Origin of the sequence: Streptomyces sp. DT224 (assembly GCF_049844595.1) — a bacterium.
Classification (GTDB): Bacteria; Actinomycetota; Actinomycetes; order Streptomycetales; family Streptomycetaceae; genus Streptomyces.
Window position 1 is genome coordinate 165,321 of sequence record NZ_JBNCLI010000011.1, and the last position, 45,436, is coordinate 210,756.

The following is a 45,436-nucleotide window of genomic DNA, read 5'->3' on the forward strand; positions in this document are numbered from 1 at the left end:
GCCGAAGCACGCCAGGAGGGCCGCCTCGGCCTCGGGTGCGGGGGCGCCGTTGAACCGGGGAAGGTCCCAGGCGGGCGCGGCGGACCGGGCGGGTTCGCCGGCGCGGCTCTGCACGGGCACGGCGGTGCGCCGGGCGGGCCGGGGCGGCTGCTCGGGAAGGCCGGCGTGGGACTCGCTGGACCTGGACAGCGTGAGCTCCGAAAGAAGAGACGAAGGGGGACTCGGATGCGAAGAGGGCTCAACGCTAGCGACGCGGGGATAAGGGTGGGCGAAGGATGCGCGAATTTCACCCGGACGGGAGAGTTCCGCGATGCCTGACGAGCGAATGTGTGAGGAGAATGCCCGGTTACCTCCCTACATCTGCGCCGATTTTTGACAGTTCTGTTTCCTTTCTGCCCCCTTTCCCCCGAACCGGAGGTTTCTGACTGATGGCACCCTCACGCGGCGCCCTCCTGGCCGTGACGGCGGCGGCCGCGGCGAGCGTCGCCCTCGTCGGCTGCGACGGCTCCGGATCCGACCACGGCAACGGCCCCGAGACGTCCCGTGCGGCGTCCTCCCGTTCCCCCACCCCGTCACCGACCCGGAGCTACCCGCTCTCGAAGGCGCCCCGCGCCATCCCCGCCGTACGCGAGCACACCGCGGCCCACGGGCCCGGCTGGAAGCCCGGCAAGGACAGCGGGGTCGTCATCGCGGACGGCAGCGGCAAGCTGGCCGACGAGGGGAAGCTCCTGGCCGGCGAGCTGAAGATCCACTACCGGGGCGAGGTGCCCGCCCGCGCCGGAGACGTCGAGCTGGCCCTCACCCCGAAGGCGTCCGGCGGGCCGGAGTCGTACACCCTGCGCACCGCCGACGGGCGGGTGCGGATCAGCGGTCCCGGTGAGGCGGGCGTCTTCTACGGCACCCGCACCCTCAAGCAGTCCGTGCGCGCCGACGGCTCCATGCCCGAGGGCGTGGTGCGCGACCGGCCGGACAAGCCGCAGCGCGGGCTCAACCTCGACATCGCCCGCAAGCACTACACCGCGTCCTGGATCGAGGCCCGGATGCGGGAGATGGCCGACCTCAAGCTCAACCAGCTCGGCCTGCACTTCTCCGACGACCAGGCGTTCCGCATCGAGTCCGACACGCACCCCGAGGTGGTCTCGCCGGACCACCTCACTAAGAAGCAGGTCCGGCACATCGTGGCCCTGGGCCGCCGGCTGCACATCCAGGTCGTCCCGGAGATCGACTCGCCCGGCCACCTCGGCGCGGTGCTGCGCGCCCACCCCGGCCTCCAGCTGCACAACGTCTCCGGCGTCGCCTCGACCGGATCGCTGGACATCTCGAAGCCGGGCGCGGCCAAGCTGATCGACGAGCTGCTGGGCGAGTACGCGGAGCTGTTCGGCGGTGCGTACTGGCACCTGGGCGGCGACGAGTACCGGGCGCTGATGGCGAGCAACCCGGCCGCCTCCTACCCGCAGCTCCAGCGCGCCGCCGTCGCGAAGTACGGCTCCGGGGCCGGCATCGCCGACCTCGCCACCGGCTGGCTCAACGACCGGGCGAAGGTGGTCCGCAAGCGCGGCATGCGGCCGAAGGCGTGGAACGACGGCCAGTTCCGCGACAGCGAGGTGCGCGCGGACAAGGACATCGAGGTCGAGTACTGGACGGGCAAGGAGTACGGGGCCCGGTCACCGGAGGAGTACCTGCGCGAGGGCCGCAAGGTCCTCAACCTCAACGACGAGTTCATGTACTACGTGCTCGGCCAGCCCAACGCCTTCGTCTATCCGACCGGCAAGCGGATCTACGAGCAGTGGACCCCGCTCGTGCTGCGCGGCACCACCCCGGTCCCGGCCCGCTACTCGGACCAGATCCTCGGCGGCCGGTTCGCGGTCTGGGGCGACTTCCCGAACGCCCAGACCGCCGAGCAGGTCGCCGCGGGCATCCGGATGCCGCTGCGGGCGACGGCCCAGAAGCTGTGGGTCCCGGGCAAGCCGAAGCTGAGCTACGCGCAGTTCCAGTCGCTGGCGAAGGACATTGACGCGGGCTGAGCTGAAGCGACGCGGGCTGAGCTGAATCGGCGCGGGCCGAGCCGCTGGAACGCCTATGACCATGGACAACGCGGCCGCCGGGCCATACGGTCCGGTGGCCGCGCCGTCCGGGGAGGGGCGCGCGCGTCTCACGTCGACGTCCGAATCCTGGGGGGTTCCGTTTCCATGCTCTGTGCACTCTGCGGTACGAGACCGGCCGGCACCGCCGACGCGCGGTGCGGCGTGTGCGCCGTCACGGCCGGCTCCGACCGGGGCCGGGCCTGGGCCGGCAGCACCGGCGTGACGCCGGCCCGGCCCCGGCTGGACCATCTGCGCTCTCCGGTGGGCCTGGCCAAGGCGGTGTGCGTGCTGCTCGGCGCCGCGGCCGTCGCGGACGTGCTGGCGATCGCCGCCGGAATCCACACCCGCGTGCTGCTCGCCGACGGGCTGGACGGCGGCTTCCTGGTGGTCGACGAGGAGGCGTGGACCCGCGCGGACCACCTGTACACGGCCGCCGGGTCCCTCCAGGCGCTCACCTTCCTCGCGACGGCGGTCGTCTTCCTCGTCTGGCTGCGCCGGGTCCGGATCAACGCCGAGGTGTTCGACCCGTACGCCCACACCCTGCGGCCGGGCTGGGCGATCGGTGGCTGGTTCGTGCCCCTCGGCAACCTGTGGCTGCCGTACCGGGTGGCGAAGGGGGTGTGGACCGCGAGTGCCCCGGTCGACACCCTCGGCGGCCGGACCGCCGCGCCGCGCGGGCCGCTGAAGGCCTGGTGGGCGGTGTTCGTCGCGGACCAGCTCGTGAGCCGGGGCACCGGCCGCCTCTCCGCCGACGCGGAGACCGGCGACGAGATCGTCCGCGGGCTCGACCTGGTCGCGGCCAACGACGCCCTGGACCTCGCCGCGGCGGTCCTGGCGATCCTGTTCGTCCGCAGGCTGACGGGGATGCAGTCCCGGCGCGCGGACCTCGGCGCGTTCCCCGCCGGGCCGTCTGCGCTCCCGGCGCACTGAGGCGGCTCCGGGCGCACAGGCGGCGGGCGGGACGGGTGGGGGACGGGTCAGGGAGGCGGGAGCGGCGGTAATCAGCCAGCGGCAGTGACGCTTTTCGGCCATTCGGCGCTGAATGCGATAACAGGAAGTGCTGCGCCCCCCTGTGTCCCGGCAGGGGAGACGTACGGGTGGGCTGACAGGAGACGCCGATGAGCCTGCTCGACCTGATCGCCGCCGCCGACGACCGCGGGCTCGCCGCCGGAGCGGTCGCCTGCCTCGAACGCTGTCTTCCCCGGCCCGCCCCGGGCGCCGGCCCCGATCCGCTGCGCCCGCTCTGGGCCGCCTGCGCCGAGCCCCGTCTGTGGCCGGCCCGCCTCGCCGAGGCCCGTGCCGCCCTGGGCGCTCCCGCGGACTCCGGCGGACCGGCCGCCCGGGTCCGGGACCTGCTCGCCGCCGCCCCGGAGGACCGGGCGGGCGAGGGGCTGCGCGCCTGGGCGGACGCCTGTTCGGTGCTGGCCCTGGAGGTCCACCTCGGCCACGACACGACCGCCGCCGCGGCCCCGGACCCGGTGGCCCGCTGCCGCGCGGGCGACCCTTCGGGCGCGGGCCCGCTCCTGGCCGGCGAGGCGGCCCGCCAGACCGCGATCCTGGAGATGCTGGCCGCCATGGACGAGGCCGCCCCGGCCGCGGCCGGCCTGCGCCAGATCCGCGACGTCTCCACGGAGGGCCAGCGGGTGCTGCGGGCGGCGGCGGCCCGACGGAGGCGGGTGCGGCCCTGAGCCCCGGGGGCGGCGGCGGGAAGAACGAGGACGACCGGGGCCGCCACCCCTGGCCGGGATGGCCGCTAGAAAGCGCCCTGACCAGGCATTTTAGGGCGCACGGTGGAGGCTCTAGGCTACTGGTTGGATCGGTCTCCATCTGAGTGTTTCTGCCTGTCCCTGACTGCTGTTGGCCACGCGTTGGCCACGGCGTCCAACCGTCGAGGGTTCTGGATGTTCGAACGGCACGCGGGCACGCAGTGGGACTGCGTGCCCGCTCGGCGGATTGTCAGTGCCGACTCCTAGGATTGTCTTGACAGCTGCACAGGCGAGTAGGCATAGCAGTGGAGGGGCGGAATGGGGTCATCTCAGGGCTCGGGGCGCATCACAGCGCCTGAACCGACGATTGCGCCGATCTCGACGCTCGCGCACCGCGTGCTGTCCGGAGAGATCGTTCTGCCGAAGTACCAGCGGGCGTTCGTCTGGGAGCCGGAACAGGTTCTCTATCTGCTGGACTCGGTCCGCCGGAACTATCCCATCGGCAGTTTGCTGATGTGGCGCACGTCCGATCGTCGGCTCGCTAGTGGTCACGAGATTGCTGGGCTGACCGCTGTCCCACAAGTGTCAGGCGCTCCGGTTCAGTACGTCATCGATGGACAGCAGCGACTGGCGAGCCTCGTGGGCGCGATGCACGGCCAGGGCGCACGGTGGAGGATCGGATTCGACCTGGCCCGTGAGGAGTTCCTGTACCTCACGGAGGAGACCCCGGCTGGTGCGCACATCATCCCCGTGCGCGACCTCGACTCGGCGGGCTCGATGATGGCGTGGGTGCTGAGGGACAAGCCGACGGACGAGCATGTGCGGCGCGCTCAGGCACTGAGCGATCAGTTCCGCGGGTATCAGGTGCCGGTCGTCACCATGGTCGAGGTCACTGAGGAGGACTCGGCCCGTATCTTCGAGCGGATCAACAGCACGGGCACGAGGATGGACATCGTTGATCTTGTGCGCGCCGGGACCTGGTCGAGCGACTTCGACCTCAAGGAAGAGATCGAACAACTGCTGCAGGTTCTCGACCGAAAGCGGTATGGGCGGGTCGATACCAAGACGATGCTCCGCACGATCTCCGCAGCCGCAGGACTGGGGTTCTCCACGAAGTCCATCCAGGACCTGAGGCGTCTCGACCGTGCAGAGCTGCAGGGTGCGGTGACCGAAGCCGGCAAGGCGGCTGCTCGAGCGGTCGATTTCCTCTTCACTCAGATCCGGACTCCTCGTGCCGAGGCTCTGCCGTATTATAACCAGTTCGCGGTCCTGGTGGAGCTTTTCCGGCAGCTCCCCAAGCCGACCGCCGATCAATACGCGGCGATCGGCCGGTGGTTCTGGCTGACGGCGAGCAGTGAGTACTTCAAGGGCTGGCGCGAGTCTCAGATGACGGCCGACCTCGACGCGGTGTCCGCCTTTGCTGCCGGCCAGGCGACGGAGATCGAGACCGGGGCGGCCCTGCCGCGCGACGTGCTTTGGCAGCGGACGCAGTTCTCACGCGCCAACGCGCCAACCAAGCTGCACGTCTTGCTGATGTCGTACGAGAAGCCGGTGGACCTCAACACCGGTCAGGCCATCGACACCGACAAGGCGCTGGCCGGGCAGAACGACAAGCAGTTCCACCACTTCTTTCCGCGTGCCTTTCTGAAGCGAAGCGGAGTGAGCGCGACTCGGGCGAACGTGTGCGGAAACCTGATCATGTTGAGCGCGATCACCAACAACAACGTCTCGGACTCTCCGCCCTCCGTATATCTCAAGGACTTGATCGACTGGCATGGCGAGGACACGCTGAGGGCGCGACTGCGGACCTGTCTCATCGAGGAGGACGCCTATCAGGCTGCTCTGCGAGACGACTACGAGGGCTTTCTGAGGGCTCGCTCGCGGACGCTGCACGCGCGTCTGATCGACCTGATCGGATCGGCGGCCGAGGGTGGCGATGACTCTGGGCCGAGCATCACGTCGATGGGCGCGGAGGAGTCCGAGGAGCCCGATCCCGTACCTGACGACGCGGAGCCCTTCGACCGAGACTCGGTCGACTGAGCTGGGCCTGGTCAGCATGCGCATGAGGGAGGTCCCGGCGCAGGATCGGCCGCGAGAGCGGCTGCTCGACCGGGGCGCGGAGGCGTTGTCCGACCGGGAGCTTCTCGCACTGCTGCTGGGAGCGGGACTGGCCGGTCAGGACGCCGTGGAACTGGCGGGACGGTTGATCGCCCGGCACGGTGGGCTGCACGCGCTCTCGCGCGTCCCCGCCCACGAGCTTGCCGCTGGTCTGCCGGGTGTGGGCCCGGCGAAGGCGGCGCGGGTCGCGGCAGCGTTTCAGCTGGGACGGCGGGTGTCGGCGCAGCAGGCTCCCGGCTTGCGGCGAATTTCCGGCTCCGCCGACCTGGCGGCCGTCGCGAGCCCTCTCCTCCGTGGCTTGCGCCATGAACGCGCGCTTCTGGTGACCTGCGATGGGGCGGGCGCGATCCTCCGGACCTCCGTCCTCACCGATGGCGCGTCCGACCGCACTCTCGTGCCGGTCCGAGACACCTTGGCGCGTGTTCTCGCTCTCGGGGGTGCCGCGTTCGGTGTCGCCCACAACCACCCCACCGGCCGCCTGACGCCGAGCGATGCCGACCGCCTCACGACCACCCGCCTGGCGACGGGCGCGGAGGCGGTCGGTCTGCGATTCCTCGACCACGTCGTGGTGACGGACGGGGGATGGCGACGAGTACCGCTGGAGTGACCCCGTCCGCCTGACCTACAGTCGCCCGCCGAAGGCGGCGTCTAGAAGGGATGACCTGAGGGCCTTCGCGTCAGCGCCTTGCTTCATATTCAGTTCTCTGAAACTTTCCCTCCGAGACTGAATGTCATTCAATTTTCGAATGGTTCTCACTCTCTCCGCCCCCGAAGGAGGGATGGGGATATCGACTCTCCTGAGGTACTCGGCCGATACGCGCTGCTGCCCAGCCGTTCCGGACATAAAGGGAATAGCGGAATCGATAAATTTGCGGGAGCGGACTACTCGGTGAATCCATTCGGCATCACTCGCATCACGAGGGCGAAGTACGTGAAATTCGGTTGATCCGAAACCGTGCATCGCGGAAGGGTCTTGGAAAATCGCAGATTTCCCATTCTGCATGCAGGGCGTAATTCTTGCAAAGATCACATCTCCTCGAATGAATAGTTTATGTCCGGCGCGCACTTCACTGGCAAATTTGTAGTCCGCCGCATCGATGACCCCTCTCTTTCCGTTTACTGCCGCCATCGGAATGAATGCCACGCGGCTTTCGCCATCGGGGCGCACCGTCCTCGGGTTCACCTCCGCAACCGACGAGAGTGGACCAGTCTGCCAGCCCTTTTCCAAGCAATCGGCGATGATGGCAGATTCTTCGGCATCCAACGCGCGGTTCACCAAAATATCTCTGACGCGAACGCGATCCTCGATTTCTCGTTGATTCATCAGGGCCGAGTCCAGCTTGTCGGCGATACGGCGTTGTTCGGTGACGCTGGGCAGGTGAATTTTCTTTGCGGCAAAAGTCCGCGCCCCAAGTGTTCGATTGCGCCCCGCTGACCCAGGTGACGCACTGCGAACTACATTCAATCCCGGTCCGCCGTAGAAGTAGTGGAGCAAATAGCGTGCATCGGCAATTTCAGGATTCACCCGATGGGTCATAAATCGGTGCGAACCGATCATGCCCTTTTCCTGCTCAGAGGCGATAGCTACAGCCCCTTCCCAGGCGAATACATTGCTGAAGATGATGTCACCTGGTTGGATTCTGAAGACCTTTTTCCCGGCGATTGCCTCGGCCGTAACGGGATCCTTGTGGAAAATCCCCTTCCCGAACGAGCGCAGACCGATCTCACGGTAGCTCTCTCCCGCCGCGGGGCTGATTGGCCTGCGCACGAGCTTGATAACGTCTTCGACCGTGTACTCAGTCAGCTCGGTCACTTCTTCTCCAGCTTCGCCCGCAGCTCCTCAAGCATCTTAAGGATCGCCGACTCTGTCCTCACCAGCTCGTCCACTAGCTCCTCCGGAGTTCGATGAGCCGGCTCATCCCCGATGTGCGGGTTGGCGCGGTCCAAGTTGTACCCGTCGGCGATGATCTCTGCCGCCGGGACTGACCACGCGTGCTCCCCTGCCTCGCGGCCCTCACGAGACTTGCCGCCCCACCATGCCACGCAGTCGTCGTACTCCTCCAGCCGCTGTGGCTTCGTCTTCGTGTAGCCACGGCGGCCCTCAGGAAGCGGGACCTCGTAGAACCAGACGTCCCGCGTAGGGCCGGTCTTCTCGAAGAAGAGGATGTTGGACGGGATCTGCGTATAGGGCGCGAAGACGCCCTGTGGAAGGCGGACGATGGTGTGCAGGTTGCACTCCTTCATCAACTTCTTCTTGATCTTCGCGCCGATCGAGTTCTCGCCGGAGGCGAAGAGCGAACCGTTCGGCAGGACGATGGCGCACCGGCCACCCAGCTTCAGCTGGTCCAGGATCGAGTACAGGAACAGCCAGGCTGTCTCCTGCGTCTGGAAGGCGGACGGGAAGGCCGTCACGACCGACGACTCCTCCTCCCCGCCGAACGGCGGGTTGGTTAGGACCACGTCGACCTTGTCCGCTGCCTGCGAGTTCCGCATGGTGAGGAGCGCGTTCTCGCGCCGAAGACGGGGGGCGTGCACACCGTGGAGGAGCAGGTTCATCGACGCCAGCAGATACGGCAGCGGCTTCTTCTCGATGCCCTTGAGGTTCGCGTGGAGCTCACGCTGCTCCGTCTCAGTCTTGACCCTCCCCTCCAGTTCCTCGTGTGCCTGCACCAGGAATCCGCCGGTCCCGCAGGCCGGGTCGAGGATCGTCTCGCCGAGTTTGAGAAACGACTGCCGCACCATGAAGCGGTTGACGGGACGCGGGGTGTAGAACTCACCGGAGTCGCCGGCCGCGTCGCGCATCTCCCGCAGGATCGACTCGTAGACGAACGCCATGGTGTGGATGTCGTCATGAGAGATGAAGTGAATCTTGTTGACGATGTTCACGAGGTCACGCAGCAGCGTTCCCGACTGCATGCGGTTGACGACGTCCTTGAAGATCAGCGAGATAACGTTGCGCGGGTCCTCCGCCCCTCGGTCGGCCGCACTGTCCAGGCCCGCCAGGTAGGGGATGAGCTCGTCGTTGACAAAGGTTTTCAGCTCATTGCCGCTGAGGTCTTCGTCCGTCGCCCAGTCCGTCCAGCGGTAGGGCTTCTCGATCGCCCGACGGTATCCGCCCGGGTCCAGTGCCTCGCCCTCCTCCTCGACGCGCTCCTCGAACGCCTTGAGGAACAGGAGCCAGGACAGCTGCGGCAACCGGTCTAGATCACCGTTCATGCCGGCGTCCTTGCGCATGGTGTCGCGCGCGGACTTGATCAGTGACGCAAGGCGAGCCTGAGTGGTGACGGGTGCCTTGTCCGCCGCTTTCCTTTTGGTCGTTGCCATATCAGTTCAGTTGGTCCTTCTGCTTGTTCTGTCCTGGAAGTGCGGTGACTCCATCGTCCTGCCCCGCGTCCTCGGCGAGCGTCCGGGCCCACAGGTCACGGACCAAGGCCATCGCGGCGTCGAGGGTCGGTGGAATGCCGGTCGCCAGTTCCCCGGCGATCTCCGGATAGTCGTCCCGCCACCGCGGCGGCGGGTCAGGAAGCACGAGGGGAATCTCGTGCGTGGCTCGTACCGCGAACACGTGTCGCACAGCCTTCAACAGGTCCCTGTCGCCGGAGAGTCCGCTCTCGATCAGGAGCACGAGGTCCACCAGGTCCTTGACCCTGGTATTGGGCCGATCGCCGTAGTCGCGGGTGAGCGCGTGGAGTTTCTCCGCGAAGTGCTGACTTCGGTCGACCGCCTCGATCGCACGCGCCGGCGCCCCGGCGAACTCCAGTGTGTTGGGGAGGGGCAGGCGCTCGGTGAGTGTGATCTCCTCGCCGCGGTCGATCACGTCTACCCTGACACCGGCGAAGACCTTCCCCGCCAGGTGCGCCTCGACAGAAAAGCGCCACCCACCCCGCCCGGCGACGTCCGCCTTCAAAGCTACCGGTGCGGCGACCCGGAACCGGAATCCGTCGGCGTCGAGGTCGCAGTCCAGAGCCTCGATGAGTAGCTCGCGGACCGTGTCCCCGTCAAGACCTCCGCCGACCGGCTCAGGCCGTACCGCCAGGTCGAGGTCCTTGGTGGTGCGTGCGCGCCCGGTAAAGCGGAATTCCATGACGGCACCGCCCTTCAGCACCCAGCCCCCGGTGCAGTCCTCGGCCAGCCGCGCCGCAAGGCGGTCGAAGACGACCAGTCGCCGGCGTCGAGCCAGGTCCGCACCGGTCTCGGCGGCCTCCTGCTTGAGTCGCGCCTCCAGTGCCCTTCTCAGGTCCGCCGCATCCCGGTACCGTCCTGTCACGAGAGAGCTCCGAGCGCGCGCTCGATTCCCAGCTCGGACCGTGGGCCGCAGAGCTGGGCTGCGTGCAGCAGCTTCCGACGGGTGATCATTCCGCGCTCCAGCGCCTCGGACACCGCGGATTCGAGCACGTCCTGGTCTTCCCCGTCGGTCGCACACTCCGCCAGCGCCCTCAGCGGCGTCGTCACCCGGTACCCGGTACGTCCCTCGCTGTCTCCGTCGGCGAGATCGGCATGGTGCAGGATCACCGCGTCCGTGGTCTGTCGGAAGGCGCGAGGCACGGTGAGATGGATGCGGGAGGGGTTGGCCACCCCTAGGTCATGGGCCGCCAGAGCGCTGGCATGTGAGATCACCGCGCGCCCCCTGCTCCACAGCGACCAGCGAACGAATTGCTCGTCGCCTTCGCTCGGAAGATCCGCGAATTCGCGGAAGCGGTAGATTGCCCGATCGACCGCGAGCCAGTTGCCGTGCTGCGCGTGGTAGCGCTGGGCCTGGTACGAGTACCCCGCCTCCCGGGCCTGGGCGGCGGTGAAGTACCCCCGCTGTCCGGCGGCGATCCGCCAGAGCGCAGCCCGGGTGTCCGTACGATCTCTGAGCACCTCTCCAGCGTACAGGACTGAAAAAACAAAGTTGACTTTACTTCAATGCGCTTTGTCAACATCAAAGTAAAGTCAACTTATACTTATGCGCTTCACCTCAGATCAGACCGCGGTGAGTAGTCGGGCGGCCAGATCGTCGATGGCCTGATGTGCTTTCCCTGGCTCTCCGAACCGGCTGGTCAGCTCGGCCACCCGCCCCATTTCGGTGAACGGCGGTACCCTCAGCGTCTCTACCTTCAACTGCGGTGACCCGGACTCCTCGAACTTGAGGAGCATCGCTTCGAGCACCTCCTTTGCCCGGTCCCCGAAGGAGTCCAGGAACTCCGCGTGCTCCCGGCGGAACCACGTCAGCCGTTCGTCCCGGCTCACGACGGCGAGCCCGTCCCAGGCCACGGACACCAGCAGGTCCACGGGGTCGACCTCGCGCATGCCCAACTCCTCAGGCAGACGCTCCACGTCGATCTGTGCCGACTTCAGCGCCGCCATCAGAGCGGCTCGGCTCTTCGCCTGCGCCCACTGAGTGCGCAACTGGGCCGGATCGAGATCGAGTTCCAGGACCCGGTCATGCACCCACTGCTGTACGGTCACGAGCTGGAGTCGTTTTCCGTCGTCCTTGAGGATGTACCGCAGCTCACCCACCTTGTAGACGTCGACATCCTTGACCACGTACCGGTCCCTGGAGCGGGAAAGAATCCTCTCGATCTCCTCGTCGTCTGTGATATCGCCGTCCTGCATCGCTGCCGCAGAGCCGTCATCGGCGCCGAATACACCGCCGTCCTGCTGTACGTACTCCGCCTCGGGTTCCGCGGCCGACTCGGGGTCCGCACTCGGCTCGGACTCACGCGCAGGGGTCAGATCCTCCGAGCCCACCACCTCACCCTGATCGTCGGTCCAGTCTCGGATCACCTTGAGCGGCGGCCCGTCGAAGGCCGGATCGTCGAAGAGCCGCGACGCCTCGACGAAGTCGATGATGTCGAACGACTCCTTGCCGATCTCCGGGCAAAGTCGAGTGCCTCTGCCGATGACCTGCTTGAACTCCGGCATAGAGGCCATGCGCCGGAACAGCACCACATTCCGCACAGGTGGCATGTCCACCCCCGTCGACAGCAGCTTCGACGTCACCGCGATGACCGGCTCGTTGCTGTCCGCCTTGCGGAACTCCTCCAGCGCTTCGCCACCATGCGAACCGTCGTCTCCGACGATGCGCCGCACGAAGTCCGGGAGCACGGCGACCTCCTCGGGGGCGGCGTTGAACAACGCGGTCCGCATTCGGGCTGCGTGGTCGTTGTTCTCGCAGAAGACGAGGGTCTTGCCGAGCCGCCCCTCCTCGGCCGTGGCCCGCAGGTGGTCTAGGAGGTACCGAGCCGCCAACTCGGTCCGCTCGAGGATCACCATGACACGTTCGTAGTCCTTGGGGCCGTAGAGATCGTCAGGGATCTCCCGGTTGTATATGTCCTTCTCACCCGGCTGCGGCCGGTAGCCCTCAACGTCCACGTTCAGCCGGACCCTGCGCAGTCGGTACGGCGAGAGGAACCCGTCTTCGATACCGTCCTTGAGCGAGTACGTGAAGACGGGGTTGCCGAAGTACTCGTATGTGTCGGTCTTCCGCCTGTCATCGGCGACCGGCGTAGCCGTGAGGCCGATCTGCACAGCCGGCGAGAAGTGCTGGAGAATCCTCCGCCAGCGACCGTCGCTAGAGGCGCTTCCGCGGTGGCACTCGTCCACGATGACGATGTCGAAGTAGTCCTCCGGGTACTCCCGGTACAGCTCCTCTCCCTGGTCACCGTGCTCCAGGGTCTGGTAGAGGGCGAAGTAGATCTTCCGTCCGCGCTTGGCCTCACCTCCCGTGATCTTGTGGACGTCGTCCTTCCCGAACACTTCCTGGAAGTAACGGTCCTTGGGATCGTCGACGAGCATGTTGCGGTCAGCGAGGTACAGCACACGGGGTTTACGGCCGCCGAATGCCTCGGGGGCGTTCATCAGCCGCGCCACCAGCTGGAGCGCGAGCATGGTCTTGCCCGTGCCCGTCGCCAGGACGAGCAGGATGCGCCGCTCGTCGCGGGCCAGAGCGGCCAAGGCCCTTGTCACGGCCACTCGCTGGTAGTAGCGCGGTCGCTGGGATGTGCTGTCGGAGTTGCGCAGCGTGTAGTCGTACGGGGTCGAGAGGAGTCGCTCGCCGAGCGGTGTGTCACTCACACCCTGGTCCTGGAGGAATCGCCCCCAGAGCTCCTGCGGCGAGGGGAACTCCTGGATGTCCCGGATCACCGGCCGCTTCGGGTCGCTGAAGTCGATCTCCACGATGTCGCGGCCGTTGGTGGCGTAGGCGAATCTCAGCCCCAACTTGCGCGCGTACCGCCGCGCCTGCTCGACCCCGTTCTCCGCGCTGAGCCGGTATCGCTTGGCCTCCACCACGGCGATGGGCACGTCCGCGACGTACTCCAGGACGTAGTCGGCGACCAACGGCCTTCCCTTGCGGTGACGCCTCTTGGTCGGGACGAGTTGGCCGTTGTTGATCCCGTACTGGGACCTGATCTGCCGAGTGGTCCACCCGGAGGCCGCGAGTGCCGGAAGGACGAACCGCTTGCACGTCTCGTCCTCGGTCAGCTGATTCGAACCGAAGGTCATGGGACCAGGTTTACTGCATGTCTCTGACGGTTGAGCCGGGAGGGCGGAATCAGCCACTGCTCCGGCCGGTTTCCCCTGGATTGCCGGCTCGGCAGCAGCACGGCAGCCGGTAACCGGGCTGACTGACGGTGAGCGAAGGTGTACGCGTTCGCTGCGGCACTCCCCGGCTTCGACCGCATCGGCGAACGCTGTCCCGATCCACGAGATCTCTCGTTGACCGGGACTCTCTTCGCCCGCGTCGGCGCGCGACGCGACGTTGCCGCAGCGATCAGGGGACGGGGTCTGAAGCTCGCACAGCGAGGCGGTACTACGCATCCGCCGACAAAGGATCGGGTGCTCGCCGACCGCGTTGGTCACGCGTTGGTCATGCAAAGGCCCCGCGACCCGCATATTGCCTGGTCAGAGCCGGTAAATATGAGGACGACCGGGGCCGCCACCCCCCACAGGAGAGGCCCCGGTCGTCTTCCGCGGGGCCGCAGGACGACCCCGTACTCATCTCTGCGCCGTGGGTGCGTTTTCTGTCACACCGGGGTGGGGCGATGGAATGTTGCGGGTTGTACAAGTCATGGACGCGGTGCACGCCAAGGACGTAGCGTGCTGAGTCGCGCAGGGTGGCGCGGCAGTGGTGACCAGCTGCGATTCGGACAGCAGGGCAGGGTTGAGGTAGTGCTGGGGGACGACGCGGGGCTTACTGCCGCGGTGCTCGCGGCGCAGCGCGGGGACGAAGACGCCTTCCGTACTGTGTACCGCGCTGTGCAGCCGCGGCTGCTTGGCTACATAAGGACGCTGGTGGGGGAGCCGGACGCCGAGGACGTGGCGTCCGAGTCGTGGCTTCAGATAGCCCGCGACCTCGACCGTTTCAGCGGGGACGCCGACCGCTTCCGGGGCTGGGCCGCGCGCATAGCCCGCAACCGGGCGCTGGACCATCTCCGGATGCGCGGCAGGCGCCCCGCCGTCGGCGGCGACGAGACGGAGCTCTCCGACAAGCCGGCCGGCTCCGACACGGCCGACGAGGCGATCGAGTCCCTGGCGACCGGGCGCACCATGTCGCTCATCGCCCAGCTGCCGCAGGACCAGGCCGAGGCGGTGGTGCTCCGTGTGGTGGTCGGCCTCGACGCGAAGAGCGCCGCGCAGACGCTCGGCAAGCGGCCGGGCGCGGTGCGCACCGCCGCCCACCGGGGGCTGAAGCGGCTCGCCGAACTGCTCGGGGCGGACGCGGCGGGAACCGCGGCCTCGCGCCCGGACGGCGGGGACGGGCAGCCCGGCCCCGCCCCCGTCCCCGGCACGGCGGACAGCGGCCGGCGGTACGGGGCGGAGCCGGAGGGCCCCGGCGGCCCCTCGGCGTCCTTCCGGGAGAATGCGGAGGACGCGCCGGGACGGGCCGGAGGGTTCGGTGCCGTACCCGTGCAACGCCCCCCGCACACCGGCCTGGTGGCTCCCGCCGGTGTGACGCATTCGCGTCTGTGGACGCAGAAGGACATGTGATGGCCGACGAGCAGTACGCATGGCTTGACAAGGAAGCCGCGGAGAAATTGCTCCGCGGCGAACCGGTCGACCCTGCCGAAGGCCGTCCCCGCCAGGACGCCGAACGCCTGGCCACCGCCCTCGACGCCGTCGCCCGCACCGCCCGCCCGGCCACCGGTCAACTGCCCGGCGAGGCCGCCGCGCTCGCCGCCTTCCGCGCCGCTCCCCGCCGCCTGCGCACCGCCGGGGCCACCGCCGCGCAGGGCGACGACGCCGGGACGGCGGTGCTCCCCCCGGTTCACATAGGCAGGGCGGCCGGTCCGCGCGGTGACCGCCCGTTCCGCTGGAGCCGGCCCCTGCGCTTCGGTCTCGCCGCCTCCCTGGCCTGCTGCGCCATAGGAGGGGCGGCCGTGGCCGCCGGGTCCGGGGTGCTGCCCGACCCCTTCGGCCGGCACACCCCCTCACCGGCGACCTCGGTCTCGGCCGCCGAGTCCCCCGAGGAACTGGGCACCGACGTGGTCCCCGACGAGGAGACCTCCGCGCCCCCGCCGCCGGGCGCACCCACTCCGGACGCCCCGGCCCCCGGCGGCCCTGCCGACACCGACGACGAGGACACCGCGCGCCCCGGCGGCGGCGCGTCCCACGACGACCGGAAGGGCGAGGACGACGGGACCGGTACCGGCCGGACGGGCGGCGGCAGGACCGGCGGCGGTGCGGACGCCGGTGACGACGCCTCCGACGACGGCGGAAACGGGGACCCCGCGAAGGGGGCTGGCCACACGGGCGACGGAGCCCTGGGCCCCTGGTACGCCAAGACCCTCCAGGCGTGCCGCGACTACCGCGACGGCACGCTCGACGACGACCGCCGCACCCGCCTCGAAGCCCTGGCCAAGGGTGCCCGCAACCTGGACCGGTTCTGCGACCGGCTGATCGCCGCCGAGGAGGGCAAGCACGGCGCGGGTGACACCGGGCAGGACGACGACGCCTCCGCGCCGCTCCCCTCCATCCGGTTCACCGAGACGCCCGGCGGCCCCTCGACGGCGGCCATCGCCCCGGACCCGGAGCCCACGGACTCCGCCACGCAGGACCCCCGGCCGGCGGCCTCCGCGGCGGCCCGCTGACCGTTGCTACCGGCCGGTGTGACGTTTTTCGGCCTGCGGACGCTGTACGGGATGAGCCGACTGGTCATCGGCAGCGCCCTGAGCCGGGGTTCCCCCCGTACCTTCGGCTCGGCGCACATGGCGCGGGCGGGACACGTTCCCCCGGTCCCGCCCGCGCCCCTCGCCTCACTTGTAGACGACGACCTTGTCACCGGTGCGCACCTGCGCGAAGAGGGCGGCGATCTTCCCCTCGTCCCGGACGTTCACACATCCGTGCGAGGCTCCGTTGTAGCCGCGGGCGGCGAAGTCCGACGAGTAGTGCACCGCCTGGCCGCCGCTGAAGAACATCGCGTACGGCATGGCCGTGTGGTAGATCGACGACACGTGGTGGCGCGACTTCCAGTACACGGAGAACGTGCCCTCGCGGGTCGGCGTGTACTGCGAGCCGAACCGCACGTCCATGGACGAGACGACCTTGCCGTCGATCATCCAGGACAGCGTGCGGCTGTTCTTGCTGATGCAGAGCACCCGGCCCGTCAGACACCGCTTGTCCGGCTTCGCGACGGGGCGGGTCGTCGGCGGGTTCAGCTCGGCGGCCGTCGGCTCGTGCGTCATGCCGAGCAGCTTCTGCCAGGTGACGGTGTCCGTCTTCCCGGTCCGCGGCAGACCGCGCTTGCCCTGGAAGGACTGCACGGCGGCCACGGTGACGGTCCCGTAGTAGCCCGTGGGGGTGCGGTCGAAATGCCCGATCTGCCGCAGCCGGGCCTGGAGTTCGCGCACCTGCCTGCCCTCGGACCCGCTCGCCATCAGGACCTTGCCCTGCGGATCGGCCGGCGGGGTGGTGCGGGTCGCGCTCGGCTTCGGCGACGCCTTGGCCGGCTCCTTCGGCTTCTTCGACTCCGGCTCCGCGCTCGCCGACGGGCTCGCGGAGCCGCCGCCCGGCTTCGCGTCGTCGGTGGGCGAGCTGCTGCCCGCCGTCGCCGAGGGCCCGGCCGACGCACCGGCCGCGGGCTGCTCCTTGCACCCGGCGGTCACCCCGGCCATCGCCACCACGGCCACCACGGCGGCCCCTCGGAGCGCGTAACCGCGCCCGGCCCTGCCCGTGCGTATCATCCCAGCCCCCTGCATCCTCGGCCCCGGCGTCCTCGGGCCCTGAACCCGCGTATCTCATGGGACGGGTTCCCGCCCCACGCGGTTGCCGAACCCTGAGGAATGGGGGAAAGCGCGGCAGGCGACGTGCCCCGAGGGAAAGACGCGAGGACTACGCGCAGGCGGGCATCCCGGTGTACGTCGTGGCCGACCGGAAGCACGACCTCGTGCTGCTGTGCACCGATCCCCGCAGCGGCGCGTGCAGGAACAAGACGCACCACAAGCGGGGGCATCGTTCCTGGTGCCGGACGAGGTCGGGGTCGGGAGGGAGCTTTCGGTCGACCGCCTGCTCGACGGCGACGAGGACTGACGAGATCACCGCGGAACCCTCGCTTCCGGGGCGTCGTGGCGGCGTGCGAGACTCCGTCCCATGCTGGGTGTCACCGACCTTCCGACCTATCTCGCCGGCCTCGTCCTGATTGTTCTGCTGCCGGGGCCGAATTCGCTGTACGTGCTGTCCGTCGCCGCGCGGCGCGGGGTGCGGACCGGGTACGTGGCGGCGGCCGGGGTGTGGACCGGGGACACCGTGCTGATGACGCTGTCCGCGCTGGGCGCCTCGTCGTTGCTGCAGACGACGCCCGTGCTGTTCGCCGTCGTCAAGTACGCGGGCGCGGGCTATCTCACCTGGATGGCGATCGGGATGCTGCGGGCCGCCCGGTCGATGTGGCGCGAGCGGCACCGGCGGGTCGCCGAGATCACCGACGAGGAGCGGGCCGAGGCGCAGGCTCCCGGCAGCATGGAGCGGCCGTACCGGCGGGCGCTGGTGGTCAGCCTGTTCAACCCGAAGGCGATCCTCTTCCTGATCTCGTTCTTCGTGCAGTTCGTGGACCCCGGGTACGCCTACCCCGCCCTGTCGTTCCTGGTCCTGGGCACCCTGTTGCAGCTCGCCAGCTTCCTGTACCTGTCGGCGCTGATCTTCGGCGGCACCCGGCTGTCCGCCGCGTTCCGCCGCCGCCGGCGGCTCTCGGCCGGGGCCACCTCGGCGGCGGGTGTGCTGTTCCTGGGCTTCGCCGCGAAGCTGTCGCTCAGCAGCGTCTGACGGCGGAGACCGGGTCACTCCGCCCGCAAGTACGCCGACGTCGACACGCGGCCGAGCAGCCGCAGCCGCGATCCCCCGTCCGCCAGATGCTTGTCCAGGGCCTCCTGGACGCCCGGCCACGCCGCGTCGCCGTAGTCGTCCAGCACCACGACACCGCCGGGGGCCACGATCTCCTCGACCCATTCCAGGTCGGCGGCCACCCCCGCCATGGAGTGGTCGCCGTCCACCACGATCACCCCGTACTCCCGGTCACCCGCCTCCGCCCGCACCTCGGGCGCGCTGGAGAAGCCCTGGACGATCCGGGGGTGGTGCGTCGTGCCACCCCCGGTCAGCGCCAGGTTGGCCCGCACCACGTCCTCGCGCACGGGGGTGCCCGTGGGGTCGGCGCCCTGCGAGGTGCCCGGCTGGAGCTGGGAACCGGCCAACGGGTCGACGATCGTCAGCTCCGGCTCCAGCCCCGCCCGGTGCGTCGCCCGGGTCAGCGCGGCGGCGAACAGCCCGTACAGCGTGCCGATCTCCAGGATGCGCCCGTTCGGCGGGGCCAGCAGCGGTACGGTCGCCAGCTTGCCGCACACGTTGGACGTCGAGCCCGCCAGCCGCCCGACGCCCAGCGCCTCCAGGGCGACCACCGTGCGGTAGGCGGACACCACACTCCGCCGCGCCGCCGCCCCGTTCCCGGTCAGCGCCCCCACCTCGCGGACCAGCCGCTCGGTCTCCTGGGCCGGGGGCATCCGGTGCGCGCCGCGCCCGGTCCCGTCGAGCAGCAGCTCCAAGGCATGGCGGCCGGCCCGCTCCGCCTCGTACGCCCGCCGCAGGGTGGCGAGTTCGCCGCGCAACGGCTCGGCGGCGCGCTCCACGCGCTGCTGGATGCGGCGGTCGACCAGGGCGGCGGCGGGGCGCAGGGCGCGCCGTGTCAGGCGGTTGTTCAGTAGGGAGACCATGGCTGGGAACGTACGCGCGAGCGCCGGGCCGCCCCACCACGCGGAGATGAAGTCTCGGTGTCGTCGCGGGTGTACGGGTTTACGCCTCCCCCTTGCGCCGCCGCCCGATCACCCCCACGGCCACCAGCCCCAGCAGCGCCACGCCCCCCGCGAGGCTCCCCGCCTTCAACCCGGGCGGCCGGTACGAGCAGTCGAGCACCGGCCGGTCCCCGCTCACCGGGGCCGCGACCAGCCCGAGGTACGAGTCGGCCGGGCGGCCCCCGCAGCTCCAGCCCGCGATCCGGGGCGCGGCGAGCACCGCCAGACCCCGTGTGCCCGTGGGCAGTTCGGCGCGTACACCGCTCCCTGTGACCGTCACCCGCGTCGCCCCTGTCCGCTTCAGCCCGGCCACCGCGTCGGCCAGCCGGCCCCGGTCCAGGCAGCCCACGGCCTCGTGCGGGACGGTCCCCGGCCGGGCCACCCGCAACGAAACGGCGAGCGCGCCGCCCCCGTCGCCGAGCTTCCGCAGTCCGGCCCGCCGTCCCGGCAGCTCGCCCCGGTAATCGACCTCTTCGGAGCCCCCGAGCCGCGCGTGGCCGAACAGGTCCGGTGCCCACAGATGCACCTCGCTGCCCGCCGGACAGGCCGCACGGAGGGTGTACGTGCCGACCCGGACCGCGTAGTCGTACGCGCCCGCGTCCGGCGCGTCGGTTCCGTCCGCCGCGCGCAGGGTGGTGGCTGGCACCGTGTAGACGGAGGCGCCGAGCAGCTTCTCCTGGTTGCGGAACGGAGAACGGCCGTAGCGCTCTTTCCCGTCCGGCAACTGACGGACCGTCACCAGCGGCGGCGCCTCCGCCCGCGTCACCGTGACCGGGCGGGCGTCCGGGCGGTTCCAGCCCTGGTGCGGGTCGCGTGGCATGTGCACCCGGGCGCCGACGGAGAACACCGCGTCGGTCACCGGGTTGTCCAGGTCGTGCAGGGCGCGGCCGTTGGACGTCCAGCCGGCGCCCAGGGCGAGGAAGGTGCGGGTCAGCGCGTCCGGGGTGTGGCTGCTGTAGTACGCCCCGCCGTGGCCGCCGACCAGCAGCGGATCGTTCGCCGTGCTCTGCTCCAGACCGGGGTCGGTCCGGTAGCGCGGCCAGCCGTCCGCCTCGGCCACCGCCGCCGCCTGAAGGCGCTGCCGCTCGCCCCAGGGCGCGTAGTCGTCCAGCCGGCCCAGCCGCTGCCGGTCGGCGTACGCGGTCGTCGCGGCGGCCTGCCCGGCCTGCGCCCCGACCAGGAGGAGCGCCGCCAGTACGGCGTACCGGCCGCGCCGGGCCAGCACCAGGGCGCCCGCCACGGCCACCAGACCCCCCGCGAACAGCGGGTACGTCCACGCGGTGACCAGGGCGCTGGACGCGGCCCCGGCGCCGATCAGCACGAGCACCCCGGCACCGCCGAGCAGCGCCCGCCGGTCCGGCCAGGCGGAGGCGACCGACAACCAGGCGGCGATCACCAGGAGCCCGGACAGCACGAACGTCTGGCGGTACGGGCTGCCGTTGGGCGTCGCGAAGGCGTGCCACAGCAGATGCGTCGGCTCCCACTGCAACGACAGCGCGACCCCCGCCACGAGCCCCGTCCACACCAGGCGTTCGGTGCGCGGGACGGCCCGGTGGAAGGCCAGGGCGCCCGCCAGGAGCAGGGCGCCGGTGCCCAGGAACACCGCCGGCGTGAAGAAGCTGTACGTTGCCGGCAGCAACCGGGCCGCGACGTCGGGCCAGGCGGCCGGGGCGAAGGTGCGCGTCCAGCCCGGGTAGGCGTGCCGCGTCCCGAGGAACACCGGCACCAGGACCGGCGCGGCGAGCCCGACGCCCAGCAGGACCGTCCGCACCGCCCGCCCCAGCCCGCGTACCCGCTCCCGGCGCGTCCCGTCCTCCAGCACCAGTCGCACCACCAGCACCAGCGCCGCACCCAGCGTCGCCATGTACGCGGTGTAGAAGTTCGACACCCAGGCCAGCGTCACCAGCAGCGTGCCCAGGACCGGCCGCCGGCCCGTCCGCGCCCACTCGGCGGCCAGGCACAGCAGCGGGAACGCGATCAGCCCGTCCAGCCACATCGGGTTGTACACGGCCTCGATCACCGACCACCCGCACAGCGCGTACGAGGCCCCGAGCACCACGGCCGCCCACTCCCGGCCCCGGCCGCGACGGAGCGCCGTCAGCAGCCAGGTCATCGCGGCCGCCGCCGCCCCGGTCTTGACCAGCGTCACCGCGTACACGGCCAGGTCGATGCGGTCCCGGGGGAAGACCCCGACGAGCAGGGCGAACGGGCTGCTCAGATACGTACCGAAGTCGGGCAGGAAGCTGGTGCCGAAACCGGACTGCCAGTTCAGGAACAGTCCGCCGTCCGCCCGCCCGTGCAAGAGGTCCCAGAGGCGGGCGTGGAACGGGACGAACTGGTTTCCCAGGTCGTTGACGCTGCGGGTGTGCGGACTGAAGGGATAGCTGCGGGCCACCGCGTCCCCGGCGCAGATGCTGAGGGCGGCGAGCACGGCGGCCAGGGCGGCGGCCCGGCCGCGCGGGGAGCGGAATATCGGGAGTTTCCTCATGGCTCAGCCGGCCGCAGCCCTCTTCAGCGTGCGGGCCCGGCGCGCGATGCGGCGGACCGTCGCGTTGCGCGGGATGAACGTGAGCTGCGCGGGAATGGCCCCGGGCAGCCCGAGCGCGGTGAGCCGCCGCCGCTTGAAGTACCGCCGGACGCTGTCCCGGTGGCCGTTCAGATAGCGTTCGGCGGCCGGGCGCAGGGAGGCTTGCAGCTGCGGCTGCATCGCGTAGCCGACCGCGCCGACCAGTCCGGCGGCCCCGCGCGCGATCGCCCCGGGCGAGGGCATCGACCAGCCGGTCACCGCTGCCGGGTCGTCCAGATCGGGGAGCAGCGCGTCCACGATGGTCAGGGGGATGCGGTTGCTGTTCTGGTACGGGCTGAGCTGTTGCAGGAGCGGGCCCGTGCCCAGGCGGGCGACCGGCAGTCCGTAGAACGAGGCGGCGGTCAGCAGCGCGGTGGAGAAGCAGCCGACGACGAGGGCGGGGCGCATCGACTCGAACAGCGTCTCGGCCAGGACCGGGCTGTCGGCCACGGTGAGCGTGGCGCCGAGCCGCACCGCCTCCTCCTCCAGGGCGCGCGTCCAGTGGGCGGGCGCGCTGGGGTGCGGTTTGAAGACGATACGGGTGTGGCCGAGGGCGACCGCGCCGCGCACCATCCCCGCGTGCAGCTCCTCCTCCTGGCGGGGCGTCAGAATGCCCAGCGTGGAGAGGTACTGGCCGAGCAGGAGGGCGGGGGCCGCACCTTCGCCGGGGAGGACGGGGGCCGCGACCGGATCGGCCAGCTCGCCCAGCACCTTGAGGAAGGCGTCCGTCGGGACGACCTCCGGCTCCACCCCGAACTCCGTGAGCAGCAGCGGCTTCAGCCCCGGCACCAGGTCCAGGTGGAGGAGCCGGCGGATGCGGGTGCCGACCAGCTGGTCGAGCCGGCTGCGGGTCGGTCCGTAGCTCATCAGCCCGTCCGCGTACACATGCAGCGGGCTGTCCCCGAAGACCGTCGCCAGCGCCTGCGCGGGGTTGGCCTGGATGGATTCGCAGGCCAGCTCGACCGGTCCGTCGCCGAGGTCCCAGGCCGCGCGCACCGCCCGCTCCCACAGCGGGGCGTCCTGCTCCCGGGGGGACCAGCCGCCCGGGTGGAACGGGCTGATGAAGTCGTTCCAGGACCGCACCGCGTCGAACTCGGCGGCCAGCGTCTCGAATCCGGGGCGGTGGTGCAACGGGGTGCCCAGCTCCGGGGCGGGCGAGGTGTCGCTCACGACCAGGATGCGCCGGTGTGCGGAGCGCGGCCCGAACATGCCGGAACGCAGGGCCGCGACGAGCGTGGCGGCGGCGTACTGCGTGCACGCCGAGAAGATCTGAAGGGTGGACCGGCCGGCCGGCGCGGTGTCCGTGCTGCCGGGCATCAGGCCGCGACCTCCCGGGAAACGGAGCGGCGGCGCACCCGGCGCAGCCGGTCCGCACGGCGCTCGCCCAGCGAATTCAGCGTTTCCGCGAGAATGTCCTGGGGCATGCGCCGCAGCGAAGCCGCGCTCATCGAGCGCAATTTCCTGGCCACTGCTGGTTCGAACCTTTCGATGGATTCCAAATGGTGCGCCATGACCGCGCAGTATGTACGCACGGCCTTCGGCATCAGCCGGTCCGCCTCCGGATCCAGGGCCGTTTCCTCCAGTACCTGGTCGAACGCGCGGATGAAGTCCAGCTGGCGCACATCGCCGATCTGGGTCAGCGAGGAGGCGACCCCGCGCCGGTAGAAGATCCCGGGCAGTCCGACCGCCGCGAAGGACGCGGCCTCCCGGTGCAGCCGCCAGATCCACGGCCGGTCCTCCGCCGTGCGCAGCCCGTCCCGGAACCGCAGCAGCCCCGAATCCGCGAGCCTGCGGTGATAGGCACCGGCCCAGGCGTACGCGTAGTCCACGGGCGTCGACCGGTCGGCCGGCAGGATCACCTCGCGCGGGCTGACCACGGTGTTGCGCAGCCCGAACGGAACGCGGTGGACCGTGCGCACCCGGTCGGTGAACTGCACATGGTCCGTACGGACGAAATCGCAGCCCAGGGCCGTGATAGCGGCGAGCAGCCGCTCGTAGTGCCCGGGCGCGGCCCAGTCGTCGCCGTCCAGGAACGTGAGGTACTCGCCGCGCGCCGCGTCGATCCCCGTGTTGCGCGCGGTGGCGAGGCCTCCGTTCCGCTCGTGCGGGACCAGCACGGCACCCGGGAGGTCGCGCTCGGCGCGCCGCAGGATGTCCAGCGTCCCGTCGGTCGAACAGTCGTCGACGAGGATGAATTCGACACCGTCGCGGGCATTGGCCCGCAGACTTCTCAGGGTGTCGGGGGCGTAGGGCCGAACGTTGTAGAACGGCACGATGACGGAGAGCTTGACCACGCGGACCACGCTAGGCGCCGGTCCGGCATTTACCCTGGACCCGACGGGTACACCAGGTGAACGAAGAATGTCGGGACAATGAACCGGCCCGTTTCCCCGCCCCGGAACGCCCTTTCCGGCAGCTGATTCTCCGGGTGTCGGCGGGCTGTTAACCCGCTGTTGCCGTCACGTTGGGCCGCGAATCCGAATGCCTTCCTAAATTCGGAGGCGTGCCACGACGTACCGAAAAGACGACCGCCCTCAGGGCAGCCGTGATCGCCGACTCCGACACCCGGTGGAAGTGGGGCGCGCTCACCGCGCACCGCCTCACCGCCCCCGTGTCCGGGGCACCCGCGCAGCGGGTCGAGATCAGCGGACTGCTGCTGCGCGGCCGGGCGACCCCGACCCCCCGCCAGCTCGCCGAGGTGGGCGACGTGGGGATTCCCGCCGACCGGGTGCGCGAGGTCACCGCCGTCGAATTCCTGCACGCCGTACGGGACGAGGGGTACGACGTCGTCGTCCTCGCCCTCGTCGGCGGCGCGGTCCAGGCCATGCTGCACGGCATCGCCGCGCTCCGGCTGCCCACGAGGCCTGTCCTCGTCACCGGCTACGTCGGCGTCGTCTACGAAAAGCTCACCGACGGGCTCCTGCTGCGCCACGGCGCCGACGTCGTCCTCGCCAACTCCCGCCACGACGCGGAGCGTTTCCGCACGGTGTACGAGGGTGTGGGCGCCGACGCCTCGGCCGTCACCGAGGCCGCCCTCCCGTTCCTCGGCGGCGAGCCGTACCGCCCCGAATCCGGCCGCGACACCCTGGTGTTCGCCGCCCAGCCCTCCGTACCGGAGAACCGCGCCGACCGGACGTACCTGCTGCGGCGCCTCGTCGAGCACGCCCGGCTGCACCCCGGCCGCGAGGTCCTGCTGAAGCTGCGCTCCAAGCCCGGCGAGCACACCACGCACATCGAGGAGCACCCCTACCAGCGGCTCGCCGAGCGGCTGCCCGGCGGACTCCCGCCCAACTTCCGCCTGGTGTACGGGCACATGGGCGAGGTCCTGGACCGCACCGACCTCCTCGTCACTGTCTCCTCCACGGCCGCCCTGGAGTCCCTGCACCGCCGCATCCCCACCGCGGTCCTGACCGACCTCGGGGTGCGCGAGGCCCTCGGCAACCACCACTTCACCGGCTCCGGACTGCTCACCTCCTTCGACCACCTCGACGGCGGCGGGCATCCGGAACCCGACCCGGAATGGCTGGCCGGCCAGGGCGTCGCCGCCGACGGCAGCTACCCCGCCGCGTACGACACCGCCCGCGCCCGGGTCACCGCACTGCTGGCCCGGGGCCGGCTGCCCGACCCGGCGCCCTACTACACGCCCGCCACCGCCCCCGGCTACCTCCCCGGCATCCTCGCCCGCCACCACCTGGCCCCCGACGGCCACCCGCTGCCCGGCGCCGCCGCGCCCCGCGAGGCCGGCCGGGTCAGGACGGCGGTGCGCGAGGCGGTCCGGGACGCGGCCCGGGGCGCGTACCGGCACGGCGTCCAGCGCGTCGCCCCGGTCGTCCGGCGGATGGGGGAGCTGTGAACACCACCGACACCACACTCACCGGAGCACCGATGAACCGACCCACCGTGCTCGCCGTCGTCCCCGCGCGCGGCGGCTCCAAGGGCGTACCGGCCAAGAACCTCGCCCGGGTCGGCGGTGTCCCGCTCGTCGCCCGCGCCGTCAACGCCTGCCTGGCCTCCGGCGAGGTCACCGACGTCGTGGTGACGACCGACGCGCCCGCCGTCGCCGAGGCCGCCCGCGCGGCGGCCGAAGCCCTCGGGGAGAGCGGCCGGCTGCACTGCGTACAGCGCCCCGAGGAGATCGCCGGCGACACCGCGACCAGCGAGGCCGCCGTGCTGCACGCCCTCGACGCCTACGAGGCACTGCGGGGACGTACCGCCGACGTCGTCCTGCTCGTCCAGTGCACCAGCCCCTTCGTCACCCGCGAGGACATCGACGGGGTCGCCGCCGCCGTCGCCCGCGAGGGCGCCGACACCGCCGTCACCGTCGCCCCCTTCCACGGCTTCCTGTGGCGCGACGGCACCGCGGTCGAGGAGCACAACTACGGCGTCAACCACGACAAGCGGGTCCGGCCGCGCCGCCAGGACCGCCCCGAGGACCTCCTGGAGACGGGCGCCGCCTACGCCATGGACGCCGCGGGCTTCCGCACCCACCGCCACCGCTTCTTCGGCCACACCGCGCTGGTCCGCACCGACCCGGCCCGCGTCCTGGAGATCGACGACCCGCACGACCTGGCCCGCGCCCGCGCGCTCGCCCCGCTCCTGGACCCGGCCCCGCTGCCGACCCTGGACGACATCGACGCCGTCGTCCTCGACTTCGACGGCACCCAGACCGACGACCGGGTCCTCGTGGACTCCGACGGCCGCGAGACCGTCGCCGTGCACCGGGGCGACGGGCTCGGCATCGCCGCCCTCCGCAAGGCGGGCGTACCGCTGCTGATCCTGTCCACCGAACAGAACCCCGTCGTCGCCGCCCGCGCCCACAAGCTGCGCGTGCCCGTCCTGCACGGCGTCGACCGCAAGGACCTCGCGCTCAAGCAGTGGTGCGACGAGCAGTCCCTCGCACCCGAACGCGTCATGTACGTCGGCAACGACGTCAACGACCTCCCCTGCTTCGCGCTCGCCGGCTGGCCCGTGGCCGTCGCGAGCGCCCACGACTCGGTGCGCGCAGCGGCGCGCGCCGTGACGACCACCCCGGGCGGTTCCGGCGCCATCCGCGAGATCGCGGCCTGGCTCCTGGGCCCCACCCTCACCACAGCCCCCACCGAGTAAGGAACACCCTCATGAGCACCTCCCGCCTGCGCACCCTCGGCAACCGCACCGCCGGACCCGGCAACCCCGTCTACATCACCGGCGAGATCGGCATCAACCACAACGGCGACCTCGACAACGCCCTCGCGCTGATCGACGTGGCCGCCGAAGCCGGCTGCGACGCCGTCAAGTTCCAGAAGCGCACCCCGGAGATCTGCACCCCGCGCGACCAGTGGGACATCGAGCGCGACACCCCCTGGGGCCGCATGACGTACATCGACTACCGCCACCGCGTCGAGTTCGGCGAGGACGAGTACCGGGCCATCTCCGAGCACTGCGCCGAGCGCGGCATCGACTGGTTCGCCTCGCCGTGGGACACCGAAGCCGTCGCCTTCCTGGAGAAGTTCGACGTCCCCGCCCACAAGGTCGCCTCCGCCTCGCTCACCGACGACGAGCTGCTGCGCACCCTGCGCGCCACCGGCCGCACGGTGATCCTCTCCACCGGCATGTCCACCCCGCGCCAGATCCGGCACGCCGTCGAGGTGCTCGGCTCCGACAACATCCTGCTCTGCCACGCCACCTCCACGTACCCGGCGAAGGCCGAGGAGCTGAACCTGCGGGTCATCCACACCCTCCAGCAGGAGTACCCCAACGTCCCGATCGGCTACAGCGGCCACGAGACGGGCCTGCAGACCACCCTCGCCGCCGTCGCCCTCGGCGCCGCGTTCGTGGAGCGCCACATCACCCTGGACCGCGCCATGTGGGGCTCCGACCAGGCCGCGTCCGTCGAACCGCAGGGCCTGTCCCGCCTCGTCCGCGACATCCGCACCATCGAGGCGTCCCTCGGCGACGGCGTCAAGAAGGTGTACGAGTCCGAGCTCGGCCCGATGAAGAAGCTCCGCCGGGTCCCGGGCGTCGTGGCGGAGAGCGACGCGGCGGCCCCGGCCGCCGAGCCGGTCGCGGTCTGACGGGCCGGCCGGTGAACCTCGCCTTCGTCGAGAGCCCGGTCCAGCTCCTGAACGTCCTGGAGTGGGCCGTCACCGAGGGAGGCGGCGGGCGCGTCCTCACGGACGTCACCGTCGTCGTCCTCCCTCCGGTCGACCCGATGTCGCGCGGCCAGCTGCGCCGGATGGCGGAGCTGGCCCGCGACGAGGGCATGACCGTGCGCTGGCAGGAGGCGCGCGGCGACTCGGGCACCCCCCTGAAGTCGCTGCGCGCCCTCACCCGGCTCGTCCGCAACGCCGACCACATCGTCATCGGCGACCCCTTCTCGCGCTACGTGCAGCTGCTGCTCTCGCTCGTACGCCCCCGCCGCCTCACCGTGGTGGACGACGGCACCGCCACCATGGAGTTCGTCGCCCAGCTCACCCGGGGCGAGCGCCTGGTGCGCTGGCACCGGCGCGGCGGCCTCAGCCCGCGCGAGCTGGCCCTGGCCCCGGTGACGTCCACCGCGCGGCGCAGGTTCACGCCGTCGGCGGCGCGCGAGGTCGAGCTGTTCACCGCCATGCCCGTGATCCCGCCGCCGGGCGTCACCCTCATCCCGAACACCTTCTCCTGGACCCGGTCCCGCTTCGGTCCGCCGTCGCTCACCAAGGGCGCGGACCTGGTCGGCACCTCGCTGGTCGAGACGGGCGTGGTGGACCGGGCCCGCTATCTCGAGGCGGTCGCCGCCCTCGCCCGTACGCACGGCGCCACCCGCTATTTCGCGCACCGCCGTGAGTCCACCGAGAAGCTGCACGCCCTGGAGGCGGCCACCGGCCTGGAGATCGTCCGCCCCGACCTCCCCCTGGAGCTCATCGCCCGCCGCGGCCCGATCGGCCGCACGGTGCTGAGTTTCCCGTCCACCGTGGTGCACACGCTGCCCCTCGCGCTGGCCGGCACCGAGGTGAAGGTCGCGGTCTGCGACATCGCCCCGGAATGGCTCCACGAAACGGCGTCCCCGCGCGCCCAGGGCTTCCTGAGCGGTGTCACGGAGACGGCCCGCGACGTCCACCGGCTGGCGTCCTGGGGTGTGACGGCGGTGCCGGGGGAGGCGTGAGGGGACGGGGCGACGTCGTACTCAGACAGGCATGACCTGAACGTCGTAGGAGGGGATCCACTTGTCGCGGGTCAGGATGGTCATTCCCTCGGTCTGTGCCTGAGCGATCAGTATCCGGTCGAAGGGATCGCGGTGGTGCTCGGGCAGCCTGCCCGCCCGGACGCCGTGTCCCGCAGTGACCGGGAGCGAGGTGAACTGGCTGTCCCGCACCCGTTCCGCGAGGTCCGTCGGCCCGTCGAGCTTCCCGAGGGACTGCTTGATCGAGATCTCCCACGGGGTGACAGCGCTGACGAAGACGGACGGCTCCGTGTCCAGCAGGTGCTTGACCTCCTCGGTGAGCTCCGGGGAGTCGTCGAGCCACCACAGGACGACGTGGGTGTCGAGCAGCATCTTCATCAGCGCATCCCGAAGGCGTCGGCCACGTCGTCCGGCAGCTCGTCGAAGTCGTGGCCGATGCGGATCTGCCCGCGCAGCGAGCCCCGCCCGGTCCGGGCCACCCGGGTCCTCAGCGGCACCACCTTCGCCACCGGTTCTCCGGCCTTGGAGATGACCACCTCCTCTCCGGTGGCCACCTGCTCCAGGATGCGGGAGAGGTGGGTCTTGGCCTCATGGACGTTGTACTGACGAGCTGCTTCCACGACTGCCTCACGAGGGTGGGTGCGGGGGTGGACTAATCACTGGACTAAGCGTACTCCGTGGTGCGCCGCCTTGCTCGGCTCCCGGGTCTGCGTCCGGCGCGGCCGTCGCGGGCGGGGCGGGGTGGACCTGCTGGCGGTGGGGGCCCTGTGCGTCACGCCGGCGCCGTTCCCGATACGGGGGCGGCTCTGCGGGGCTGAGCACGTTCCCGCCGGTCGCGACGTGGCGAACCCGGTGACGGGCGCCCCGCGGCCGATGCGCCGGGAAGCGCGGCAGTTTACCCATCCCGCGCGCGTCCCACACGCCGGGACGCGGCCAAACATTCGCCTGTGTGGCTGAAGTTTTCTTGTTTCATGGTCAGTTGAGGAGGGAACAGGCTTACCCTTCAAAAGGTGAGCCAGTTGATCTGCCCCGAGTCCGAAGCCGGTCCCTCCCAGGGGGCGAGCCTGCCCGGCACCCTGCCCGACGTCCTGCGCGCCGAGCTGATCGCCTTCCGCAGGGACCTCCACATGCACCCCGAGCTGGGCAACCAGGAGTTCCGCACCACCGCCGCGATCAAGGCCCGGCTGGAGCGGGCCGGGCTCGCGCCGAAGGTGCTCGCCTCCGGGACCGGGCTCATGTGCGACGTCGGGACACGCGGGGAGGACACGCGGCCCATGCTCGCGCTCCGGGCCGACATCGACGCGCTGCCCATCCCGGACACCAAGAGCGGTGTCCCCTACCGCTCCACCGTGCCCGACCGCGCCCACGCCTGCGGGCACGACGTCCACACCACCACCGTGCTCGGCGCCGGCCTCGTGCTCGCCGAGCTGGACCGGCAGGGGCTGCTGCCCAACCCGGTGCGGCTCATCTTCCAGCCGGCCGAGGAGGTGCTGCCCGGCGGGGCGCCCGACGCGATCGACTCCGGGGTCCTGGAAGGCGTCGGCCGGATCATCGGCGTCCACTGCGACCCGAAGGTGGACGCCGGCCGGATCGGGCTCCGGGTCGGCGCGATCACCTCCGCCTGCGACCGCCTCGAACTCTCCCTGGACGGACCCGGCGGCCACACCGCCCGCCCGCACCTGACCACGGACCTGGTCACCGCCGCCGCCAAGGTCGCCACCGAGGTGCCCGCCCTGCTGGCCCGCCGGGTGGACGCGCGGGCCGGACTCGCCCTGACCTGGGGGCGGCTGGAGACCGGCCACGCCTGCAACGTCATCCCGCAGCACGCGGAGCTCTCCGGCACGGTCCGCTGCCTGGACCTCGAGGCGTGGCGCGAGGCCCCGGACCTGGTGCACGCCGCGATCGACGAGGTCGCCGGGATGCACCGCGCCAAGACGGTGATCAACTACGTCCGGGGCGTCCCGCCCGTCGTCAACGAGGCCGCCGCGACCGACCTCCTGGCCGGCGCGATGTCCGCGCGCCGGGGGCCGTACGCCATCGAGGACACCGAGCAGAGCCTCGGCGGCGAGGACTTCTCCTGGTACCTGGAGCGCGTCCCGGGGGCCATGGCGCGCCTCGGGGTCCGCACCCCCGGTGACACCCGCGGTCTCGACCTCCACCGCGGCAACTTCGACGCCGACGAGGAAGCGATCACGGTCGGCGTGGAGCTCTTCACCGCTTCCGCGTTGCTCCACGTCAACCATCCGTAACCGGACAGGTCGCCTGGGGGGCGTCCTGCCGATCATGGCCGGGTCCGCGACGCCTGGCACGGCACCTCGCGGCGTTGTCGTCAATCAACAACGCTCCTTCCCCAAGTTCTCGGCTCCGCTCGAACAGGGGAGACCCCATCTGCCTCAATCCTCCGCCTTGCGATGCACCGCACCAGGCGCCGCGGCCTGACCGGCCCTGATCGGCAGGACGCCCCCCGTTCGCGACGATCCGATAACGGCTTCCGTACAGGGCTTTATCTGACATCTACGCGCGTTACGATCGCGGCGAAACCAGCGCCGGAAGAGGCGCTTCGGTCAGGTTTGAAGGAGCCTTCCCTTGCGCCGGGTATCCAAGATCAGTGCCGCGATCGCCGTCACCGCGGCTCTCGCGCTCACCGCCACCGCGTGCGGCGAGTCGTCCGACGAGAGCAGCGGCTCGGACGACGGCAAGATGAAGATCGGCATGGCCTACGACGTCGGCGGCCGTGGCGACAACTCGTTCAACGACTCCGCCGCGCGCGGCCTGGACAAGGCCAAGGCCGAGTTCGGCGCCGAGACGAAGGAGCTCACCGCCAAGACCGGTGAGAGCTCGGCCGACCGCGACCAGCGCCTCCAGTCCCTCGCGGAGGGCGGCTACAACCCGGTCATCGCGATCGGCTTCGCGTACAAGGAGGCGGTCGACAAGATCGCGCCCAAGTACCCGAAGATCAGCTTCGGCCTGGTCGACTCGGTCTCCGACGTGAAGAACGTCGACAACATCGTCTTCACCGAGGAGCAGGGCTCGTACCTCGCCGGTGTGGCGGCGGCGCTGAAGTCCAAGGACGACAAGGTCGGCTTCATCGGCGGCGTGGACCTCCCGCTGATCAAGAAGTTCGCGGCCGGCTTCCGCCAGGGCGTTCTGGACACCAAGCCGAAGGCCACGGTGCAGATCCAGTACCTGTCCACCGGCTCGGACCTCTCCGGCTTCGGCAGCCCCGACAAGGGCAAGGCCGCCGCCAAGGGCATGCTCGACAAGGGCATCGACGTCATCTTCGCCGCCGCGGGCGGCTCGGGTGCCGGTTCGATCGAGGCCGTCGCCGGCAAGAAGGGCGCCTGGTCCATCGGCGTCGACTCCGACCAGGCCAAGGACCCGGCCCTGACGAAGTACGCGGACACGATCCTGACCTCGGTCGTCAAGAACGTCGACTCCGGCGTCTTCGACCTGGTCAAGTCCGTCAAGGACGGCAAGCCGATCACCGGCACCCAGACGTACTCGCTGGCCAAGGGCGGCGTCAGCCTGACCCCCACGGGTGACCACCTCAAGGACATCCAGACGCAGCTCGACGAGGCGAAGAAGAAGATCGTCGACGGCACCATCACGGTCAAGACCACGACCTGATCCGGTCGTCGATCGGGGTCCGGGCGAGCGGCTTCGGCCGCCCGTCCCGGGCCCCGATTCACGTACCCCGGCGGGGTGCGGGCCACCTGTGATCGGGTGGCCAACGATTCGGCGACGCTACGCGCGTAGCGTCAGACCGGCACCGGCCGGGCGCGATACGTTTTCCGCCGCGCCCCGTACACCCTCCCGTGCCCCACGAGTCGTACACCTCCCCACCCGCCCTCCACCGCCTTCCCGTCCCCACCGCCCCCGCCCTCCGCTCCTGTCAAGGAGAGTGCGCCATCAACGCGTCCAGCAGTCCCAACGCCGTGGAGCTCCGCGGTATCACCAAGCGGTTCCCCGGGGTCGTGGCCAACCACGACATCGACATCACCGTGCGCCGCAGCACCGTCCACGCCCTCGTCGGCGAGAACGGCGCCGGCAAGTCCACTCTGATGAAGATCCTTTACGGCATGCAGAAGCCGGACGAGGGCACCATCGCGGTGGACGGCGAACAGGCCGTGTTCTCCAACCCGGGCGATGCCATCGACCGCGGCATCGGCATGGTGCACCAGCACTTCATGCTCGCCGACTACCTCACCGTCCTGGAGAACGTGGTCCTGGGCTCCGAGAAGCTGTACGGCATCGGCGACCGGGCCCGCGCCAAGATCAGGGAGATCTCCGACGCCTACGGGCTGGGCATCCGCCCGGACGCCATGGTCGAGGACCTCGGGGTCGCCGACCGTCAGCGCGTGGAGATCCTCAAGGTCCTCTACCGGGGCGCCCGCACCCTGATCCTCGACGAGCCCACCGCCGTCCTCGTGCCGCAGGAGGTCGACGCGCTCTTCGACAACCTGCGCGAGCTCAAGGCCGAGGGCCTGACCGTCATCTTCATCTCGCACAAGCTGGGCGAGGTCCTGTCGGTCGCCGACGAGATCACCGTCATCCGGCGCGGTACCACCGTCGGCACCGCCGACCCCCGGAACACCACGCCCAAACAGCTCGCCGAGCTGATGGTCGGCAGCGAGCTGCCCTCCCCGGAGACCCGCGAGTCGACGGTCACCGACACGCCCATGCTCACCGTCGAGGGCCTGCGGCTGACCGCGACCGACCCGGACGGGGCCGTGCGCGCCGTGCTCGACGGCATCACCTTCACCATCCACAAGGGCGAGGTCCTGGGCATCGCCGGCGTGGAGGGCAACGGGCAGTCCGAACTGGTCGACGCGATCATGGGCATGCGCACCCCGGACGAGGGCACCCTCACGCTGGACGGCGCGGACATCTCCCGTACGCCGACCCGCAAGCGCCGCGAGGGCGGCATGGCCGTCATCCCCGAGGACCGCCACCGGCACGGCCTCCTCCTGGAGGCACCGCTCTGGGAGAACCGCATCCTGGGCCACGTCACCGAGCGGCCCAACAGCCGGGGCGCCTTCCTCGACATCAAGGCCGCCCGCACCGACACCGAGCGGATCGTGCGCGAGTACGACGTCCGCACCCCCGGTATCGACGTCACCGCGGCCTCCCTCTCCGGCGGCAACCAGCAGAAGCTGATCGTCGGCCGCGAGATGAGCCACGCCCCCAAGCTGCTCATCGCCGCGCACCCCACCCGGGGCGTGGACGTCGGGGCGCAGGCCCAGATCTGGGACCAGATCCGCGAGGCGCGGAGCGAGGGCCTGGCGGTCCTGCTGATCTCCGCCGACCTGGACGAGCTGATCGGGCTCTCCGACACCCTGCGCGTCATGTACCGCGGCCGCCTGGTCGCGGACGCCGACCCGGCGACCATCACCCCCGAGGAGCTGGGCTCGGCGATGACGGGCGCGGCCAGCGGTCACCTCGAAGCGCCGGAGGAGGGCGGGGCGCCTGCCGCGCCCGCCACGAACGACGACACCGACCCCCGCGAAGGGGGAGAGGACTGATGAAGAAGATCGACAAGGAGCGTGTGCTCCTGGGGATCGCGGCCCCCGTACTCGCGATCGTGGTCGCCTTCCTGGTGACGGCACTCGTGCTCGCCGCCACCGGCAAGGAGCCGTTCAACGCCTTCGGCATCATGTTCGACTACGGGCTGAAGTCGGACAGCCAGGTCTACATCCTGAACAAGGCGACGACGTACTACCTCGCGGGTCTCGCGGTGGCCGTCGGCTTCCGAATGAACCTCTTCAACATCGGCGTCGACGGGCAGTACCGCCTCGCCGCGTTCTTCGCCGCCGCGCTCGGCGGCGCGCTGACCCTGCCGGGCGCCCTGCAGATCCCGCTGATCATCCTCACCGCGATGATCGTGGGCGCCATGTGGGCCGGCATCGCCGGTCTGCTCAAGGTCACCCGGGGCGTCAGCGAGGTCGTCTCGACGATCATGCTGAACTCCATCGCGACCGCGGTCATCGGCTACCTGCTCCAGCAGAACCGCCTCGGCCACCTCGACGAGGCCGGCACCAAGATCTCCACCAAGCCGCTCCCGGAGTCCTCGCACTTCTTCGAGTTCCCGACGACGCCGACGCCCGTCTGGGGCTTCATCGTCGTCGCGGTCGCCGCGGGCATCGCGTACTGGTTCACGCTCTCCCGTACCCGCTTCGGATTCGACCTGCGCACCGTCGGCCAGTCCGGCTCCGCCGCCGAGGCCAGCGGCGTCAACGTCCGCCGCATGGTCATCACCTCGATGCTCATCTCGGGCGCGGTCGCCGGCCTCATCGGCATGCCGACGCTGCTCAACGACAGCCACGAGTTCAGCGGCGACTTCCCCATCGGCATCGGCTTCACCGGCATCGCCATCGCCCTCCTCGGCCGCAACCACCCCGTCGGCATCGCGCTCGGCGCGCTGCTCTGGGGCTTCCTGGAGCGCGGCACCGGAAAGCTGGAGTTCGAGGGATACGACAAGGAGATCGTCGGCGTGATCCAGGGCGTCATCGTCCTGTGCGTCGTCATCGCGTACGAAATCGTCCGCCGCTACGGACTCAAGCGCCAGCAGAGCAAGGTCGGCGCGGAACTCGCCGCACAGGCCGCCCGTAACTCCGACCAGCAGGAGGTGTCGGCGTGACCGCCACGGCGACTTCCACCCCGCCCCCGGCGGCCCCCAAGGTCTCCGGCGGCAAGAGCGGCCGTTCCCGCCTCTCCTTCCCCGTCATCCTGCTGATCATCGCGGGCGTGCTGCTCGCGCTGTCCGCCGTACGGGCCATCACCGGCGCCCAGGACGTCACCTCGGCGGGCCAGATCAGCGCCGCCCTCGCCATGGCCGTGCCGATCGGTCTCGCCGGTCTCGGCGGCCTGTGGTCCGAACGCGCCGGCGTGGTCAACATCGGCCTCGAAGGCATGATGATCCTCGGCACCTTCTTCGGTGCCTGGGCCGGCTGGCAGACCAGCCCCTGGCTCGGCGTCCTCGCCGGCGTCGTCGGAGGCATGCTCGGCGGCCTGCTGCACGCGGTCGCCACCGTCACTTTCGGCGTCGACCACATCATCTCCGGCATCGCGATCAACATCCTCGCGCTCGGCTTCACCACCTACTTCGCCAAGCTGTGGTTCAACACCGGCGAGGCGGCGGCCAAGGGCGGCTCCCCGAAGCAGTCCCCGCCCGCCGACGACATCACCTCGGTGACCATCCCCGGCCTCTCCGACGGACTGCACTCCATCGAGAAGCACCACTGGTTCTTCGTCTCCGACCTGGCCGGCATCCTCGGCGGCCTCGTCACCAATCTCTCGCTGCTGACGATCCTGGCCGTCGTCCTCTTCATCGGGACCTTCTTCGTCCTGTGGAAGACCGCGTTCGGCCTGCGGCTGCGCTCCTGCGGCGAGAACCCGGTCGCCGCCGAATCGCTCGGCGTCAACGTCTACACGTACAAGTACGTCGCGGTGATCGTCTCCGGCGGCCTCGCCGGGCTCGGCGGAGCCTTCCTCTCCCTGGTCACCTCGCACATCTACAACGAGGGCCAGACCGGCGGACGCGGGTACATCGGTCTCGCCGCGATGATCTTCGGCAACTGGCGCCCCGGCGGACTCGCCATGGGCGCGGGCCTGTTCGGCTTCGCCGACGCGCTCCAGCTGCGCAACGGCGGAGAGTCCGTCCACGCGCTGCTCCTGCTGCTGTTCGTGGCGCTCGCCGGTCTCGCCGTGTGGAAGCTCTACCGCAAGAGCTTCGTGCAGGGCGTCGTCAGCGCGGTCATCGCGGCCGCCGTCCTGGTCTGGTACCTCGGTACGGACAGCGTGCCCACCGAGTTCGTCAGCGCCACGCCGTACATCGTCACGCTGCTCGTCCTCTCGCTCTCCGCGCAGCGGCTGCGGATGCCGAAGGCGGACGGCATGCGCTATCGCAAGGGGCAGGGCAAGTGACGCCCCCGGCCTTCACCGAAGCCGACTGGGACGCCCTGCGGGCCGCCGCCCGGGAGGCCATGTCCCGGGCGTACGCCCCGTACTCCGGCTACCCGGTCGGCGTCGCCGCCCGCGTGGACGACGGCCGTACGATCACCGGCTGCAACGTCGAGAACGCCTCGTACGGGATCGGGCTGTGCGCCGAGTGCGGCCTGGTCTCCCAGCTGCACGCCACGGGCGGCGGCCGGCTGACCCACTTCACCTGCGTGGACGGGGCCGGCGAGAGCCTGGTCCCGTGCGGCCGGTGCCGGCAGCTGCTGTACGAGTTCGGCGGCCCGGAGCTGATCCTGGAGACCCCGGACGGCTTCCGCACCCTGGACGAGATGCTGCCCCAGGCGTTCGGCCCGTCGCACCTCGGCTGACCCCTCCCCGCGGGGGGGGCCCGCACAACGGGCCCACCCGGCGCCCCTTTTCCCCTCTATGCGCGTAGAGTCACCAGGGCTCACGCGCACCGTACGTACCGGCCGGAAGGACGCCAGACCATGGACGCCATCTCCGTCATCCGCACCAAGCGGGACCGAGGCGAGCTGACCCCCGAGCAGATCGACTGGGTCATCGACGCGTACACCCGCGGCGAGGTCGCCGACGAGCAGATGTCCGCGCTGGCCATGGCGATCCTGCTGAACGGCATGAACCGTACGGAGATCGCCCGCTGGACCGCCGCGATGATCGCCTCCGGTGAGCGGATGAACTTCGACAGCCTCTCCCGCCCCACCACGGACAAGCACTCCACCGGCGGCGTCGGCGACAAGATCACCCTGCCGCTCGCCCCGCTGGTCGCCGCCTGCGGCGCGGCCGTCCCCCAGCTCAGCGGCCGGGGCCTCGGCCACACCGGCGGCACCCTCGACAAGCTGGAGTCCATCCCCGGGTGGCGCGCCCACCTCACAGGCGCCGAGATGCTGGACGTCCTCGACACCACCGGCGCGGTCATCTGCGCGGCGGGCGACGGCCTCGCCCCCGCCGACAAGAAGCTGTACGCGCTGCGCGACGTCACCGGCACGGTCGAGGCGATCCCGCTCATCGCCAGCTCGATCATGTCCAAGAAGATCGCCGAAGGCACGGGCGCCCTGGTCCTCGACGTCAAGGTCGGCTCCGGCGCCTTCATGAAGACCCTGGACGACGCCCGCGAGCTGGCCTCCACGATGGTCGCCCTCGGCACCGACAGCGGCGTCCGCACGGTCGCCCTGCTCACCGACATGTCCACCCCGCTGGGCCTCACCGCCGGCAACGCCCTGGAGGTCCGCGAGTCCGTCGAGGTCCTGGCCGGCGGCGGCCCGAAGGACGTCGTCGACCTCACCCTGGCCCTCGCCCGCGAGATGCTGGACGCGGCGGGCCTCAAGGATGCCGTCCCGGAGCAGGCCCTCCGGGACGGCTCCGCGATGGACGTCTGGCGCCGCATGATCTCCGCCCAGGGCGGCGACCCCGACGCCGCGCTCCCCGTCGCCCGCGAGCAGCACGTCATCAAGGCGTCGTCCTCCGGCGTCCTGACCCGTCTGGACGCCTACGACATCGGCGTCGCCGCCTGGCGCCTCGGCGCGGGCCGCGCCCGCAAGGAGGACCCGGTCCAGGCCGGCGCGGGCATCGAGCTCCACGCCAAGCCCGGCGACGTGATCACCGACGGCCAGCCGCTGCTGACGCTGCACACGGACACCCCGGAGAAGTTCGACTACGCCCTCAAGGCGCTCCCCGACGCATACGACATCGAGCCCGCGGGCACGGCGTTCGCGGCGACCCCGGTGGTGCGGGAACGTATCGCCTGACCTGCGGCTTCCCCGTACGGGTGAACGGGACCGGTGGACTGCCACCGGTCCCGTTCGGCATGCTGGACTCGGCGACGCACCAATACGAGGAGAGACCGCCATGAGCGCACTCACCGTCGATCCCGCGCCGGGCCAGGGACAGGGCCAGGAGTGGGACGACCTCGTCCGGATCTGGGAGGAGACGGACGCGCCGGAGGGCTGCAAGGTGGAGATCATCGAGGGGATCGTCACTGTGTCGCCGCCACCGTCCAAGGACCACAACACCACTGCCGAGCTGCTCCAGCGCAGGCTCTATTCCGTGATTCCGGAGGACTGGGGGATCTATCAGACCCTCGGGGTCTCGGTCCCGGGCCGGGCCGGGCTCTACATCCCCGACCTCGTGGTCGTCCCGAGAGCCGTGGCCAGCGGACCGGGCAACCGCGTCCCCGCCGAGGAAGCGCTGCTGGTCGCCGAGATCACGTCGCAGCACAACGCCAACCACGACCGCATCGGCAAGGTGCACGGCTACGCGAAGGCGGGCGTCGCGCTCTTCCTCCTGCTGGACCCCTGGCACTCGGGCCGCCCCACCGCCACGCTGTACGGGGAGCCCGAGGGCGGCACGTACCGGCAGCTGGCCACGGTCGAGTACGGCGACAAGCTGACCCTGCCCGACCCGTTCGGGCTCGACCTGGACACGGGGATCTTCCCGGTCAGCTGAGACGGGCCCGCCCGGTGCGGTGAATTTCGGCGCGGCCCCGGGTCTGCCAGGGTATGGAAGCCCCGCCCCCGGCCGCGCTCATCGTCTCCGGCCACGTCACCCGCGACGCCGTGCCGCGCCTGTGCGCCGACCTGGAAACACTCCTGACAACGTCCGCGGACCCCACCACGGTGTACTGCGACCTGAGCGGCGTCGTCCACCCCGACCTGACGACGGTCGAGGCGATCGCCCGTCTCTCCCTGACAGCCCGCAGGACGGGCGTCTGCGAGCTGCGCCTGCGCGGGACCCCGCCGGAACTGCGGACGCTGCTGGAGCTGGTGGGGCTGGGGGGTGTCCTCACACAGGGCGCCGGGTAGGCAGTCGGCTCGCGAGCCCCACCCGCCCCACGACCAGCCCTCGCCCCACCCGCCCCCTCACACCACATCCGCCTCCAGCCGCTCCGGCAGCCCGAACAGCGGGAACCACCGAGGCGCGTCCAGGAAGCAGTGCAGGCCCGTGATCGCGCCGTCCTCGATGTCGATGACCTGGACCGCCCAGGGGACGAAGCCCGGGCCCTCCGGGTCCGGCTTGTAGTGGGCGAAGGCCGGGGTGCCGTTCGCGGAGGTCGCGAGCAGGCGGGAGCCGGCGCAGCCCGCGCCCAGGGACGTCATGAACCCGGTGATGTCGTCGTGGCCCCGGAGCCACAGGTCGAACGGCGGCATGGTCATCACCGCGTCCTCGTGGAGGAGGGCGGTCAGCGCCTTCATGTCGTAGCCCTCGAAGGCCGCCACGTACCGTTCGAGCAGGGCCGTCTGCTTCTCGTCCAGCGGGTCCGCCGCGTCGGCGGCCCCGGGCGCGTGGTCGGTCAGGGTCGCCCGGGCCCGCTGGAGGGCGCTGTTGACCGAGGCGACCGAGGTGCCGAGCAGCTCCGCGACCTCCGCGGCCTTCCACGCCAGCACCTCGCGCAGGATGAGCACCGCACGCTGCTTCGGCGGCAGGTGCTGGAGCGCCGCGACGAACGCCAGGCGCACCGACTCGCGCGCCACCGCCGCCTCCGCCGGGTCGTCGGTCGTCGGGATGATCCGGCCGTCCGGCATCGGCTCCAGCCAGGCGTTCTCCGGAAGCGGGTTGAGCGCGGCCCGGGCGAGCGGCGTCGGCCCGGTCAGATCGACCGGCCGGGCCCGCTTCTTGCCCGCGTTCAGCATGTCGAGGCAGACGTTGGTGGCGATGCGGTACAGCCAGGACCGCAGCGAGGACCGGCCCTCGAACCTGTCGAAGCTGCGCCAGGCCCGTACCAGCGTGTCCTGGACCGCGTCCTCCGCCTCGAACGCCGAGCCGAGCATCCGGTAGCAGTAACCGGTCAACTCGACCCGGTGCCCTTCCAGACGGCTGTCGATGTCGCCCGCGGTGCCGGTCCCGGCGCCGGGACCCGCTGCCGCCGCTGTCAGTTCGCTCATCGCCGATCCACCCTGTCGTGCCGTGACACCGCTCGCTTCATCCAGCACTTCGGAAGCTACAGCGGGGCACTGACAACGGGGGCGAGCGGCAGCCGTCAGGTCCCCGGCTTGCGGCCGTACACGTAGACGTCGTCGCCGTTCTTCAACAGGTTCCAGTATGACTTCGCGTCCGAGGTGCGCATGTTGACGCAGCCGTGCGACCCCGGGGGATTCCACATCTTCACGCCGACCGCGTGGAACGCCTGGCCGCCGTCGAAGAACTGCGAGTACGGCATGGCCACGTGGTAGATCGACGACACGTGGTTCTTGTGACGCCAGTAGATCTTCTTGGCGCCCGTCCGCGTCTCGTACGTGTCCCGCCCCGTCCGCACCGGCACCGGCCCGAACTTCAGCTTCTTGCCGTCCTGGATCCAGCTGATCTGCCGCGTCAGGTCGACGCAGGCGATGCGCCCCTTGTTGGTCGGGCACTTCCCGGCCTTGTTGGGGTTCTTGCCGGCCGCCTTCTGCGCGGTGAGCGTCTGCATCGTGCGCCAGGTGACCGGTCCCGCGTAACCGATGGTCGGGGTGACCCCGTACGTGCTCTGGAACGACCGGATCTTCGTGCAGTCGGCCGCCGACTGCCTGCCGTCCACTTTCAGGCCCAGGTACTTCTCGACCTGCTTCTGGTTCGGGCCGGTGGACGTCGTGCAGGACGCCGCCTGCGCGCTGCCGCCCGTGCCGAGGACGAACGCCGGTATCGCGGTCAGCCCCGCGACGGACAGGACGAGCCCCCTCCGCGCCCGTACGACCGTAATGCCCCATATGTTCTGCATGTTCTTCCTGGCTCTCATGTACGCCAACTCCCCTTCGCGCGCACTGCGGTGATTCCGCCTGCTAGATGCGCGAAGGGGAGCGGCTGGTTGTGCGCCGAATGTCTCAGTTCTGTACGGGCGCCACGGCGGCGGGCCGCAGCCGTTCGGCGCGGGCGGCCCGCGTCCCGTACAGCGTGACGGATACGACTCCGAGGACCGCGAGCAGTCCCAGCGCGACCGTGCCCGACCAGCCGCCGGCGTGGAAGGCCACCGCGCCGAGCGTGCCGCCCGCGCTGGAGCCGAGGTAGTACGCCGACTGGTACAGCGCCGACGCCTGGGCGCGGCCCGTCGTCGCCGTACGGCTCACCGAGGAGGAGGCGACCGCGTGCCCGGCGAAGAAGCCGGCCGTGATCAGCACCAGGCCCAGCAGCACGGCGGCCAGCCGGTCGCCCAGTGAGAGCAGCAGCCCGGCGGCCGTGGTGGAGACGGCGAGGTACAGCGCGCCCCGCCGCCCCAGCCGGGCGACCAGCCGCCCGGCGGCGGCGGAGGAGACCGTGCCGACCAGGTACACCAGGAAGATCGAGCCCACGATGCCCTGCGGCAGGTTGAACGGGGCCTCCACGAGCCGGTATCCGATGACCGTGTACACGGCACCGAACACCGTCATGAACAGCGCGCCGATCGCGTACAGCCGCCGCAGCAGCGGATTGGCGAGGTGCGAGCCGACCGTACGCGCGAGCGCTTTCGGGTTCAGCGTGCCCGGGGTGAAGTGCCGGGCGCGCGGGATCATGAAGTGGAAGACGACCGCGCAGGCCACGGCCAGCAGCCCGACCGCGCCGAGCGCCGCCCGCCAGCCCCACAGCTGCGCGATCCAGCCGGTGAGGATGCGGCCGCTCATCCCGCCGATGCTGTTGCCGGCCACGAACAGCCCGATCGCGGCGACGAGCGCCTTGGGCCGCACCTCCTCCGCCAGATACGCCATCGCGGAGGCGGGCAGCCCGGCGAGCGCGGCGCCCTGCACGGCGCGCAGCGCGATCAGCGTGCTCAGCGAGGGCGCGAACGGGACGAACAGCCCGACCGTCACCGCGATCACCAGCGAGGCGGTCATCATCTGCCGCCGCCCGAACCGCTCGGACAGCGCGCTCAGCGGCAGCACGCACAGCGCGAGCGCCCCGGTCGCGGCGGAGACCGTCCAACTGGCCTGCCCCGCCGTCGCGCCGAAGGACGCGGAGACGGCGGGCAGCAGCGCCTGCGTGGAGTAGAGGAGCGCGAAGGTCGCGACACCGGCGGCGAAGAGGGCGAAGCTCATCCGGCGGTAGCCGGGGCGCCCGGGGGCGAGCCGGTCGGCGGTGTCGGCGACGGGGGACGACTGGGTCGAGGCGGCCACGATGAGGGTGGACGCCCCGGTACTGGCAGGAGGCATGCAAGGAACGTAGGCCGCGAGGGATTCATGCGTCCAATGCACAAACAGCGAATAATCAATCCCATGGCGCATCAACGCAGCTCACAGCCCCGGCTGTCACCGAGCAGTTACGAAGAAGACATCCGCGCGGTCCTCGCACCGCGCCTCGCGTACTTCGAGGCGGTGGCCCGCCACGAGCACGTCACACGCGCCGCGCAGGAACTGGGCGTCCCGCAGTCCACGCTCTCCCGCGCGATGGTGCGCCTGGAGGACGACCTGGGCGTCGCCCTGTTCGCGCGCAAGGGCCGCACGGTCTCCCTGACCCCGGCCGGCCGCACCTTCCTCGGCTCGGCCGAGCGTGCCCTCGCGGAGGTGGAGAAGGCCGCCGACTCGGTACGCGCCGACGCCGACCCCACCGCGGGCAAGGTGGCCTTCGGCTTCCTCCACACGCTGGGCTCCGAAACCGTCCCCGCCCTCATCCGCGCCTTCCGGGCCGACCACCCCCGGGTCCGCTTCCAACTCGTCCAGAACTACGGCGAGGCCATGATCGAACGCCTCCGCGCCGGGGGCCTCGACCTCTGCCTCACCTCCCCGGTCCCGGACGCCCCCGACCTGGTCGCCCGCCGCCTGGACGAACAACGCCTCCGCCTGGTCGTCCCCGAGGACCACCGCCTCGCCACCCGCCGCCGCATCCGCCTCGCCGAAGCCGCCGACGAAACCTTCGTCACCCTGGAACCCGGCTACGGCCTCCGCCGCATCACGGACGACCTCTGCGCGGAGGCGGGCTTCGTCCCCCGCGTCGCCTTCGAGGGCGAGGAGGCGGAGACCCTGCGTGGCCTCGTCGCGGCGGGCCTGGGCGTGGCCCTGCTGCCCCCGCCCGCGGTGGCCCGCCCGGGCGTGGTGGAGCTGTCGGTGACGGCACCGAGGGCGGTGCGCGAGATCGGCGTGGCCTGGCTGGACGGCCACCCGGACACGGCCCCGGTGGCGGCGTTCAAGCGGTTCCTGCTGGGGCGGCGGGGGAGTCTGCTGCCGGGGTGAGGGCCCCGCGCGTGCGGGGAGCAGTACACCTCCAATGTCAGCGTCACGGTGCGCCCGGAACCATCCCCGCGCGTGCGGGGAGCAGCAGGACCGCATCCCGGTGTTCACGGCGGAGACGGGACCATGCCCGCGCGTGCGGGGAGCAGCAAAGCTTCCGAGGCGACGGGCGAGACAGGACGGGACCATCCCCGCGCGTGCGGGGAGCAGCGAGCCAACCGGGCTCCTTGTCCTCGATCAGGGGGACCATCCCCGCGCGTGCGGGGAGCAGCGCCATCAAGTACGGCGGCGTGGACGTCACTTCGGGACCATCCCCGCGCGTGCGGGGAGCAACTCGTCACGACCGAGCCAGCAGGCGCCGCCGAGGGACCATCCCCGCGCGTGCGGGGAGCAGCAGCCCCTTCATCACCCGGCACACCTCAACCAGGGACCATCCCCGCGCGTGCGGGGAGCAGTCAAGGGGCAGATCGCCAAGGAGAACGGCAGCGGGACCATCCCCGCGCGTGCGGGGAGCAGAGCGAGGCGGCCGTGATCGAGCGCTTCGAAGAGGGACCATCCCCGCGCGTGCGGGGAGCAGAGGGACTCCCGCAGCACCTTGGCGGCCAGCAGGGGACCATCCCCGCGCGTGCGGGGAGCAGGGACAGCTCGAACGGCACGGTGTGCGGCATCAGGGACCATCCCCGCGCGTGCGGGGAGCAGGACATCTACTTCACGCGCGTGGAGGGGCGCCGGGGACCATCCCCGCGCGTGCGGGGAGCAGGCCCTGCGCGCTGCGCGATGCCACCAGGGCTCGGGACCATCCCCGCGCGTGCGGGGAGCAGACCGCTTCGGCGTCGTCGGCGGTCGCGGTGCCGGGACCATCCCCGCGCGTGCGGGGAGCAGAACCTCGGTTGGGTCACGACCGACGGCGGTCTGGGACCATCCCCGCGCGTGCGGGGAGCAGATCAGGGGCGCGGTCGCCAGACTGCCGGAGGTGGGACCATCCCCGCGCGTGCGGGGAGCAGCCGGCTTTCCTGTGCAGTGCATGCAGCCCCCGGGGACCATCCCCGCGCGTGCGGGGAGCAGGAGGGTCTTGAACTCCGATTTCATGTCGCGGAGGGACCATCCCCGCGCGTGCGGGGAGCAGTTCTCCGCTGACTACGGATTGCGCACGGTGCAGGGACCATCCCCGCGCGTGCGGGGAGCAGGCGGACACGAAACCGGAGCAGTCCCACGAGGGGGGACCATCCCCGCGCGTGCGGGGAGCAGGATGCGGCGCGCCTGTTGGTGTCGCCGCGGTGGGGACCATCCCCGCGCGTGCGGGGAGCAGGACGTCGACCCCAAGTCGTACCTCGACGACGTGGGACCATCCCCGCGCGTGCGGGGAGCAGCGGATGATCTGTGCGGCCTGGTCGCCGCCGAAGGGACCATCCCCGCGCGTGCGGGGAGCAGGACGTCGACCCCAAGTCGTACCTCGACGACGTGGGACCATCCCCGCGC

38 protein-coding genes and 1 CRISPR repeat array (1 of these 39 running past the window's edge) are annotated in these 45,436 nt (G+C 70.9%); of the genes, 22 read left to right on the forward strand and 16 right to left on the reverse strand.

Annotated elements, in window-relative coordinates:
- On the reverse strand, window positions 1-120 hold the 5' end (the start) of the coding sequence (locus ACLQ2N_RS26960) for a 2-oxo-4-hydroxy-4-carboxy-5-ureidoimidazoline decarboxylase (protein ID WP_425816754.1). 390 nt of this gene lie to the left of the window's left edge; only the first 120 of its 510 coding nucleotides appear in the window; the start codon lies at window positions 118-120; its stop codon lies off the left edge, out of view.
- Between the two features lie 308 nt (window positions 121-428).
- On the opposite strand from ACLQ2N_RS26960, the gene ACLQ2N_RS26965 reads away from it, so the two are divergent.
- The 5 genes from ACLQ2N_RS26965 (at window position 429) to ACLQ2N_RS26985 (ending at window position 6,515) form a co-directional block, all read left to right on the forward strand.
- Window positions 429-2,024: a beta-N-acetylhexosaminidase gene (locus ACLQ2N_RS26965; protein WP_425816756.1), complete on the forward strand. Its 1,596-nt coding sequence runs from the start codon at window positions 429-431 to the stop codon at window positions 2,022-2,024.
- A 165-nt stretch (window positions 2,025-2,189) separates the two neighbouring features.
- Complete coding sequence (locus tag ACLQ2N_RS26970) at window positions 2,190-3,014, forward strand: DUF4328 domain-containing protein (RefSeq protein WP_425816758.1); 825 nt, start codon at window positions 2,190-2,192, stop codon at window positions 3,012-3,014.
- A 188-nt stretch (window positions 3,015-3,202) separates the two neighbouring features.
- The gene (locus tag ACLQ2N_RS26975; protein WP_425816760.1) at window positions 3,203-3,772 is read left to right on the forward strand and encodes a hypothetical protein; all 570 of its coding nucleotides are present in this window, start codon (window positions 3,203-3,205) and stop codon (window positions 3,770-3,772) included.
- A 336-nt stretch (window positions 3,773-4,108) separates the two neighbouring features.
- A complete protein-coding gene (locus tag ACLQ2N_RS26980; protein WP_425816762.1) occupies window positions 4,109-5,830 on the forward strand; it encodes a GmrSD restriction endonuclease domain-containing protein in 1,722 nt (573 codons plus the stop codon).
- A 22-nt stretch (window positions 5,831-5,852) separates the two neighbouring features.
- Window positions 5,853-6,515 carry a JAB domain-containing protein gene (locus ACLQ2N_RS26985; RefSeq protein WP_425816764.1) on the forward strand — a complete coding sequence of 221 codons (663 nt, stop codon included), beginning with the start codon at window positions 5,853-5,855 and terminating at the stop codon, window positions 6,513-6,515.
- A 15-nt stretch (window positions 6,516-6,530) separates the two neighbouring features.
- Here ACLQ2N_RS26985 and ACLQ2N_RS26990 read toward each other — a convergent pair whose 3' ends face one another.
- The 5 genes from ACLQ2N_RS26990 to hsdR form a co-directional block, all read right to left on the reverse strand.
- Window positions 6,531-7,721 (reverse strand): hypothetical protein, encoded by a 1,191-nt coding sequence (locus tag ACLQ2N_RS26990; RefSeq protein ID WP_425816766.1) that lies wholly within the window; start codon window positions 7,719-7,721, stop codon window positions 6,531-6,533.
- Window positions 7,718-9,232 (reverse strand): N-6 DNA methylase, encoded by a 1,515-nt coding sequence (locus ACLQ2N_RS26995; protein ID WP_425816768.1) that lies wholly within the window; start codon window positions 9,230-9,232, stop codon window positions 7,718-7,720. The genes ACLQ2N_RS26990 and ACLQ2N_RS26995 overlap by 4 nt, the downstream gene beginning before the upstream one ends.
- 1 nt (window position 9,233) lies before the next feature.
- Complete coding sequence (locus ACLQ2N_RS27000; protein ID WP_425816770.1) at window positions 9,234-10,175, reverse strand: nucleotidyl transferase AbiEii/AbiGii toxin family protein; 942 nt, start codon at window positions 10,173-10,175, stop codon at window positions 9,234-9,236.
- Window positions 10,172-10,771 carry a type IV toxin-antitoxin system AbiEi family antitoxin domain-containing protein gene (locus tag ACLQ2N_RS27005; protein WP_425816772.1) on the reverse strand — a complete coding sequence of 200 codons (600 nt, stop codon included), beginning with the start codon at window positions 10,769-10,771 and terminating at the stop codon, window positions 10,172-10,174. The genes ACLQ2N_RS27000 and ACLQ2N_RS27005 overlap by 4 nt, the downstream gene beginning before the upstream one ends.
- Before the next feature lie 102 nt (window positions 10,772-10,873).
- On the reverse strand, window positions 10,874-13,396 hold the full coding sequence (hsdR, locus tag ACLQ2N_RS27010) for an EcoAI/FtnUII family type I restriction enzme subunit R (protein ID WP_425817109.1): 2,523 nt from the start codon (window positions 13,394-13,396) through the stop codon (window positions 10,874-10,876).
- A 666-nt stretch (window positions 13,397-14,062) separates the two neighbouring features.
- On the opposite strand from hsdR, the gene ACLQ2N_RS27015 reads away from it, so the two are divergent.
- A complete protein-coding gene (locus tag ACLQ2N_RS27015) occupies window positions 14,063-14,881 on the forward strand; it encodes an RNA polymerase sigma factor (RefSeq protein WP_425817111.1) in 819 nt (272 codons plus the stop codon).
- A complete protein-coding gene (locus ACLQ2N_RS27020) occupies window positions 14,881-15,981 on the forward strand; it encodes a hypothetical protein (RefSeq protein WP_425816774.1) in 1,101 nt (366 codons plus the stop codon). The genes ACLQ2N_RS27015 and ACLQ2N_RS27020 overlap by 1 nt, the downstream gene beginning before the upstream one ends.
- 165 nt (window positions 15,982-16,146) lie before the next feature.
- Here ACLQ2N_RS27020 and ACLQ2N_RS27025 read toward each other — a convergent pair whose 3' ends face one another.
- Window positions 16,147-17,073 carry a L,D-transpeptidase family protein gene (locus ACLQ2N_RS27025; RefSeq protein WP_425816776.1) on the reverse strand — a complete coding sequence of 309 codons (927 nt, stop codon included), beginning with the start codon at window positions 17,071-17,073 and terminating at the stop codon, window positions 16,147-16,149.
- A gap of 406 nt (window positions 17,074-17,479) precedes the next feature.
- Here ACLQ2N_RS27025 and leuE point away from each other — a divergent pair, with 406 nt between their 5' ends.
- A complete protein-coding gene (gene leuE, locus ACLQ2N_RS27030; RefSeq protein ID WP_425816778.1) occupies window positions 17,480-18,148 on the forward strand; it encodes a leucine efflux protein LeuE in 669 nt (222 codons plus the stop codon).
- Window positions 18,149-18,162: 14 nt separating this feature from the next.
- Here leuE and ACLQ2N_RS27035 read toward each other — a convergent pair whose 3' ends face one another.
- The 4 genes from ACLQ2N_RS27035 to ACLQ2N_RS27050 all read right to left on the reverse strand — a co-directional run bounded on the left by ACLQ2N_RS27035 (window position 18,163) and on the right by ACLQ2N_RS27050 (window position 24,027).
- A complete protein-coding gene (locus ACLQ2N_RS27035; protein ID WP_425816780.1) occupies window positions 18,163-19,089 on the reverse strand; it encodes a class I SAM-dependent methyltransferase in 927 nt (308 codons plus the stop codon).
- A gap of 79 nt (window positions 19,090-19,168) precedes the next feature.
- A complete protein-coding gene (locus ACLQ2N_RS27040) occupies window positions 19,169-21,655 on the reverse strand; it encodes a YfhO family protein (RefSeq protein ID WP_425816782.1) in 2,487 nt (828 codons plus the stop codon).
- 3 nt (window positions 21,656-21,658) lie between these two features.
- The gene (locus ACLQ2N_RS27045) at window positions 21,659-23,050 is read right to left on the reverse strand and encodes a polysialyltransferase family glycosyltransferase (protein WP_425816784.1); all 1,392 of its coding nucleotides are present in this window, start codon (window positions 23,048-23,050) and stop codon (window positions 21,659-21,661) included.
- A complete protein-coding gene (locus ACLQ2N_RS27050) occupies window positions 23,050-24,027 on the reverse strand; it encodes a glycosyltransferase family 2 protein (RefSeq protein WP_425816786.1) in 978 nt (325 codons plus the stop codon). Before ACLQ2N_RS27050 ends, ACLQ2N_RS27045 begins: the two co-directional genes overlap by 1 nt.
- A 209-nt stretch (window positions 24,028-24,236) precedes the next feature.
- On the opposite strand from ACLQ2N_RS27050, the gene ACLQ2N_RS27055 reads away from it, so the two are divergent.
- The 4 genes from ACLQ2N_RS27055 to ACLQ2N_RS27070 are packed head-to-tail and all read left to right on the forward strand — an operon-like array spanning window position 24,237 to window position 28,856.
- Window positions 24,237-25,586 carry a DUF6716 putative glycosyltransferase gene (locus tag ACLQ2N_RS27055; protein WP_425816788.1) on the forward strand — a complete coding sequence of 450 codons (1,350 nt, stop codon included), beginning with the start codon at window positions 24,237-24,239 and terminating at the stop codon, window positions 25,584-25,586.
- 32 nt (window positions 25,587-25,618) lie between these two features.
- On the forward strand, window positions 25,619-26,839 hold the full coding sequence (locus ACLQ2N_RS27060; protein ID WP_425816790.1) for a cytidylyltransferase domain-containing protein: 1,221 nt from the start codon (window positions 25,619-25,621) through the stop codon (window positions 26,837-26,839).
- An 11-nt stretch (window positions 26,840-26,850) separates the two neighbouring features.
- Entirely contained in the window at window positions 26,851-27,786 is a 936-nt protein-coding gene (locus tag ACLQ2N_RS27065) for an N-acetylneuraminate synthase family protein (protein WP_425816792.1), read from the forward strand.
- Window positions 27,787-27,797: 11 nt separating this feature from the next.
- Window positions 27,798-28,856, forward strand: coding sequence for a hypothetical protein (locus ACLQ2N_RS27070; protein WP_425816794.1), 1,059 nt, complete (start codon window positions 27,798-27,800; stop codon window positions 28,854-28,856).
- A 21-nt stretch (window positions 28,857-28,877) separates the two neighbouring features.
- Here the strand turns inward: ACLQ2N_RS27070 and ACLQ2N_RS27075 are convergent, their stop codons facing one another.
- Both ACLQ2N_RS27075 and ACLQ2N_RS27080 read right to left on the reverse strand, forming a co-directional pair.
- Window positions 28,878-29,252, reverse strand: coding sequence for a type II toxin-antitoxin system VapC family toxin (locus tag ACLQ2N_RS27075; protein ID WP_425816796.1), 375 nt, complete (start codon window positions 29,250-29,252; stop codon window positions 28,878-28,880).
- The gene (locus ACLQ2N_RS27080; protein WP_425816798.1) at window positions 29,252-29,494 is read right to left on the reverse strand and encodes a type II toxin-antitoxin system Phd/YefM family antitoxin; all 243 of its coding nucleotides are present in this window, start codon (window positions 29,492-29,494) and stop codon (window positions 29,252-29,254) included. The genes ACLQ2N_RS27075 and ACLQ2N_RS27080 overlap by 1 nt, the downstream gene beginning before the upstream one ends.
- Before the next feature lie 399 nt (window positions 29,495-29,893).
- On the opposite strand from ACLQ2N_RS27080, the gene ACLQ2N_RS27085 reads away from it, so the two are divergent.
- From ACLQ2N_RS27085 to ACLQ2N_RS27125, 9 genes are all read left to right on the forward strand, one after another.
- Window positions 29,894-31,123, forward strand: coding sequence for an amidohydrolase (locus ACLQ2N_RS27085; RefSeq protein ID WP_425817113.1), 1,230 nt, complete (start codon window positions 29,894-29,896; stop codon window positions 31,121-31,123).
- A gap of 337 nt (window positions 31,124-31,460) precedes the next feature.
- Window positions 31,461-32,501, forward strand: coding sequence for a BMP family lipoprotein (locus tag ACLQ2N_RS27090; protein WP_425816800.1), 1,041 nt, complete (start codon window positions 31,461-31,463; stop codon window positions 32,499-32,501).
- A gap of 308 nt (window positions 32,502-32,809) precedes the next feature.
- Complete coding sequence (locus ACLQ2N_RS27095; protein ID WP_425816802.1) at window positions 32,810-34,396, forward strand: ABC transporter ATP-binding protein; 1,587 nt, start codon at window positions 32,810-32,812, stop codon at window positions 34,394-34,396.
- Window positions 34,396-35,511 carry an ABC transporter permease gene (locus ACLQ2N_RS27100; RefSeq protein ID WP_425816804.1) on the forward strand — a complete coding sequence of 372 codons (1,116 nt, stop codon included), beginning with the start codon at window positions 34,396-34,398 and terminating at the stop codon, window positions 35,509-35,511. Before ACLQ2N_RS27095 ends, ACLQ2N_RS27100 begins: the two co-directional genes overlap by 1 nt.
- Entirely contained in the window at window positions 35,508-36,797 is a 1,290-nt protein-coding gene (locus tag ACLQ2N_RS27105) for an ABC transporter permease (protein WP_425816806.1), read from the forward strand. The genes ACLQ2N_RS27100 and ACLQ2N_RS27105 overlap by 4 nt, the downstream gene beginning before the upstream one ends.
- The gene (locus ACLQ2N_RS27110; RefSeq protein WP_425816808.1) at window positions 36,794-37,198 is read left to right on the forward strand and encodes a cytidine deaminase; all 405 of its coding nucleotides are present in this window, start codon (window positions 36,794-36,796) and stop codon (window positions 37,196-37,198) included. The genes ACLQ2N_RS27105 and ACLQ2N_RS27110 overlap by 4 nt, the downstream gene beginning before the upstream one ends.
- Window positions 37,199-37,318: 120 nt before the next feature.
- Window positions 37,319-38,596 carry a thymidine phosphorylase gene (locus ACLQ2N_RS27115; protein ID WP_425816810.1) on the forward strand — a complete coding sequence of 426 codons (1,278 nt, stop codon included), beginning with the start codon at window positions 37,319-37,321 and terminating at the stop codon, window positions 38,594-38,596.
- A 100-nt stretch (window positions 38,597-38,696) separates the two neighbouring features.
- Window positions 38,697-39,293, forward strand: coding sequence for a Uma2 family endonuclease (locus ACLQ2N_RS27120; RefSeq protein WP_425816812.1), 597 nt, complete (start codon window positions 38,697-38,699; stop codon window positions 39,291-39,293).
- Between the two features lie 53 nt (window positions 39,294-39,346).
- A complete protein-coding gene (locus tag ACLQ2N_RS27125; protein ID WP_425816814.1) occupies window positions 39,347-39,649 on the forward strand; it encodes an STAS domain-containing protein in 303 nt (100 codons plus the stop codon).
- 57 nt (window positions 39,650-39,706) lie between these two features.
- On the opposite strand, the gene ACLQ2N_RS27130 is transcribed toward ACLQ2N_RS27125, so the two are convergent.
- The 3 genes from ACLQ2N_RS27130 to ACLQ2N_RS27140 form a co-directional block, all read right to left on the reverse strand.
- Complete coding sequence (locus ACLQ2N_RS27130) at window positions 39,707-40,729, reverse strand: sigma-70 family RNA polymerase sigma factor (RefSeq protein WP_425816816.1); 1,023 nt, start codon at window positions 40,727-40,729, stop codon at window positions 39,707-39,709.
- Window positions 40,730-40,824: 95 nt separating this feature from the next.
- A complete protein-coding gene (locus ACLQ2N_RS27135) occupies window positions 40,825-41,541 on the reverse strand; it encodes a L,D-transpeptidase (RefSeq protein ID WP_425817115.1) in 717 nt (238 codons plus the stop codon).
- A 103-nt stretch (window positions 41,542-41,644) separates the two neighbouring features.
- Window positions 41,645-42,943, reverse strand: coding sequence for an MFS transporter (locus tag ACLQ2N_RS27140; protein ID WP_425816818.1), 1,299 nt, complete (start codon window positions 42,941-42,943; stop codon window positions 41,645-41,647).
- Window positions 42,944-43,006: 63 nt separating this feature from the next.
- Here ACLQ2N_RS27140 and ACLQ2N_RS27145 point away from each other — a divergent pair, with 63 nt between their 5' ends.
- The gene (locus ACLQ2N_RS27145; protein ID WP_425816820.1) at window positions 43,007-43,960 is read left to right on the forward strand and encodes a LysR family transcriptional regulator; all 954 of its coding nucleotides are present in this window, start codon (window positions 43,007-43,009) and stop codon (window positions 43,958-43,960) included.
- 56 nt (window positions 43,961-44,016) lie between these two features.
- Window positions 44,017-45,388: a CRISPR direct-repeat array (repeat unit 29 nt; unit sequence GGGACCATCCCCGCGCGTGCGGGGAGCAG).
- Window positions 45,389-45,436: the final 48 nt, after the last annotated feature.

What these genes read in the sequence shown, in the direction of transcription:
- ACLQ2N_RS26965 (WP_425816756.1), top strand. Translation starts at nt 429, where the DNA reads ATGGCACCCTCACGCGGCGCCCTCCTGGCCGTGACGGCGGCGGCCGCG.
- ACLQ2N_RS26970 (WP_425816758.1), top strand. Translation starts at nt 2,190, where the DNA reads ATGCTCTGTGCACTCTGCGGTACGAGACCGGCCGGCACCGCCGACGCG.
- ACLQ2N_RS26975 (WP_425816760.1), top strand. Translation starts at nt 3,203, where the DNA reads ATGAGCCTGCTCGACCTGATCGCCGCCGCCGACGACCGCGGGCTCGCC.
- ACLQ2N_RS26980 (WP_425816762.1), top strand. Translation starts at nt 4,109, where the DNA reads ATGGGGTCATCTCAGGGCTCGGGGCGCATCACAGCGCCTGAACCGACG.
- ACLQ2N_RS26985 (WP_425816764.1), top strand. Translation starts at nt 5,853, where the DNA reads ATGAGGGAGGTCCCGGCGCAGGATCGGCCGCGAGAGCGGCTGCTCGAC.
- ACLQ2N_RS26995 (WP_425816768.1), bottom strand. Translation starts at nt 9,232, where the DNA reads ATGGCAACGACCAAAAGGAAAGCGGCGGACAAGGCACCCGTCACCACT.
- hsdR (WP_425817109.1), bottom strand. Translation starts at nt 13,396, where the DNA reads ATGACCTTCGGTTCGAATCAGCTGACCGAGGACGAGACGTGCAAGCGG.
- ACLQ2N_RS27020 (WP_425816774.1), top strand. Translation starts at nt 14,881, where the DNA reads ATGGCCGACGAGCAGTACGCATGGCTTGACAAGGAAGCCGCGGAGAAA.
- ACLQ2N_RS27025 (WP_425816776.1), bottom strand. Translation starts at nt 17,073, where the DNA reads ATGATACGCACGGGCAGGGCCGGGCGCGGTTACGCGCTCCGAGGGGCC.
- leuE (WP_425816778.1), top strand. Translation starts at nt 17,480, where the DNA reads ATGCTGGGTGTCACCGACCTTCCGACCTATCTCGCCGGCCTCGTCCTG.
- ACLQ2N_RS27035 (WP_425816780.1), bottom strand. Translation starts at nt 19,089, where the DNA reads ATGGTCTCCCTACTGAACAACCGCCTGACACGGCGCGCCCTGCGCCCC.
- ACLQ2N_RS27040 (WP_425816782.1), bottom strand. Translation starts at nt 21,655, where the DNA reads ATGAGGAAACTCCCGATATTCCGCTCCCCGCGCGGCCGGGCCGCCGCC.
- ACLQ2N_RS27045 (WP_425816784.1), bottom strand. Translation starts at nt 23,050, where the DNA reads ATGCCCGGCAGCACGGACACCGCGCCGGCCGGCCGGTCCACCCTTCAG.
- ACLQ2N_RS27060 (WP_425816790.1), top strand. Translation starts at nt 25,619, where the DNA reads ATGAACCGACCCACCGTGCTCGCCGTCGTCCCCGCGCGCGGCGGCTCC.
- ACLQ2N_RS27065 (WP_425816792.1), top strand. Translation starts at nt 26,851, where the DNA reads ATGAGCACCTCCCGCCTGCGCACCCTCGGCAACCGCACCGCCGGACCC.
- ACLQ2N_RS27075 (WP_425816796.1), bottom strand. Translation starts at nt 29,252, where the DNA reads ATGAAGATGCTGCTCGACACCCACGTCGTCCTGTGGTGGCTCGACGAC.
- ACLQ2N_RS27100 (WP_425816804.1), top strand. Translation starts at nt 34,396, where the DNA reads ATGAAGAAGATCGACAAGGAGCGTGTGCTCCTGGGGATCGCGGCCCCC.
- ACLQ2N_RS27115 (WP_425816810.1), top strand. Translation starts at nt 37,319, where the DNA reads ATGGACGCCATCTCCGTCATCCGCACCAAGCGGGACCGAGGCGAGCTG.
- ACLQ2N_RS27120 (WP_425816812.1), top strand. Translation starts at nt 38,697, where the DNA reads ATGAGCGCACTCACCGTCGATCCCGCGCCGGGCCAGGGACAGGGCCAG.
- ACLQ2N_RS27125 (WP_425816814.1), top strand. Translation starts at nt 39,347, where the DNA reads ATGGAAGCCCCGCCCCCGGCCGCGCTCATCGTCTCCGGCCACGTCACC.
- ACLQ2N_RS27130 (WP_425816816.1), bottom strand. Translation starts at nt 40,729, where the DNA reads ATGAGCGAACTGACAGCGGCGGCAGCGGGTCCCGGCGCCGGGACCGGC.
- ACLQ2N_RS27135 (WP_425817115.1), bottom strand. Translation starts at nt 41,541, where the DNA reads ATGCAGAACATATGGGGCATTACGGTCGTACGGGCGCGGAGGGGGCTC.
- ACLQ2N_RS27140 (WP_425816818.1), bottom strand. Translation starts at nt 42,943, where the DNA reads ATGCCTCCTGCCAGTACCGGGGCGTCCACCCTCATCGTGGCCGCCTCG.
- ACLQ2N_RS27145 (WP_425816820.1), top strand. Translation starts at nt 43,007, where the DNA reads ATGGCGCATCAACGCAGCTCACAGCCCCGGCTGTCACCGAGCAGTTAC.